Consider the following 57,671-nt stretch of genomic DNA (forward strand, 5'->3'; position numbering starts at 1 on the left):
CCATCTGCCTGGCCCGCCGCCGCGTGAACGTCCTCTACGCACTCATTCGTGACAACCGGACCTGGGAACCCGACGCGCATCAAATCGCCTCTGCAGCGGCTTGACAACGTCATTGAGAGTCCTTTCGGTTGACGTTGTTGCTTTCCACAACCGCAGCCGGGGCCGGGCCGATGCCCGCGCCACGGGACGCGTTGGCTCTTTACTGGTAGGCGCTGCCTACTACGCTGTGGCCATGGAACTGCGGCAACTTCGGTACTTCGTCGCCGTTGCCGATGAGCTGAATTTCGGTCGTGCCGCCGAGCGGCTGCGGATCGCCGGGCCGTCGCTGTCCCAGCAGATCAAGGCGCTCGAACGCGACCTCAAGGTGGAATTGTTCGATCGCGATCGCCGGTCGGTGCGTCTCACAGCCGCGGGCGCGTCGTTGTTGCCCCACGCCCGGTCGCTGGTGGCCCAGGCCGATGAATTCCGGAGGCGGGCAATCGGTTTGTCGAACTCGGAGCCCATTCGCATCGGCTACGTCAACTGGTGCCCGACCGATCTCGCGGAACGAGCGGCGGGCGTCGCGCAGTTGCGCGTCGACACCTGGGTGATGCCGTCACACACGCAGGCGACCCGGGTCGCGGAGGGTGTCCTCGACCTGGCCATCTGCTGGGTGCAGAACGCCGACCTGGAAGCGTTGTCGCTGGAGGCGCGACTGATGGGGGTGGACCGGCTGTTCGCGTTGTGCGTCGGCACGGACGAGTCGCCGGTGGCGGCGAAAGACACTCTGGTGCTGGTGGATTCGGACACGGCGAGTTGGGAGTCGTGGAACCGCTACGGCGAGCAGTTCGCCGCGGATACCGGCGCGCGGGTGATGCGCACCGACGACGGCGGCGTCACGGGTCCGACGTTCTTCGAGCACGTCCGGCAACTGGGCCGGCCGGTGCTCAACAACCCCCGGGGTCAGACGGATGCGCTGCCGCGAGACCTGGTGCGCCGTCCGGTGATTCAACCGACACCGCTGTGGACCTGGTCACTGGTGTGGCGGCGGGGAGAAGACAACCCTGCCGTGCACGCTGTCGTCGACGCGCTCACTCGTGACGCCGCCGCCCTGGGCATCGATGCCGCGGCGTGGCTGCCGGCCACTGATCCACATCAGCAGCGCGGCCAGGGCGGCCAGTAGCACGACGGCCGCGCCGGCGAGCAGCGCCTGCTGAAATCCGTTGTGCAGCAGGGGCGCCACCGCGACCGGTCCGACGATCTGGCCCACCGAGTAGCCCGTCGTCAGCAGCGCGACGGCACCCGGGAACTGCAACGCGCGGCCCGCGGCCAGAGCCAAGGTACTGATGCCGATGAAGGTACCGCCGAACAGGACCGCCCCGACGAGCGCGGCGACGCTGTTACCTGTTCCCGCCCAGGCAATCCCGGCGGCCTGCAGCAACAACGCGGCGACGAGCAGCGCCGCATATGAGAAGCGGCCGGTGAAGCGTGCCCACAGAGCTGCTGACGGTGCCGCGGCCAGGCCGACCAGCAGCCACACCGCGCTGCCGAGCCCGCCCGGTGACTGCTGCGTGACGGCGGCGACCAGGAACGTGCCCGCGATGATGTAGCCGACGCCTTCGAGGGAATAGCTGGCCATCAGCAGGACCAGTGGACCGCGGGCGCCCGCTTCGCGTTCCGCGGGAGCTGTCGCTGTCTCGCCGGATGTGCCGGGGTGCAGGTTCCAGGCGCAAGCACTGAGCAGTGCGGCCAATGCGGTCGCCGCCCACCACGCGCCCTGCCAGTCTTTGGTGGCCGGCAGGGCAGCGGACAGGGCGATACCGATTCCGACGCCACTGAATGCCCAGCCGGCGTGGTGGGCCGGATGGCCGTGATCCATGAGCGTGTTGACGGCGATCACGAACACCAGCGCGCTGGCGATCCCAGCGACCAGGCGCAGGGCGCTCCATTCGATGACGTTGGTACTCAATGGCATTGCCGCCAGCGTCGCGACCAGGGCCACGAGAGACGCCCGACAGGCGGCCACGGAACGGGCGAGCCGGGGCGAGGCAGCGGCGCCCACCGCGCCGATCAGGTAGCCGACGTAGTTGGCGGTGGCCAGCTGTCCCGCGGCCTGCGCTGTGAGGTCGGCGTGGGCCGTCATCAACGGCAGGATCGGCGTATAGGCGAACCGGCCGATGCCCATAGCCGCGGCCAGCGCCGCCGCGGCACGGGCGATCGAGAGCCAGGCTGAGCTGCGCATGCCCCCATGGTGCGTGCCGGGGCTGCCCCCGGCCACGACCTATCTCCTTGCAGCTGAAAGGAATCGCCTCGCAGTGCGGGGCGCTCAGTCCTTCTCGATGACGCCCTGAGCGGTCCGGGCCCGATCTTCATAGCTCTTACGTTTGGCGGCGTCGAACTCGAGGAAGACCTTGTCCAGTCCCAGCGCCTTGTTCATCCCGCGGCGACCCTTTGGCGGCAGCAGCTGGGCGAGCTGCGCGGTGAACCGCAGCGGCGCTGGCACCGAGACGTGGGTCTTGGGCTTGTCGAGGGTTTTGACGACAGCCGCGGCAATGTCCTCGGGCTCGACCGGCTTGATCGGGCCACTGGACGTGGTGCCTGAGATCAGCTCGGTGTTGGTGAACGGCGGCATGATCACCGAGACGTTGACGCCGTGGGGAGCCATTTCGTCTGCCAAGGCTGTGGACAGGCCGACGACGGCGTACTTCGCCCCCACGTAAACCACCTGACCGGGCAGTGGGATGAGGCCTGACAGCGAGGCGATATTGATGACGTGACCGCTACGTCGGCTGACCATCTCGGGAAGCGCGAGCTGGCAGCCGGTGAGCACGCCGTAGACGTTGACTTCGAGGGACGAGCGGATCGACTGTTCCGTCTCCTTCAGGAACGGGCCTACCGGCATGACGCCGGCGTTGTTGATCAGCACGTCCAGGTGACCGGCGCCGTCGCTGCGGGCCTTGTCCAGGAACACCTCGAAAGATTCGCGGTCGGTGACGTCCAGCGGGTACCCGGTGGCCTGGCCGAGTTTGACCAGGTCGGAGACCGCCGATTCGAGCACGGCGACGTCGCGGTCACCGATGACGACCCGCGCGCCACGGGCGAGCAGGGCCTTGGCGGTGGCATAGCCGATACCTCGCGCGGCTCCGGTGATCGCGATGGTCTTGCCGCTGATGTTGTCCATGGCCGCAAACTTTACACGTGTCAAGTTTTGAAATGAAGCCCCTATTTGGCCGCCCCGGCGGGCTACTGTCAGGGCATGACGCGCACCCTGCGGACCCAGGTTTGTGTAGCCGGTGGTGGGCCCGCGGGCCTGGTGCATGCGCTGCTGTTGGCCCGCGCCGGGATCGACGTCGTCGTGCTGGAGAAGCACAACGACTTTCTGCGGGACTTTCGAGGCGACACCGTGCACCCCACCACGTTGCGCATCATGCACGAGCTGGGGTTCGTCGACGAATTCCTGAAGTTGCCCCACACCAAGATCAACCGGGTCTGCATGGATGCCGACGGCACGCTCCGGACCTTCGGCAGTTTCGGCGCCCTGCGGCTGCTGCGCTTCCCCGAGCCTTACATCGCGCTCATGCCGCAGTGGGACTTCCTGGACTTCCTCGCGGAAAAGGCTTCCGCCTACCCGGAATTCACGCTGATCCGCAACGCCGAGGTGACCGACCTCATCGTCGAGGACGGCCGGGTCGTCGGAGTGCGCACACCTGAGTTGGAGGTCCGCGCCGACCTGGTGGTCGCCGCCGACGGTCGAAAGTCCGCGGTGCGCGAGGCGTCCGGGCTCGAGTTGGCGAGCGCGCACAGCCCGATGGACGTGCTGTGGTTCCGGCTCGGCTGGCGCGAAGGTGATCCGCAGGAGCTGTTCGGGATCATCCGCAAGGGTCTGTTGATGGCGATGATCTACCGCGGCGACTACTGGCAGGTCGCGTATCTCATGCCGAAGGGCGCCAATCCGCAGGGCGGATCGCTCGAGGACTTCAAGGCCCGGCTGGCGTCGGTGCGGCCGCAGCTCCGCGAGCATGTCGAGGATCTGCGCTCCTGGGACGACACCAGCCACCTCGATGTGCGCGTGGACCGGCTCAAGACCTGGTGGCGGCCCGGGCTGCTGTGCATCGGCGACGCCGCGCACGCGATGTCGCCGGCCGGCGGGGTCGGCATCAACCTGGCGGTGGCCGACGCGGTCGCTGCCGCCAACATCCTGTGCGGCCCCCTGCGCAACGGCCTGCTCGCCGACGCCGACCTGGCCAAGGTGCAGCGGCGCCGGGAGTTGCCGACCCGCATCATCCAGGCCGGCCAGGTACTGGCCCAGAACCGCGTGATCGAGCCCAACCTGGCCGGCGACCTGTCACCGATCTCGGTGCCGTCGTTCGTGGGAAAGGGTCCGCTGCAATACATTCCGCCGCTGCTCGTCGGCCGCGGTTTCCGTCCCGAGCACGTGCGAACCCCGGATATCCACTCGGCGTGACGCTGGCGTCGCCAGCATCATGACGGGCCGGATTCCCAACTAGAGCAGCAGAATTCCGGTCGTTCGGACCGTCGGATGGATACGCTGGTGCGTGCTCTCCGGGTGGTCGGTCGCGTGGTTGCTGATGGCCAGCGCGGTGCTGGTGTTCGCAGTGGGATTGGCGGTGCGGTCGTACGCCACGAAGACGCCCGCCGAACACCCGTTCCGCCGGGCAGCTCGTGCGGTGCGATGCTCTGGTTTTGGACAGCTGATATACGGTCCGCTTGATCGTGATGCCTAAGGCGACAACATCTTTGACGATGAAGAGCTCCACCACATGGTCTTGATGCCCACTGCGACGGTGGCCTGCGGCCTGATGTTCATCGGGGTGTTCCTGCTGCTGATTCAGCTGGTCAAGCACTGAGGCGGGCTGCTCGGCTCAGCGCCGCAAGGCCAGCTCGGCCGCCTCCCGGACCGGACCACGCCACGCCGGCCCGTGGCCCGGCAGCAGTACCTGGGTGTCCAGCAGGCCGAGCGCGGACAGGCTGCGTTCGCACGCCGCCTGGTCGTGATTGAAGATGTGCGGCAGCAGCTGCGGGCCGCCCTTGGTGATCAGGGGGTGACCGGTGACCACGGCGTCGCCGGCCACCAGCACGTCGCCGAACACGTAGGAGCAGTGCCCGCCGGTGTGCCCCGGGCTGGGGATCACCTGCGGGCTGCCCGGCAGCGTCGCCGCGACGTCCTCGGTGAGTGCCTGCGCGGTCGGGATGCCCTCGCGAACCAGCCCGCCCTTGCCGACGATATTCAGTGACCAGGCCAGGTACCGCGGGTTCCAGGCCCGCGCCAGCAGGTCTGCCGGTGAAACCTGTTCCAGGTACTCGCGTTTGGCGTGGCCGACTTCGGCGCCGTGGCAGAACACCGGCGTGCCATGGGTTTTGGCGAACCAGATGGCTGCGCCGAGGTGGTCGACGTGAGCGTGGGTGAGCAGAATCGCCCGCACGTCGCCGGCCTCGAAGCCAAGGTCACGCAGCGAGCTGAGCACATCGTCGCGTTGGCCGGGGAAGCCCGCGTCGATCAGGATCACCCCGCTGTCGTCGCTGACCAGGGTCCAGTTCACCAGGTCGGTCTGGGCGAAGTGCACATTTTCGGTGATCGCGCTTAGGACTACCGCCATGTCGACGAGTGTAGGCAAGGGAGTACAAAAGACTCATGGCTGAACTCAGACTGGGCTACAAGGCGTCGGCGGAGCAGTTTGCGCCGCGTGAATTGGTGGAGCTGGCAGTGGCTGCCGAGGCGGCAGGCATGGACAGCGCCACCGTCAGTGACCACTTCCAGCCGTGGCGCCATACCGGCGGCCATGCGCCGTTCTCGCTCGCCTGGATGACCGCGGTCGGCGAGCGCACCGAGCGGCTGCTCCTGGGCACCTCGGTGCTCACGCCGACGTTCCGCTACAACCCGGCCGTCATCGCGCAGGCCTTCGCGACCATGGGCTGCCTGTACCCGGACCGGATCTTCCTGGGCATCGGCACCGGTGAGGCGCTCAACGAGATCGCCACCGGCTATGAGGGCGAATGGCCCGAGTTCAAGGAGCGCTACGCCCGGCTGCGCGAATCGGTGCGCCTCATGCGCGAGCTGTGGAACGGCGACCGCGTCGACTTCGACGGCGAGTACTACAAGACCAAGGGCGCCTCGATCTACGACGTGCCCGAGGGCGGCATCCCGATCTACATCGCTGCGGGCGGGCCCCAGGTGGCCAAGTATGCGGGCCGCGCGGGCGACGGCTTCATCTGCACCTCCGGCAAGGGCGAAGAGCTCTACAAGGACAAGCTGATCCCCGCCATGCGCGAGGGCGCCGAGGCCGCCGGCAAGAACCCGGATGACGTCGACCGGATGATCGAGATCAAGATCTCGTACGACCCGGATCCCGCACTCGCTCTGGAGAACACCCGGTTCTGGGCGCCGCTGTCGCTGACCGCGGAGCAGAAGCACTCCATCGAAGACCCGATCGAGATGGAGGCAGCCGCCGACGCGCTGCCCATCGAGCAGGTCGCCAAGCGCTGGATCGTCGCGTCTGATCCCGACGAAGCCGTCGAGAAGGTCAAGCAATACGTCGACTGGGGCCTGAACCACCTCGTGTTCCACGACCCCCGGCAGGACCAGCGCCGGTTCCTGGAGCTGTTCAAGACCGACCTGGAGCCGCGCCTCCGTAAACTCGGCTGACGGCCGGCTGGGCTCGGTAGGCTGACGCAGTGCCTGACGCCACCGCGATCTACATCGCCTCGCCTGAAGGCGACACCGGTAAGTCGACCATTGCGCTAGGGCTGTTGCACCGGCTGGCGGCCACGGTCGCCAATGTCGGGGTGTTCCGTCCGATCGTGCGGGCCGGCACCGGCCGTGACTACATCCTCGAGTTGTTGCTCGCGCACAGCACGGCCGGCCTGGACTACGACGACTGCGCCGGGGTCACCTATCAGCAGTTGCACGACGACCCCGACGCCGCGATCGCGGACATCGTCGACCGGTACCACCGCGTGGCCGACAAATGCGGCGCGGTTGTCATCGTCGGCAGCGATTACACCGACGTCGCCTCGCCCAGCGAGCTGTCGATGAACGCCCGCATCGCGGTGAATCTCGGTGCGCCCGTGTTGCTCTCGGTGCGGGCCGCCGATCGCACGCCCGGCGAGGTGGCCCATGTCGTGGAGCTGTGCCTGGCCGAACTGACCGCCCAGCACGCGCACACCGCGGCGGTGGTGGCCAACCGGTGCGACCCGGACGAACTGGCCGACGTCGCCGCCGCACTGCAGCGGTTCTCGCCGAAAAGCTATGTGCTGCCGGAGGAGCCGCTGCTGGCCGCGCCGACGGTGGCTGAGCTGCGGGACGCGGTGCAGGGCCAACTGATCAGCGGCGACGAAGAGCTGCTGACCCGCGAGGTCATGGGGATGATGGTCGCCGGCATGACCGCCGAGCACTGCCTGGAGCGGCTGCGCGAGTCCATGGCAGTCATCACGCCGGGCGATCGTTCGGACGTGGTGCTGGCCATTGCCAGTGCTCATGCGGCGGAAGGTTTTCCGTCGATCTCGTGCCTCATCCTCAACGGCGGCCTGCCACTGCATCCGGCGATCGCGAAACTGGTTGCGGGCCTTGGCCTGAGGTTGCCCATCGTGGCCACCGAGCTGGGTACCTACGACACCGCCCGCGCCGCGTCGACGGCGAAGGGCCGGGTGACGGCCAGGTCGCTGCGCAAGGTCGACACGGCACTGTCCTTGATGGACGAGCATGTCGACGTCGCGGATCTGCTTGCCCAGCTGGCGGTTCCGATCCCGTCGGTGGTCACGCCGCAGATGTTCACGCACCAATTGCAGGACCGGGCCCGGGCCGATCGCCGGCGCATCGTGCTGCCCGAAGGCGACGATGACCGGATCCTGCGAGCAGCGGGCCGGCTGCTCGCCCGCTCGGTCGCCGACCTGACGATCCTCGGTGACGAGTCGACGGTACGGGCGCGGGCCGCCGAGCTGGGCCTGGACCTGTCGGCCGCTGTGGTGCTCAATCCCCGCACCAGCGAGCTGTGCGACCAGTTCGCGGCGCAGTACGCCGAACTGCGCAAGAAGAAGGGCGTCACCCTCGAGCAGGCCCGCGAAATCATCCACGATGTCTCGTATTTCGGCACCATGCTGGTGCATAACAACATGGTCGACGGCATGGTGTCCGGGGCCGCGCACACCACGGCGCACACCGTGCGCCCGGCGTTCGAGATCATCCGCACCGCGCCGGACATCTCCACGGTGTCGAGCATCTTCCTGATGTGCCTGGCGGACCGGGTGCTGGCCTATGGAGACTGTGCGATCGTGCCGGACCCGACGTCCGAGCAGCTCGCCGACATCGCGATCAGCTCGGCGCAGACCGCCGCGCAGTTCGGGATCGAGCCGCGGGTGGCCATGCTGTCCTACTCGACCGGAGACTCGGGCACCGGTGCCGACGTCGACAAGGTCAGGGCAGCAACGGAATTGGTCCGCAAGCGTGCGCCGGAGCTGTTGGTCGAAGGGCCGATCCAGTACGACGCCGCGGTGGAGCCGTCGGTGGCCGCGACCAAGATGCCGGATTCGCCGGTGGCCGGCCGCGCGACGGTGCTGATCTTCCCGGACCTGAACACCGGCAACAACACCTACAAGGCGGTGCAGCGCAGCGCCGGTGCCATCGCGATCGGACCGGTGTTGCAGGGTCTGAACAAACCGGTGAACGACCTGTCGCGCGGTGCGCTGGTGGAGGACATCGTCAACACCGTCGCGATCACCGCGATCCAGGCGCAGGGAGCGAAATGAGTCAGCCGGTCTTGGTCCTCAACTCCGGTTCGTCGTCGGTGAAATACCGTCTGGTGCAGCCGGATACGGGCGAATCGCTGGTCGACGGTGTCGTCGAGCGCGTCGTCGACTACCGCGCGGCGCTCCAGCAGGTGTTCGACGCCGTCAGCTCCGTGGGAGTCTCCACCGATGACGTGATGGCCGTTGGGCACCGCGTGGTGCACGGCGGGCGGCAGTTCTACCGGCCCACGCTGATCGACGACGCGCTGGTCGCCAAGCTCGATGAACTCGCCCCACTGGCACCGCTGCACAATCCGCCCGCGGTGCTGGGTATCACCGAGGCCCGCGCGCTCTTGCCGAATGTGCCCCACGTCGCGGTCTTCGACACGGCGTTCTTCCATAATCTGCCTGCGGCTGCCGCCGAGTATGCGATCGACCGAGATGTAGCCGCGCAGTGGCACATTCGCCGCTACGGCTTCCACGGCACATCGCACCAGTACGTCAGCGAACAGGCCGCGCAGTTCCTCGGTCTGCCCCTCGAATCGGTGAATCAGATTGTCCTGCACCTGGGTAACGGCGCGTCGGCGTCGGCGATCGCCGGCGGCCGGCCGATCGACACCTCGATGGGGATGACGCCGATGGAGGGCCTGGTGATGGGCACCCGTTCCGGCAACATCGACCCCGGCATCATCATGTACCTGTCGCGCACCGCCGGGATGTCGATCGAGGACATTGATGTCCTGCTGAACCGCCGCTCGGGCGTGTCGGGATTGGGCGGCGCCACTGATTTCCGTGAGCTGCACAAGCGCATGAACGAGGGAGACGCGGCAGCCCAGCTGGCCTACGACGTGTACATCCACCGGCTGCGCAAGTACATCGGCGGGTACCTCGCGCTGCTGGGTGGCGCCGACGTCATCACCTTCACCGCCGGAGTGGGGGAGAACGACGCCGCCGTCCGCCGCGATGCGCTCGCTGGGCTGTTGGCGCTGGGGATCGAGCTCGACGAGGAGCGCAACCTGTCCCCGAACCGCGGGCCCCGGCGGATCTCCACGGACACCTCACCGGTGAGCGTGCTGGTCATTCCCACCAACGAAGAGCTGGCCATCGCGCGGGCCTGCGTCGACCTCTGCAAGGTTGCCTGAAGGAACCTGCCAGGGTTGAGGCGTAGTTTGCGCCTCGTGCCCTTGTTGACCGGGACGTTCGACCCCGTAGCTGTGGTGCTGATGCTGCTCGCCATCGGTGCCATGGTCTGGGCCGATCGACGGGTCCCGGTGCCGAGCGCGCAGCGGTGGTCCTTCGGGGTCGCCATCGCGGTGTGGGCGGTGTCGACGCTCAGCGTCGTCGCGGTCTACGCGCCGTCGCTGTTCTGGCTGCGTGCGCTTCAACTCCTGCTGCTGTTGTACGTGGTGCCGTTCTTTCTGGCGCTCAGCCGTCCGGTCGCGACGGTGCGCGCGGCGCTCGGCCCGGCGCCGCAGGCGCGCGTCGACGCGGTGCTGAATTCCGTTGTCGCGCGGGTGTTCCTGTCGCCTCCGGTGACGTCGGTGCTGATGCTGGCGACGCCGTGGCTGCTGTACCTGACGCCCTGGTACGTCGCGTCGATGACCGGACCGCTCGCCTCGCTGACACGACTTGTGTTGCTGTGCATCGGTTTTGGCTACTTCTACGCGAGGTTGCAGGTCGACCCGGTGCCGCGGCGCTACCCGCCACTGCTGTCCATCGGGATCAGCGTGGCCGAGGGCCTCGGCGACGGCATCCTCGGATTGGTGCTGTGGCTGGGCCCGGTTATCGCGTACGACTACTACGCCGGTCTGCACCGCGATTTCGGGCCGAGCATCCGCCAGGACCAGACATTCGGCGCCGGCATCCTGTGGATTCTGGGTGACGTGCTCGGCGTGCCCTTCATCCTCTTGCTCATGCGCGCCTTGGGTTCTGACGAACGGCGCAAGGCCGCCGAGGTCGACGCTGAGCTCGACGCCGCTGCCCTCGCCGCCCCGTCTGCACCGGCTGCCGTACCCGGCGTCGAGACGGCCGAGGATGCACAGTCGAGCGGCCTCTGGTGGCAGAACGATCCGCAATTGCGTGACCGCTACCGGTGAGCTGGCCCGCTGCGTTGATCGTGCATCTAGGCAGACTGCTACTCGAACTTTTCCTGCATCAGCGCAATTTCAACTGCCGCAGAGGGACGACACGCCAGGCGCGACACGCCGCCGCGCAACGCACCGAGCTAGAAGGTGCTGATCGGCCGCACGTTGTTGGCCAGGTCGACCAGCGCGTAGCGGTGCGCCTTGGTCGGCGCCACGCGGGCCAGCCCGCGCAAGGATGCCTCGACACCGAGGCGCAGGCCGTATTCGGTGAACGGGAAGCCCAGAATGTGGTTGGTGCTGGCGGTGTTGTCGGCCAGCCAGTCCAGGGCCGTGCCGAGCACCAGTGTCCGGATCTGCAGCACCCGTGGCTCGGATTCCGGCAGCGCCTCGACTCGGCGTGCGGCGTCACGGATTTGGCGTTCGGTGATGTCGGCGGTGGTGGGTGCCGACAGCAGGGTGACGGCGCTGGTCAGTCGTGCGGTGGTGAAATGCCTTGAGGTGGCGGGCACTTCGTCCAAGGTATGGACGGCGGCCTCCCGGTCTCCGGCCATCGCCTGCACGCGGGCGCGGCCGAATCCGGCTGAGATGACGCCGTTGTCGGTGTTCCACACGGTCTGATAGAAGGCGCGCTCCGCGGCCGATCCGGACAGCTCGGCAGTGGCCGCCAACGCCACCTTGGGGGCCAGCTCACCCGGCAGGGTATTGAGGACTTCGGTGAAATCCTTGGTCGCCGCGTCATAGTTGCCCGCCAGCAGCTCGCCGACCGCGCGGAACCACACCAGCCGCCAATGCCAGCCGACCCGGTCGGCCAGGTTCTCGAGTTTCCGGTTCGCTTTGGCCACGTCGCCCAGGTCGAGGAGGGCGCGCACTTCCATCAGCGGCAGCTCGACCGACTGCGACAGATCCACGCCTTCCGAATCGAGCGACCCCTCCCGGGCGGCGCGCAACGAATCCAGCGTCTGCACCGGCTGACTCAGCACGGTGGCCGACAGGACCGTCGCGCCGACGTCTGCCGGGTCGACCAGTGGCACCTGCAGGGCCCGGACAATCTCTGGGGCGGTGATCTTTTCGGTGTGCTGCTGCCCGTCGATGTACACGTCGGTGTGGGCCACCAGCATGTTGACGCCGAACGTCGACCGCGACGGACTGAACACCGAAGACAGGCCGGGCCGTGGCGTCCTCGTGTCCTGGGCGACGACTTCCCGCAGCACACCGAGCAGCTGCCCGGACATCTCCTCGGCGCTGCCGAACCGCCGGCGCGGGTCGGGGTCGATCGCGCGGCGCAGCAGCCGGCCGAACGAATCGTATTGGACCAGAATCGGATCGTCCTCGGGCAGCCCGTCGACGTAGCGGCCTCTGTCGGTCTTCAGGTCCAGGGTCAGGGCGGCCAGCGTACGGCCGACGGTGTAGATGTCGGTGACGATCGTCGGCCCGGTCCGGACGATTTCCGGTGCCTGGTAACCCGGTGTGCCGTACAGGAATCCGAACGAGTTGATCCGAGACACCGCGCCGAGGTCGATGAGCTTGAGCTGTTCCTCGGTGAACATGATGTTCTCGGGCTTGAGGTCGTTGTAGACCAGACCGATCGAATGCAGATAACCGAGCGCCGGCAGGATCTCCAGCATGTAGGCGATTGCCTGGGCCACCGGCAGTTTGGCGCCCTTCACCTGTTTCAGTGAGGTGCCGCCGACGTACTCCATCACGATGTAGCCGACGGGGTCGCCGTGCTTGTCGGCGTGCTCGACGAAGTTGAAGATCTTCACGATCGCGGGATGCGTGACCTCAGCCAGGAACTGGCGCTCGGCCATGGCGATCGCCTGCGCCTCCGCGTCCCCGGAATGCACCAGGCCTTTGAGCACCACGGGTCGGTTGTTGACGTTGGTGTCCAGCGCCAGGTAGATCCAGCCCAGCCCACCGTGGGCGATGCAACCCTTGACCTCGTACTGATCGGCCACCATGGTGCCCGGACTCAGTTGTGGCAGAAACGAATACGCGCTTCCGCAATGGGGGCATGAGCCTTCCGACTGGCCGGGCTTGCCGTCTTCGGAGCGGCCGACCGGCTTGCCGCAGGACCAGCAGAAGCGTTTGGCCTCGGCCACCACAGGGTTGGTCATCAACGCTGCGAGCGGATCCTGATCCACCATCCGCGGCACTTCGACCAGGCCGCCGCCGAGTCGCCGGACGGGCGAAACCCGGGTGGTGGCGGTGGCGACGCTGGTGGGCGTCGATTCACGTTCGGGCGGAACGGGCACCGGGATGCTCATCGAGTCGTCGAACAGCGGGCGGAACACCGCCTGCGTGCCCATCGGCCGCATGGTGGCCAGCGAATCCCACGTCACCTCAACGGCCTGCGTGCCGGGGTCTGTGTCCGGGCCCGCTTCAACTGGGCCGGCGTCCACGGGACCCGCGTCCACGGGGCCGGTCGTCGCTTCGCTTTCGGGCATCAGTCGCTGTACCTCGGCACGGGCGGGTTCGGCGTCGAGCCCAGCACGGTCAACCACTTGCGGTACAACGTGTTCCACGTGCCGTCGCGGCGAATCCGCTCCAGCGTCCCATTCACGAACCGGACCAGTCCGGTGTTGTTCAGGTTGATCCCGATGCCGTAGGGCTCCTCGGCCATGTTGGGGCCGACGATGTGCAGGTACGGGTCCTGAGCCACGAGGCCGGCCAGGATGGCGTCGTCGGTGGACACGGCGTCGGCCTGCCGCTGTTGCAATGCCACCAGGCAGTCGGCCCAGGTGATGGCCTCCACGAGGACCGGCGGTGGGGTGATGCGCTGCAGTCGTGCCTTCGAGGTGGTGGCCTTCACGACGCACACCCGCTTGCCCGAAAGGTCCGTCGGCCGGCGAATGTCGGAGCCCCGGGTGGTGAGGATCCGCTGTTTCGCGGAGAAGTACTCGGCGGAGAAGTTGACCAGTTTGCGTCGTTCGCAGGTGATGCTCATCGTCTTGACCACGATGTCGACCTGGTTGTGCTGCAGCGCCGAGATCCGGTCGTTGTCCGACAGAATTCGGTATTCGACCTGTGATGGGGTGCCGAAGATGTCGCGCGCCACCTCGCCGGCGATGTCGACGTCGAAGCCCGTGATCTGCCCCGTGATCGGGTCGCGGAACGTGAAGAGGTTGCTGCCGATGTCGAGCCCGACGATCAGCCGGCCGCGGTCCTTGATGTTGGTGACGGCCGCCGCCGCGGCCTCGGGCGTCGGGAACGGACGCAGGCTCGCGGTGCAGTCGGACTTGACCTCCGGACCCAGGTCCGGAACCGCGGTCTGCACCTCCATGCCCGCCGGTGTCGGCGGTGCGATGGTGATGCTCTGTGGCGCAACCGGCGGCGCGGCCTCGCCGCAGCCGGCGGCCACCAGCACCGCGACCATCGCCGGGACCAAACGCGCACGCATCGAAAAACTCATCGGTATTCACTCAACCTCGGCCACAGCCCGAGCGCCACCGCGAGCGCCGCGGCCAGGCTCAGCGCCGCCGCCCCGACCGTCGCTCCGGACAGGGCCTGACGTCCGTTCAGAATGTCGCTGCGCAGCTGCTTACGGCTTTCGTCGATGCCTTTGGACAGGGCCTCATCGAGCTTGTCGAAGGCCGGCGTCGAATCGTCCTCGCTGGTGCCAAGGGCCACCTGCGTGGCGGACTGGTAATTGCCGGTGGAGATGTAGGCGTTGATCCGGTCGTCGGCGGCGCGCCAGCGGCGGATCAGCTGATCGGCGCCCGTCAGGTCCTTCTTGCCGATCGCGTCGGGCCGGCGCATGTACTCCGCCAGCTGCAGTTGGAGGGCGTCGATGCGGTGGTAGTACGACTGCTTGCGGACGCTCTCGTCGCCGCGCCGGATCAGTGACAGTGTCTCGTCGGCACGCGCCTGCTGCGCCGTGATGGCCATGCTGGTCACGGTCTGCAGCGATGCCGCCGTGCTGCGGGCATGCCGGGTGTCCGCCGTCGAGATGACGAGGGTGGCACCTATCCAGACGATCATGATCAGCACCGCCATGCCCCCGGCGACGAAACCGATGTTGACGCGCCGGCGGGTGTGCCGGGCCAGCCAGCGGTTGGAGAAGAAGCCGAACATCAGCGTCGCCGCGACCACCAGGATCACCGGCGCGGGCACCTGTGACGAGCCGCTGGTCTCCGAATTCACGCGTGCGGACGTGTTCTCGTAGAGCCGCTGCGCGTCGGGCAGGATTTGGGTCTGCATCAGCCACGACGCCTCGGACAGGTACGACGAACCCACCGGGTTGCCCGCGCGGTTGTTGGTCCGGGCCGTCTCCACCAGGCCCGTGTAGACCGCCAGCTCGGCGTTGATGTGCCCGAGCACTTTCACCATGGGCTCGTCGGTCAGACCGCTGGACGCGGCGGTGACCGCGACCGCGGCGTCGGTGATCGCCTGCTCATAGCGCTGCCGGACGTCCTGCGGTTCGGAGCCCGCGATGAAGGCCGTCGCGGCCGCGGCGTCGGCGACAGACAGCGTGGTGTAGAGCTGGCCGGCCGCGAAGGCCAGCGGCTCGGTGTGATCGAGCACCGTGGTCAGCGCCTGCTGCCGGGCGTGGATCGTGGTCGACGTGGCGAAGGCACAGGCCAGCACCAGACTGGCCAGCATCAATCCGATGAGCAGGATACGGCCGGGCGTGGTCCACATGAACCACCAACGAGTGTGCGCGGGAGCTCCGGGTGACCGGGACACGACGGGCTCGGTCGAAGGGTGCGCCAACTCCACCGTCACGTGTGCGCCGACCTCAACTTTCCGTACCCGTTGACCCTGCCGAACTCGTTTAAAAGAAGTCTAAGAGCTTGCGGCGCGTAGGGGGTGGATTACCGGTCGGCCCGGTCCGCCAAATCTTTCGCGAAGTTCTTTATTGTGGGTTCCGTGCAGGGCGACGGTGACGGATGGGTGCTTGCGGCTGACGGTTCCCACTTCTGGGGTCGCCATGGTGCGGCCGGACTTCTGCTGCGGGCGCCGCAGGCGGGTGGCGGGGCGGCGGTGCTGCTGCAGTACCGCGCGCCGTGGAGTCATCAAGGTGGCACCTGGGCGCTGCCGGGCGGGGCGCGCGACAGCCACGAGACTGTCGAGGAAGCCGCCGTTCGGGAAGCCTACGAGGAAGCCGGCCTGCTGGCCGAGCAGCTGACGGTGCGGACCACGGTCGTCACCGCGACCGCGATCGGCGAGGTGTGGACGTACACCACGGTCATCGCCGACGCGCCCGAACAACTGGCGACCGTGCCCAACCGCGAGAGCGTCGAGCTGCGCTGGGTCTCCGAGGACGACGTCGACTCGCTGCCGTTGCATCCCGGGTTCGCCGCCAGCTGGGAACAGCTGCGCAGCGTGACTGCGGCTATCCCGCTCAGTTCGTAGGAGCCTGCGGCAACGCCTGTTTGAGCGCGCGGGCCGCTGCGGCCGGATCTTCGGCGGCGGTGATCGCCCGGACCACCACGACGCGGCGGGCGCCGGCGGCCACCACCTCGGGGACACGTGTCAGGTCGATACCACCGATCGCGAACCACGGCTTGTCGGTGCCCGACGCGGTGACGGCTCGAGACGCGGCCCGCACCAGATCCAGCCCGGGCGCCGTGCGCCCCGGCTTGGTGGGCGTCGGCCAGCACGGGCCGACGCAGAAGTAGTCGACGTCCTCGGTCACCGAGACGGCGAGCTGCTGCTCGTCATGCGTCGAGCGGCCGAACAGCGGATCGGGCCCGACGATCTCGCGGGCCAGCGACAGCGGCAGATCGTCCTGGCCCAGGTGGAGCACGTCAGCATGCGCGCCGCGGGCGATGTCGGCCCGGTCGTTCACCGCGAACAGCGCGCCGTGCCGCCGTGCCGCGTCGGCCAGCACCTCCAGCGCCGCCAATTCCTGCTTGGCCTCCAGCGGACCTAACTGCGCTTCACCGGCCGAGCCCTTGTCCCGCAGCTGGATGATGTCCACGCCGCCGGCCAGCGCCGCGTCGGCGAACTCGGCCAGGTCGCCGCGTTCCCGGCGGGCGTCGGTGCACAGGTAGAGGGATGCGGACTGCAGACGCTGGGTGGCTTTAGGCACAGCGCGACGGTAGCGACTACCGTGGACGCCGCAACACGGGAGTCCCGGGACCGGGGGCTGAGAGTGGGGTCGTCCTACCCTTACCGTCACACCTGATCCGGATCATGCCGGCGAAGGGAGAGGATTTATCGTGCCGGCTGGCATGGCTGTAGTTGGCGGCGGCGTCATCGGTCTGGCCGTGGCGCGCCGCGCCGCGCTCGACGGGTGGTCGGTGCGCGTGCACCGGACCGAGGCGCCCGGCGCCTCGTGGGTCGCCGGCGGCATGCTCGCACCGCACTCCGAGGGCTGGCCGGGGGAGCAGGACCAGTTGCAGCTGGGGCTGGACTCCCTGGCGCTGTGGCACGGCGGCTTCCTCGACGGACTGCCCGACGACGTGGTGACGGCCCGCGACTCGCTGGTGGTGGCGGTCGACCGGGCAGATGCGGCAGACGTCCGCACGGTCGCCGAGTGGCTGGCGGCGCAGGGCTATCCCGTGACACTCACGACCGCTGCCCGCGATCTCGAACCGCTGCTGGCGCAGGGGATTCGGCACGGCTTTCACGCGGAAACCGAACTGGCCGTGGACAACCGGCTGGTGGTCGAGGGGCTGATCGCGCACTGCGACCGCCTGGGCGTGCAGTGGGCCGGGCCGGTCGACTCGCTGGATCAGACGCGCGACGCCGATATCACCGTGCTGGCCAACGGAATCGATGCCCCGGCACTGTGGCCGGGTCTGCCGGTGCGTCCGGTGAAGGGCGAGATTCTGCGGTTGCGGTGGCGTAAGGGATGTATGCCGGTGCCGCAGCGGGTGGTTCGTGCCCGCGTGCACGGCCGGCAGGTGTATCTGGTGCCACGTGCGGACGGTGTGGTCGCGGGTGCCACCCAGTACGAGCACGGCCGCGACACCGCCCCCACGGTCACCGGTGTGCGCGACATTCTCGACGACGCCTGTGCCGTGATGCCGGCGCTGGGCGAATACGAACTGGCCGAATGTGCTGCGGGACTGCGGCCGATGACACCGGACGGTCTGCCCATCGTGGGCTGGCTCGACGACCGCACCCTGGCGGCCACCGGTCACGGCCGGAACGGTTTTCTGCTGGCCCCGTGGACCGCACAACGGATTTCGGACCTGTTGACCGGCGATGCGAGAGAGAAGGTGGCACTGTGCTGATCACAGTCAACGATGAGAGCGTGGACATCCGCGAAGGCACCACGGTAGCCGAATTGATTGACACACTGGGCTTTCCGGACAAGGGCATCGCCGTCGCCGTGGACTGGTCAGTGCTGCCGCGGTCGGAGTGGGACGACGTCCTGACCGCGGGCGTCAAGATCGAGGTCGTGACGGCGGTGCAAGGTGGCTGAGGACATGCTGCGCATCGCGGACCGGGAGTTCGGCTCCCGGCTCATCATGGGTACCGGCGGCGCGGCGAATCTGGCGATCCTGGAGGAGGCGCTCGTCGCCTCGGGCACCGAGCTGACCACCGTCGCGATGCGGCGCATCGATGCCGAAACCGGCACCGGGGTACTGGATTTGCTGGGCAAGCTCGGCATCGCGGCACTGCCCAACACCGCCGGCTGTCGCGGTGCGGCCGAAGCGGTGTTGACCGCGCAGCTGGCGCGCGAAGCCTTGCAGACCAACTGGGTGAAACTCGAAGTGATCGCCGACGAGCGCACCCTGCTGCCGGACGCGATCGAATTGGTCCGTGCCGCAGAACAATTGGTGGATGACGGTTTCGTCGTCCTGCCCTACACCAACGATGATCCGGTGCTGGCCAGGCGGCTCGAGGACACCGGTTGCGCCGCGGTGATGCCGTTGGGCGCGCCGATCGGCACGGGGCTGGGGATCTCCAACCCGCACAACATCGAGATGATCGTCGCGGCCGCCGGGGTGCCGGTGGTGCTCGACGCCGGCATCGGCACGGCCAGCGATGCCGCACTAGCGATGGAACTGGGTTGTGACGCAGTGCTTCTCGCGACGGCGGTGACGCGGGCCTCGGACCCGCCGATGATGGCCGCCGCGATGGCTGCCGCGGTCGCCGCCGGTCGGCTGGCGTCACGGGCAGGCCGCGTCCCCAAGCGGTTCTGGGCGCAGGCCTCCAGCCCGGCGCTATGACCGTGCGGTACGTCGCCCTCGGGAGTTCGATGGCCGCCGGACCCGGCATCGCGCCGGGGGCGCCCGGCGCGCCGAAGCGGTCCGGCAGGTCGGCGGTCAACTATCCGCACCTCGTCGCCGCGCATCTCGGTTACGACCTTGTCGACGTGACCTTTTCGGGCGCCACCACCGCACACGTGCTCTCCGAACGGCAGTTCGGCGAGCCGCCGCAGGTGGATGCCCTCGACGGATCGGAGTCGTTGGTCACCATCACCATCGGCGGTAACGATGCCGGCTACGTCCCGATGCTCGGGGCCGCCTGCTTGCCCCGCTTCCTGAGGTCGGTGCCGGTCGCCGGCGGGCTGCTGCGTGGACTACTCGATACGACGGCGCGGGATCAGGCGCTCGATGTCGTGGCTGAATCATTGAAAACCGTTGGGCGAGAAGTGCGTCGGCGTGCGCCGCTGGCCCGGGTGCTGTTCGTCGACTACCTGACGCTGCTGCCGCCGGCCGGTGTGCGCGCGTCACCGATCGGTGCCGCCGAAGCCGACCTCGGCCGGCACGTCGCCGCTCGGCTGGCCGAGTTGACGGCGGCGGCCGCCGCGGACACCGGCTGCGAACTGGTGCGGGCCGCGGACGCCAGTCGCGATCACCATGCGTGGTCCGCCGATCCCTGGACCACGGCGTTTCACCTGCCGCTGCCGGGCCGGGTGGCGCCGCTGCACCCCAATGCCGCGGGTATGCGCGCCGTCGCGCGGATGGTGATCGAACGCGTATCGTGCGCCTGATGGTGCTGCCACCAGACAAGGGGTTTGTCCGGCGATGATCCAGCTGACCGGATTGACAAAGGTTTTCGGCCGCAAACGTGCCGTCGATGATCTGACCTGTTCCGTCGAGCCCGGCTTCGTCACCGGTTTCCTGGGCCCGAACGGCGCGGGCAAGTCCACCACGATGCGCATGATCGTCGGGCTGGACCGCCCCACCTCCGGCACCGCGACGGTGCTCGGCAAGACCTACCGGGAGCTGAAGCATCCGCTGCGCAGTGTCGGCGCGCTGCTCGATGCCCGGCAGGTGCATCCCAACCGCACGGCTCGGGCGCATCTGCGGTGGCTGGCCGCCAGCAACAAGCTGCCGAAGGCGCGCGTCGATGAAGTGCTGAACATCGTCGGACTGACCGAAGTCGCGGGGAAACAGGCCGGCACTTACTCGCTCGGTATGTCTCAGCGATTGGGTATCGCCGTGGCACTGCTCGGTGATCCCGAGGTGCTGCTGTTCGACGAACCGGTGAACGGGCTGGACCCGGAGGGCATCCGCTGGATTCGGACGCTCATGCGGGACTTGGCATCTGAGGGCCGGACGGTCTTGGTCTCGAGTCATCTGCTGGCGGAGATGGCGAACACCGCTGACCGGCTGCTGGTGATCGGGCGGGGGCAGTTGATCAGCTCGAGCACCATGGCGGAATTCCTGACCAGCTCCGGAAGCGACACCATCCGGGTGCGCAGCCCGCAGTTGGATCGGCTGCAGCAGTTGTTGACGGAACAGGATGTGTCGGTCCAGCTTTCCGACGGTGTGCTGCTGGTTCGCGGAGTCTCTGCAGAGCAGGTGGGGGAGTTGGCTGCCGGCCACGGAATCGTGCTGCACGAACTGGCCGCCCAGCAGGCCTCGTTGGAGGAGGCGTACATGCGACTGACAGACGACGCTGTCGACTACCGGGCAGTTGGTGCGCCATGACGATCAATGCCGAACGGATCAAGCTGCAGACCACGCGATCACCGATCTGGCTCATCCTGACGGTTGTGGTTGTGGGCCTGGGATTCGCCGCGATACAAGCGGCGGCGCTGGGTCCCCATGGGGTGCTCCAGCCGCAGCGTGCGGCGATCGGGGTCAGCGTGTTCGGTGTGCCGGTGCTGATGACCCTGTCCGCGATGGCGGTCACCGGGGAATACCGCTCCGGCATGATCCGAACGACGTTCCTGGCCACTCCACGCAGAGCCTGGGCGCTGACGGCGAAAGCGATAGTGATGGCGGCGGTTTCCGCCGTCGTCACCGGGGTGATGGTGGTGGTGGCGGTCCTGTTCGCCGCCTCAGTGCTTGATGAACCACAGCGGGCGCCACTGTCGCTCGCCAGTATCGAGGTGTGGCGTTCGGTCGCGGCGATGTCGCTGTACGCCGCGCTGGGGGCGGTGCTGGCCGTCGGCCTGGGCGGGCTGTTGCGGCACACCGCCGCGGTGGTCGCGGTGGTGCTGTTGATGCCGTTCGTCGTGGAGCCGGTGCTGGGCGCGCTGCCCGAGGTCGGTGCGCGAGTGGGTCCGTGGCTGCCGTTCGGGAACGCCTATACCTTCACCAAGACCCCCTGGTTCCAGACCTTCTCGTTGTGGTGGGGACCGCTCGGTGCGGCCTTCTACTTCGCCGCGGTTGCGGCCGGGGTGTTCGCTCTGGCGCTCGTGGTGGTCACTCGCCGCGATCCGTAGCCGGCGGGATCCAGGGTCACCGGTTCTACGATGCTGAGAATGTCTCGTTTGCGACGCCTGTTGGAGAGATCGCTCGGGCGGCATACCGTCCGCGGGTCTGAACTGCGTGAGGCTTTCGCCAGCTTCGGCATCATCATCGTGCTGACCGTCGCGGTGATCTGGAGTATTCCGGGCGCGCCGGTCAAGGACGCCATGGCGCCGCCGTTGCAGCCGATAGCGCGGTTCACGGGCTTGGACCAGGCGTGGGGCATGTTCTCCCCGAATCCGCCGCTGGCGGTGTCTGAAGTGGAAACGGCCGTGCTGTATGACAGTGGTGCGCGACGGGTATGGAAGCTCGACGGTGACCGGTCTCTGGTGGGCCAGTTCTACTGGGATCGGTGGCGAAAGTTCAAGGAACAGTTGATCAATGAGCCGGTGACCCGGCCGGCGTATGCGATGTGGGTCGTGCGGAGGCTGATGCAGCCGGGGGAGCACCCGGTCGGTGTCACGATCTTTTCCGATACGCGCAAGCTTCGGCCTCCGGGTTCCGATGCTCCGGAGGAGCACGAACAAAAAATCTTGTACGACTGGAAGTTTGGGCCCGCGTCGTGATTGCTCCGGTGGCGATGTTGCGTGAATCGGGCCGCAGCGCATTGCAGGGCTGGCGGAGCTTCTGGTGCAGTACGGAACCGGCCTACACACTGGGAATCGTTCGGATTACCTTCGGCGCCTTGGTTTTCCTCTGGTCGCTCGAGATCGGCGTGGACCTGTACGACAAGTTCAGCGTCAACGGCATCGTGCCGCAACCGCCGACGTACCCGTACTTGTGGGGTGTGTTCTACGCCTGGCCGGGTGATACCGCCTTACTGGCCGGCTGGATCGTGCTGATGGTGGCGTCGCTGGTCCTGATCGTCGGCTGGCACACCAAGCTGGCGGCCTTCCTGGTCTTCGTGATGATCATGTCGTTCGAACGCCGCAATCCCTGGATCTTCAACTCGGGTGACGGGTTGATCCGAATCCTGTCACTGTATTTGGCTCTTTCGCCGTGTGGTGCGGCGCTGTCGTTGGACCAGCGTCGGCGCTTCGGATCTTTCTGGTCCGTGCAGGACATCAAGGTCTGGCCGCTACGTTTGATGCAGGTCCAGATATCGATCATCTACCTCACCTCGGTGATCGCGAAGCTGCATGGCGATACGTGGCAGAACGGTTCCGCCGTGTCCTACACGTTGCGACTCGACGACATGCTGCAGCTGCCGAGCCCGGCCTGGGTGTCCACCAGCCCGCTGATCGGCAATGCGATGACATGGGGCACCCTGCTGGTCGAGTTCTCGATCGGGGTGTTCGTCTGGAACAAACGTTGGCGCACAAAGGTATTGCTCGCCGGCGTATTCCTGCATCTGACCATTCTGTTGACGATGGTCGTCGGGTTCTTCTCACTGGCGATCTTCGTGCTGTACCTGTCGTTCGTGCCGTGGGAGCGGTCCAAGGCTGTTGCAGACGACGTTCACAGTCGGCTCAGCGCGGTGATGCGGCGGGTCTGTGCCGCACCCTGGCTACGGTTCGACTGACCCCGTTGCTACCGGGTGTTCCGCCAACAGCCGATGTCGACAGGTTTGCTGCTCTACGATCGCGATTATGTCGGAGGCAGAATCGGAAGCATCGCCCGTATCGCGCCAGTCTGTCGCGGTGGATGTCCAGCCGAGGTGGATCGCGCCGGCGTCGCTGGCAGTTGCGATAGTCGCGCTCGGTGTCGCCGTCTGGGCGCTTGTATCGCCGCCACAGCACCAGTCAGCTCCGTCGACGCCTGCGCCCACCGAACAACAGGTTGCTGAGTCGAAGGCTCGCGCCTGCACTGCGTTCACGACCGTGCGCACGGCGGTGGCACTGCAGACGCACACGGAACTCGGTCCTGAGCCGGTTGCTGTGCAGGCCGTCACGGCAGTCTCGCGCTTGGCGATGAGCAGCGGTTCGCAATACTTGCAGGCGCATCTGGACTCGGCCACACCGGCCGATCTCGCGGCTGCGATTCGCGAATTTTCTGTTGATCTGCAGGATATTTCGATGTACGGGCAGGCCGGGGTGGGCGGCGCCGACCCCGCGCAGGCGGGCCGTCTCAAGGCCGGCGAAGCCGTCAGCATGAAGATCGCCGGCCTCTGCAAGTGAGCCACGGGGCGCTCACCCGATCCAACTGCCGTAAAACCGATATCAGCGCGGACTCGTTCTCAGCGTCCGTTCAGCAAGCGGTGTCTACCTTCGGCAGGCATGACCGGCGCCGCCCACCCCTCAGCGATTGTGAAGCGTGTGACTGCGAGCAAGGTTCCCGAAGTCACCATCTGGTTTTGGCTGATCAAGGTACTTTGCACCACCGTCGGCGAGAGCTTCGCGGATTGGATCAACCAAGGTCTTGGTGTGGGTCTCGGTGCCACCGCGGTGATCTTCACGGCCGTGCTCGCACTGGTCATGGGCGCCCAGTTGCAACTGTCGCGTTACGCCCCGGCCGTCTACTGGCTGACCGTTGTGGTTCTCAGTGTTACCGGCACGCTCTACACCGACCTGCTCACCGACATCCTCGCAGTGCCCTTGGCCGCGAGTACGGCTGTCTTCACCGTCACGCTCGCGGTGGTGTTCGGGGTGTGGTTTGCGCGGGAGCGGACGCTATCGATCCATAGCATCACAACCCGTCCCCGCGAACTGTTCTACTGGCTAGCTGTCCTGGTCACCTTCGCGCTCGGTACCGCCGCCGGCGATTGGATCCTGGCCCTGACCGGGTGGAACCCCGGGGTATCGGTACTGCTGCCGGTCGCCCTCATCGCCGCGGTGACCGTCGGCTGGCGCTTCGGGGTCAACTCCGTGCTGTCGTTCTGGCTGGCCTACATCCTGACCCGCCCGCTCGGCGCCAACCTCGGCGACTGGCTCGCCACACCGCGCAGCGCGTACGGTCTCGGCCTCGGATACGGACTGACCAGCGGTATCTTCCTGGCCGCAATCACCGCCGCCGTCAGCTACCTGACCAGGACGCGAATCGACGTGATCGACGTGAACGACCAGGCGGCGGCCCCCGCGACCAAGCGCACGGTGTCCGCGCCGGCCACCGTCGGTTTCTACGCCGTCGTCATCCTGGCCGCTGGCGCGCTGCTCCAATGGGCGTCGATGCAGCCGCATGGCCCGGCCGGCGACGACGAAGAGCCCCAGCCGGCCGCGGCTGCCGCAACCCTGCCACCCGGCAAGGTCAGTGCATTCCCGGCGACCGACATCGCCCACTTCCGCAACGTCACCCAAGACGCATTGGCAATGGTGAATGCCGGAGATCAATCCGGTGCCCGGGCCAGGATCACCGACCTCGAAACCGCCTGGGACCACGACCAAGACCGGCTACAAGCGATCGACTCCAGCACCTGGACCGCACTCGACCGGCAGATCGACGCCGCACTCAAATCCGTCCGATCCGGCAGCCCCAATGCGGACGACGAAAAACTCACTCTGACAACGTTATTGAACAGCCTGCGCTAACGCGTTCAATCGCCTGCACCCGTACCGATAGGCCGTGATGGACCTCGATACCCGAATCTTCTACTACATCAACGATTTCGCCCGGGACACCCCCTGGCTGCACCCGGTCGTGGCCGGATACGCGAACGACGGTGTCGTACTGTTTGCCATCTTTCTACTCGCTGGATGGTGGATCGCCCGCCGAACCAACAACCCCAGCGCGATGACCGCGGCGGTGTGGGCACCTTTGGGCGTGCTGGCCGCGGTGGCCATCAACCAGCCGATAGCCGACACCATCAATGCAACCCGTCCCTGTAATGCGTTGCCCCACATCGTGGTTTTGCATTGCAACACCGACGGCGGGTTCCCCAGCGACCATGCGATGATGGCCGGGGCCGTCACCGCCGGCGTGTGGCTGGTGAATCGTCGGCTCGGCGTCGTCGCCGCGATCGCGGCAGTAGCCATGGCATTGGCGCGGGTCTACGTCGGCGCGCACTACCCCCAAGACGTCCTTGTTGGTCTCACTCTGGGCTCGGCCCTGAGCGTTTCCGGATACCTCCTCGCCCGACCGATGGTGAGCCGGCTGGTGGTCCGCACCGCCAAGACCCGGCTGCGCACGCTCATCACGGCCGCCGAACCAGATGCCGTTCATTGACTTGATCGCATCTGATCGCAACGCCATAACTACCCTGTTCACGCTCAGCGTCCTCACAGCAACCTGCTGCCAGTCTGATGGCATACCCGACAGCTGCTCGGCATCGATCGGCTGAAACCCCGCGAAAGGTGTTGATGGACATGACAGCCCGACGAGAAGCGATCAACCTGATTGTCGGCGCCCTGATGCTGGTGGCAGCGACCATGTCGGTCCACGAGGCTCAAGAACGCGCCCAGAACGCACCGGCAGCGATCGGTGAACACTTCGACAGCGCCATCGTCCTGGGGATGTAGCCGGGCAATTGATGGCTCCTAACTCAGCCTGTGCCAGGCTGATCAGGTGAGACTGCTGCTGGTCGAAGACGAGCCCATGCTGGCCGAGACGATCACTGCCGGGTTGCGTGCCGAAGGGTTCGTCGTGGTCGCTGTGGCCGATGGTGCCGAGGGACTCTGGCAGGCCACCAACGAGCAGTTCGACGTAGTCGTGCTCGACATCATGCTTCCGGGCCTCAACGGCTACGAGGTTTTGCGCAACATGCGCGCCGCACAGGTATGGACGCCGGTGCTGATGCTGACTGCCAAAGACGGCGACTACGACCAGACCGACGCCTTCGACCTGGGCGCTGACGACTATCTGACAAAGCCGTTTTCTTTCGTGGTGCTCACCGCCCGCTTGCGGGCCCTGATCCGACGCGGAGCTCCGCAACGTCCCGTCGTGCTGACTGCCGGCGACATCTCGCTGGACCCCGCGCGCCGCATTGTGCACCGGGGTGGACAGGACGTCTCGCTGACACCGCGAGAATTCGCCCTCCTGGCGTATCTGTTGCGCCACAAGGACATTGTCCTCACCAAAACCCAGATTCTGCACAACGTATGGGACAGCCACTACGACGGCCCTGACAACGTGGTGGAAGTCTATGTCGGCTATCTGAGACGCAAGATTGGCTCGGAGGCGATCACCACGTTGCGTGGCGCAGGCTACCGGCTCGAATCCGGCGAACCGGCAAGCGGCAACTGAACCGTCACCACGGTTCCCCCGCCGGCATCTCGGTCATCGATGCTGACCGAGCCATCGTGGGCGGCCACGATCTCGGCGACGATCGCCAACCCCAACCCGGTACCACCACCACGCCGCGATCGGTCAGCGTCCAAGCGAAAGAACCGCTCAAAAACCTTGTCCCGTGCGGCGGCCGGGATTCCCGGGCCGTCATCGATCACCTGCACGACGGCGTTGTCAGCCTCGGCGCGCACGAGGATGGTCACCTCGCTGGTGGCATGGCGGGCCGCGTTATCGGCCAGGTTGCGCAACAATCGCACGAACCCGTCCGGATCGACGCTGGCCTTGACCGCCGAAAGATCAGAGACTATTCGCAAGGCCGTTTCACGTTTGAGTCGAGCCGCCTCCGTAGTCGCCAGATCATCGAGATCGGTCTCGACACGACGTAGCGGCAAGCCGCGTTCATCGGCGCGCGCCAGTAGGAGCAGGTTCTCCACCAGGGTCTGCATCCGGCGCGCTTCCGGCAACAATGCGTTGGTCAGCAGCGTTCTGTCGAGGAGATCAGGGTGGGTGACCCCGATCTCCAATGCGGACACCACCGTTGCCAACGGGCTCCGTAGCTCGTGGGATGCGTCCCCGACGAACCGTCGTTGCGCGGCATGGCCGGCTTCGATGCGGGCCAGCATGTCGTTCATGGTCACGGCTAGCGCGGAAATCTCATCCGACCTGCGACCGACTGGGACCCGCTCGCCCAGATCGAAGGCACTGATCGCTGACACTCGCGACCGGATGGCCTCCACCGACCGCAACGACCGACGCACCAGCAGGTAAGTGACGACACCTGCCACCACAGCCACGATCGGAGCCGTGATCGCCAGCATCTGCCCGGCGGTGCCGATCATCTGCTCGATCGGCTCGATGCCACCACCCACAAGCACGGTGTATTGCTGGCCTTTGCGGGATGTCACTGTAGTTGTGCTGACGCGCACATCGTCATCATCAGTTGCCAGCACCCCGACCTGGGAAGCTTCGTGCGGCAGAGGAAGCAGCGGAGTCTGCGGTGCGCTGTCGGATTGCTGCACTACCGTGCCGGCGGCGTCGGCGATCTGCACGGCCACGATCCGGTGATCGGTGTGCATCAACACCGATTCCACCTCATCGGGTGGTTCCTTGCGCAGCACATCGGCCACCGCCTGGGCGCGGGCCTCCGCGGCGTTGTCCACGTCGGCGCACATCATCCGATATAGCAACACCGTCGAGGCCGACCCCACGATCACGAGGCCGGCCAGGACCACTGCTGCGGAGACCAGCGCTGAGCGGACCGCAATCCCACCGAACCAGCCACGCCATCGGCCCACGAAATCCACCAGCGCCACGCGGCGGCTCACTCGGCACCCTGACCGTGCATGTCCATCAGCGGGACCGACCCGTGACCCACCCACATCGCCCCATCATTCACTGTCGTCACCGACAGTGAGGACGCTGCATGCACCCTCGGCGGCGCAGGATGTCAATCCCCAACCGAAATCCCGTTCGGTACAGCGGAATTGCGCAGCGATTGCCGCGTGGACGGCAACCGCACGCTCACCGCATTTTTGCACGCGCCGCTTCCGGCGACAGCGAGTGTCCCGCCGTGGGTGGCGATGATCCGAGCAGCCAACTCCAGACTGGAGTGGCGCTCCGGCGACAACATCCGACCGGCGTTGGCGACCGTGATGTGCGGGCCGTCGTCGCGGACAATGATGACTGCCTGAGCATCGCGGCGATACACCACCAACTCGATCGCTGACACGGCATTGCAACGTGCTTGGTCAACCAGCGCAGCGACCGCCCGGTTCAACGTCGCAGCGTCACCCACCACGTAGGTCGGCCGCAGGTCGGTGCGGATCGACAACGCAGTGTTTAGTCGCAGCCAACCAGCATGCTGGACCAACACATCATCGAGAAAAATCATCTCTTCGTCACTGTCAGCCACACCGCCACACGGTATGGACCACGACCTGAACGCACGCTGAGAGCGGCCGAGGTGGGAGCCCGGTTTGAGAGGGTGGCGTTAGGGCAAGTCCGGTGACCGGGGCATTGACCGCCGCTAAGTCGCTGTGGATGCGATCCCGACACGCAAAGTGGAATCCCACAGCAGAATTGTTTCGATTTGCCGAGTGGTAATTAGGTCGTGGAAGTGCCTGTTCATCGAATGGTGATACATATGCGCCGGCTGGATATCCGAGTAGCGGTTGTGGCGAATGTTACCTCGCAAATTATTCTTGCTCGATAGTTAATATTCACCATCCTGCAAAGTCGATAAATTAACCAATGCGGAACAATATTGGCCGTCGAAGTGCGATTATTGGCTGATTTTGAGGAATCTATTGGAAATTCGGCAAACGGTGGTAATTTCCAATAAGTCGCGCGCGGGGCCGACTAAACACTTTGGATCCGAAGGAGGATTCGATCGTGTCCAAGCATCGCAAGCAAAAGTCCGGCAGGACGCTAAAGTCCGTCAATTATCTCGCGTCCGGCGCCTTGGGCATTGCGGCCGCGAGTGCCGGCATCGTAATGGCGATTCCGCCGGGCGCGCTTGACGCGCTGACGGCGTCGCCGCGAGCCGTCGAACTGACTGATTTCAGCTTCCCATTGGCTCCTGTGCAGGACCCGAACAACCCCCTGTGGTGGCTGACGGGACTGTTCGGAGCGGGTGCGTCCCCACCGGCACCGACCCCATTGATCACGCCGTTTGCGCCGGTGGCGCCCGATCCGTTGGACAGTCCGTGTGGCCTGATCTGTAACGGCGCGGCCGGCACGGCCCTGCATCCGAATGGGCAGGCCGGCGGCATCTTGTTCGGTGATGGCGGTGGGGGCTGGGACAGCACCGATGCCGGAGTCAACGGCGGTGACGGCGGCGGCGCGGGTCTGCTGTTCGGCTCCGGTGGCAAGGGTGGCAACGGTGCTGACGGTACCGATGTCCTGGCCGGCAGCAACGGCGGCAAGGGCGGAAACATGGGTCTGCTCGGACTGTTCGGGACGGGCGGCAAGGGCGGTAGCGGTGGCGCCGGCGGCTTTGGTGCCACCGGTGTCACCGGTGGCGCCGGCGGCGACGGTGCTGTCGGTACCGATGGTGCGACCGGCGGCGCGGGTGGCACGGGTTCGACCGGCCAGGCGGGCACTGTCGGCACCGCGGGTACCGCAGGCACGGCAGGTACGGCCGGCACTGCGGGCAGCGTCGGTTCCAACGGCAGCAACGGCTTCCTGCTCGGTTTCAACGGCGGCACGGGCGGCACAGGTGGTGCGGGCAACGCAGGTGGCGTGGGTAGCACCGGCGGCACGGGTGGCCCCGGCGGCACGGGCGGCACGGGCGGCACCGGCGGCGTCGGCGGATCGGGCACCCCGGGTGGTTCCGGCGGCGGCGGTGGCGCGGGCGGAACCGGCTTGCAAGGCACAGCTGCAGGTGCAGGTGGCGCGGGCGGCAGCGCTGGGTTGCTGACGCTGTTCGGTGGCGGTGGACAGGGCGGCGACGGCGGTCTCGGTGGCACGGGTGGCACGGGCGGTACCGGTGGATCCGGTGGCACGGGCGGGACCGGTGGTAATGCCGGCGACGGCGGCAAAGGCGGCGCCGGCGGAGCTGGTGGATCCGGTGGCACCGGTGGAACCGGTGGTACGGGCGGCACCGGTGGCACGGGCGGCACTGGCGGTACCGGTGGCGCTGGTGGCGACGCGATCGTGACTCCCTTCACCCCCTACAAGGGTGGAGACGGCGGCACTGGCGGTACTGGTGGCACTGGCGGCACGGGTGGCACCGGTGGAACTGGTGGCGCGGCCGGCGTCGGCGGCACCGGTGGTGTTGGCGGTACCGGCGGCAACCCCGGCAACCCCGGTGCCGGTGGTGGCGGCGGCCAGGGCGGCTCGGGTGGTATCGGCGGCACGGGCGGTACCGGCGGTGCGGCCGGCGCGGGTGGCGGCGGCGGATTGCTGGGCGGCCTGGGTCTCGGTTCGGGTGGCACGGCCGGTAGCACTGGAGCGACAGGCGCAAAGGGCTCGACTGGTGCGAATGGCGCCACCGGGTCTACGGGTGCCAGTGGAAAGACAGGAAGTACCGGTGCGTCGGGAAGTACTGGAGCTACCGGAACCAGCGGTACCCCGGGTAGTGCTGGACACACCGGCAGTACCGGCAGCAAGGGCAGTACCGGCAGCAAGGGGACTAACGGCTCCATCGGCATTGCAGGTCCATTTGGTGCCGTGACCGGTGGCGGTGCCGGTGGCGCAGGCGGTGCCGGTGGCGGTGGCGGTGCCGGTGGCGCAGGTGGTGCCGGCGGCGGCGCATAGCTGCCAACCGTCCACGACGGTCGACCACCCCTGACAGTGAAATACCTTGTCAGGGGTGGTCTTTCGTGAATTTCCGGCCCGACGTGCTATAGCCGCTGAATGCTGAACACCCCGTCGAGTTGGGCGGTGATGGGTCCGGAGTCCAGGACTTGATTGAGCCGCTCGACGTCGAACATCGCGGGTCCGGTGGCGGCTGCGCCGACGAGCACGTACCGAGTGCCATCGCCCGCGCTGCGGACGGCGCTGGCAACCGCACATGCGCCTGCCAACGAGCGGGCGTCGTCGACGTTGATGCCGACTTGGACGACGTGCGGCTCCGCGGCCAGTACTGCCTGCAGACGGCCGATGAGCGCCTCCGGTGAGAAGAACCGCCAGCCCTGACCGAGGTGCAGCCAGTACCGGCCGTGCAGTCTGTCCTGGATGTACTGCAGTTGGGCGACGCCCTCGGTGCGAGGCCCGGTGATGAATTCCAGGAACGGATACCTGCGCTGTAATGCCCGCCGATCCTCCACCGGCAGTCCGGTGTCGAGCGCGACGAACCGGCCGACGTGCGCGACGTCGAGACAGCAGTTCAAGAATGAATCCACTGCCGCTTCCACGACGCTGCGGTGCGTCCCGGTAACCAGGCTGACGCTGATCTCGGCTTTCGGGTCGTGACCAATGATATTGCGCACCAAAGATTCTGGGTAAGACGTCGCGGCCTCCAGCAGGGCCGGAGCTGATTGGTCACGGTTGGCGGCGATCCTGCGACGGTCGTCGTCGGGGATATCGGAGCGGTTCAGCAGCTCGCGGCACAACGTGAACGATTCTTCATGCCGACCGGTCCAGGATGCGCACACCGACTGTTCGTCGAGGGCGCGCCATTGGTAGACGGGCGCGTCGACGAACAAGATGTCTTCCTCCGGCAGCGGTATGGCCGCTGCGCGTTGCGCAAACAGATAACCGAGCTGGTACTCGCCTCGGGCGCGGTACTCGGCGGCGATGGCATAGAGCGGCTCGGCGCGGGTCGGCCGGAACTCCCAGGCCCGCAAGTAGGCGTCCAACACCGCCGGCCATGGTTCGCCGAGGTGGAACATTGATCTGGCCACCTGGCACAGGGCGTAGAACGTCTCTTCGTCCCAGCCGCCCATCGCGGCGCGGCGTTCCGACCAGACGCGGGCGTTGGCGAAATCGCCCAGGTTGAAATAGCTTTCGGCGAGATAGAACGCTGAGCGTTCATTGGTCGGGTCGCGCTGCACCTCCACCAACAACAGGTCGCGGTCCCGTTCGTACTTTCTCGGATCGTTGTTGCGGGCGCCGAGTCGGCGCGATTCGATGAAGTAGTCGCCTTCGAGGCGCTCCTCGCGGAACGGCTCGGCACAGTCTGCGTATTCGTGGACCACGCCGACGTATCGCCACGGCATGCCGTCGCGAAATAGCTGTCGCCGCCAGTAGAGGAGTCCGTCGCTGATCCGCATGTTGTAGACATCGGCGGACAGTCGCGTGAAGTCGGGCTTGCCCTGCACGGTGTCGTCGGCGTCCATGACCCAGATGTAGTCACTGTGGCCTTGCGCCAACTGCAGCGCTTCGGAACGATTTTCGCCGAAATTGCGCCACCTGCGTTCGTGCACCTCGCCGGGGACTCCGAGATCTGCCATGTGATTTCGGATCGTGATCTGGGTGCCATCGTCGGAGCCGGTATCCACGATCACCCAGAAGTTGATGTAGGGCGCGACCGCGTCCAGCACCTCGGTAACGATGTGTGCTTCGTTGCGCACGATCATGTTGAGACAGATCGTCGGCCCGGGTGGATTCTCCACTGAATCCGTATACCCGATCGTGGCCGGTGTTTGCTGCGCTTCGACAGAAACGCTTCGACTCAGCCATCGCGCGCCGTCACGTTGGACGCAGGATCGGACATATCCTCGGGCACATCCATATGTGCCAGCCTTCACGCTACGGTGGTGCCCATGGCCCGCACCCTGCTACCGCTTGCGTTGGTGCTGGCGGTCGGAATATCGGGGTGCGCGCAGTCGTCACCCGCTGCTGATGGGTTCGCCGGGGATCTGTCTCGGGCCGTGACCGTCGATGCGACGACCGGCCACCTGGCCAAGCTGCAGGCCATCGCCGACGCCAACGGCGGGAACCGCGCGTTCGGCACTCCGGGCTACGACGCGAGCGTGGAATATGTGGCGAATGCACTGCGCGCCAAGGGATTCGATGTCGCCACCCCGGATATGGAAGTCAAGGTGGCGTACAACAACACGCCCGAGCTGACCTTCGCCGGCAAGCGGGTACCGGCGCGGGCGCTGGAGTACTCGGTCGGCACCCCAGGCCTCACGGCGCCGCTGGTCCCCGTTCGTGGCGGGGCCGGATCAGGCTGCAACAGTGCCGATTACGACGGCCTGCCGATCAAGGGCGCGGTGGCGCTGGTGGACCGCGGCACATGTCCGTTCGCGGTGAAGGAAGCGACCGCGGCCGTCCACGGTGCGGTGGCGCTGGTAGTGGCGGACAACAAGGACGACGTCGACGAGGCGGGGGTCCCGGTGCGCGGCGGCACCCTGGGCGCCAAGGCGACGGTGAGGATTCCGGCGGTACTCATCCCGAAGGCGGACGGGGCCCGGCTGCGTTCCGCCCCCGGGCCGATCACCCTCAAGCTTGATGCCGGAGTGCGGATTGAGCACACCCGCAACGTGATTGCGCAGACCAAGACCGGGTCCGCGCACGACGTCGTGATGGTCGGCGCGCATCTGGACAGCGTCAAGGAAGGGCCCGGCATCAACGACAACGGGTCCGGGGTGGCCGCTGTCCTGGAGACGGCGCTGCAGTTGGGCAGCGCGCCCAAGGTCGCGAACGCGGTGCGGTTCGCGTTCTGGGGCGCCGAAGAGGAGGGGACGATCGGCTCTGACCGATACATCGAATCCCTCGACGTCGAAGCGCTGAAAGACATTGCGCTGTATCTGAATTTCGACATGCTCGCCTCGGAGAACGCCGGCTACTTCAGCTATGACGGTGACCTGTCCGGCGCGCCGCTCGCCGACGACCTGGTGCCACGCATCCCCGAGGGCTCCGCGGGTATCGATCGCACGCTGACGCAATATCTGGCCGGCGCCGGGAAGCGGCCTCAGGACTACCCCTTCAACGGGCGGTCGGATTACGACGCCTTCACCAAGGCCGGCATTCCGGCGGGTGGGCTGGGCACCGGCGATGAGGAGAACATGAACGACGAGCAGGCCCGCCTTTGGGGCGGCATCGCCGGAAAACCTTTCGACCCCAACTATCACAAGAAGACGGACACTTTGGCGCACATCAACCGCACGGCAATGGACATCATGGGCCGGGGCGTGGCTTTCGGGGTCGGCCGGTATGCCCAGGATTTGGGTGGCCGGGGCGGCGTTCCGGTCCGGGATGACCGGACCCGGCACGTGGTTTCCGCGTCATGAGGCGGGTACTGGCCGCAAGCCTGCTGGCGGCAGCGTTGACGGCATGTGCGTCGCCCGCGCAGGCACCCGTCCCGCCGCCGCCCGCGCCGGACCCCGATCTCGGCCACTCATTGGCGGCCAAGGTGGGTGTCGACGGCATCTACGCGCACCTGAAGAAGTTCGCCGCCATCGCCGCGGACAACAAGGGCACCCGTGCCGACGGCACGCCCGGCTACCAGGCCAGCGTGGACTACGTGGCAAATCTCTTGCGGGACAAAGGTTTCGATGTCCAGACCCCGGAGTATGTGCGCGTGCTGCGGGGCGCACCCGGCAATCCTGTGCTCGATGTCGGTGGTAGCAGGTGGTCGGTGGTGCAGGCCTCACTGCTGACCTCCACCGCGCCCGGTGGCCTGAGCGCGCCGACTCTGCATGCGGTCAAGCCGGCCGGATGCGCACCGGACGACTACGGCACCCTCAATCTGCGCGGAGCCATCGCGGTCGTCGACGACACCACTTGCTCGGTCGTCGACAAGCAGAACGCGGCGGTGGCCCGCGGAGCCATCGCAGTGCTGGTGGTCAGTCCGCCCAATGCGAACGGCGCCCCGCGTGGGCTGTTCAGTCCCGGCTACTACGAGCACCTCAACACGCCGATGGGCATCATCGGCAAGGACGCCGATGCCGTCCTGCTGAAAACCAATGCCCCGGTCAAGCTCACCCTCGATGCCAAGAACACCGGCGTGAAGTCGCGAAACGTCTTGGCCCAGACCAAGACCGGTGATCAGCACAGCATCGTGCTGGCGGGTGCGCACCTCGACAGCGCGCCGACGAGCGCGGGCATCAACGATGCCGCGACCGGAGTGTCCGCTCTGCTGGAGACGGCCGCCGCGCTCGGCGGTTCGCCCAAGATCGAGAACGCGGTGCGGTTCACCTTCTGGGGCTCGGGTGCCGTGGGCCAGGAAGGCGCCACCAAGTACGTGCGTGGGCTGGCTGCCGAACCGCTGAATGACATTGCGCTGTACCTGGATTTCGACATCCTCGGCTCGCCCAACGCGGGGTTCTTCACCTTCGATGGGGACCAGTCCGGACAGTCCAACCCCGAGATTCCGCTCGACGCGGTGCCCGCCGGGTCGGCCGGCGTCGAGCGCACATTGGCCGGATACCTCTACCTCGCGGGCAAACGGCCCGCGGACATGACGATGGATCTGGGCAGCGGCTACGGCCCGTTCCTCACTGCCGGGATTCCCGTCGGCGGCATCTCGACGGGGACGTCGCAACGCAAGACGCCGTTGCAGGCCAGATTGTGGGGCGGGCAGGCGGGCGTCGCCTTCGATCCCGCGCATGGGCCGACGGGCGACACCGTCGAACAGCTGAACCGGGCCGCACTCACCGTCACAGGGCCGGCTGTCGCGTTTGCGGTCGGCACCTACGCGCAGTCGCTGACCGGACCCAACGGCGTGCCGCCGCGCGACCAGCGACACCGGCAACCAGGCAAGTAGCGAAGGTTCACAGCAAGCTCATAAGGGGAATTGCCCTTTCTGAGAGTCTGGTTGCCAGGTTGCCAGGTTAGTAATGTGCCCATGAAAAGCACCCATCGTCGTTGGTCGGCGGCTGCCGGCACCCTCACCATCCTGGCCATGGGCGGGCTGACCGTCGCTTGCGGTTCGCAGAGCAACAACGCGCCGACCACCGTCACGGTCACCCCGTCGAGCACCACAACCACCACGACGACGACGGCCAAGGAGCACCACGGCGGCGGTGGTGGCGGCGGCGGTGGGAACGGCGGCGGGCAGCAGCAGGCGCCCGCGCCGGCTCCCGAGACGGTGACCAACACCGAGACCGCCACCCAGACGCAGACCGAGACCTCGACGTCGGTCCAGACCTCGACGGAGACGTCGACGTCGGTGCAGACGTCGACCGTCTACCAGACCCCGACGCGGGAACGTTGGGGTTCCAACGTCGGACCGCAGCAACAGCAACCCTCTCACTGAGCGACGACGGCTGTCGCCCGGACGAGTTCGCACACCCGCCACCGTCCGGGCACGCCTTTGAGCTCGTACTCGCCACGGTCGGTGAAACCGTGGCGGGAGCCCGTGACGATCTCGCGCACCGTGGAAGAGACCAGGACCTCGCTGGGTCCGGCGAGGGCCGAGACGCGGGCGCCGATGTGCACCGCCATGCCGGCGATGTTGTTGCCTCGCAGTTCGACCTCGCCGGCGTGGATGCCCACCCGCACTTCGATGCCCAGCGGCAGCACAGCGTCGACGATCGCCTCGGCGCAGTTGATCGCGCCGCTGGGGCTGGTGAAGATCGCCACGAATCCGTCGCCGACGGTGTTGACTTCGGTGCCGCCGAAGCGCTCGAGCTCATGGCGGATGGTGGTGTCGTGGTTGTCGAGCAGGGAGTGCCAGCGGACGTCGCCCAGCGTGGCCGCATGTTGTGTCGAGCTGACGATATCGGTGAAAACGATTGTGGTGAGCACACGTTCGGAATCAGCGCCGGCCCGGACGCCTGTGATGAACTCTTCGATCTCGTCGAGGACGGGACTGCTGTCGCCGACCCAGTACAGGGTGTCCTCGCCGGGCAGTTCGACGTATCGAGCGCCCGCGATGTGTTCGGCGAGGTACCGGCCGTGGGCGACCGGAACGAACGTCGCATCCGTGCGGTGCAACAGCAGCGTCGGTGCGGTGATGGACGGAAGCTTGTCGCGAACGTCGCCGTCAACTATCGCCTGACTCGATCTGCGGGCCATGCTCGGTGACGCCGCGCGGTTGCCTGCGGCATCCCACCAGGCTCGGAAGGCGCGGTCGCCCGTGAGTGAGGGCGCGACCTGGTGCAGTACGTCGAAGCCCTGGTCGACGGCGTCAGGTTGGAGCGCCACCGTGGTGAAGGGACTCGCACCACGCTGGTGTGAACCGGGCTCGTAGTCAGGTGCCCACAGCACCCTCGCCGCGCCGTTCACGATCACGAGCTTCTCGACGCGTTCCGGCCGCTCGCCGGCGAGCAGGAGCGCGGCCATCGCGTTGTAGCCCGACGCGAGGATCGTCGCTCGTTCGACACCGAGGGCGTCCATCACCGCGAGCGCGTCCTGCGCCCAGCAGCCCGGGGTGATGGTGTCGGCCCCGATTCGCGACGACATCCCCGTGCCGCGATGGTCGAACCGGATCAACCGGCTGAACGAGGCCAGCCGCCGGAAGAAGCGGTACATCGACGGCTCGTCGTCGATCGAGTCGATCGGGATGAAGGGGCCCGGCATGACGAGCATGTCGACCGGGCCTTCGCCCAGCACCTGGTAGGCGATGTCCAAGTCGCCGTGGGACGCGTAGCGAGTTCTCGGCACCAGGGCCACGAGGTCAGAATAGCTCTGCTGTGATCTCAACTGCATCTTGTATGCAACCTTGCATGCAAGTTGATACGGTCGTCAGATGGCCATCGAGCAGACGCCCGCCAGCGAGCGCGCCTACCAGGACACCAAGACCAAGATCCTGGTCGGCGCGGTCAAAGGCGGGCAGCTGCTCAGCGAGGTCGAGGTGGCCGCGGAACTCGGCGTGAGCCGCACCCCGGTACATGAGGCCTTCCTGCGGCTGGCCGCCGAGGACCTGCTCGACCTGCTGCCGCGCCGGGGCGCGGTCGTCGTGCCGATCCCGCCGCGGGAGGCCACCGACCTGCTCGAGATGCGCCTGGCGCTGGAGGGCAGCGCCGTGCGCCGGCTCTGCCGCTCCGAGACCGCAGCGCAGTCCGCGGCCGCAGAACTCGCCCGGCTGATCGATCAGCAGCGCGGTGCCGCCGCCGACCTGGTGCGCTTCGCCGAGCTCGACGACGCCTTCCATCGCCACATCGTCGATGCCGCCGGCAACTGCATCGCGCAGCGGTTCTACGGCTCGCTGGGGGACCGGCAGCGCCGGATGATGGCCGACGCCGTGCACGCCGACCGGACCCTCGTCGACCGGCTCATCGCCGAACACGCCGAGCTGGCCCACGCCATCGGCGCGCGCGACGCGGCGGCGTTCGATGCCCGCCTGGTGGCGCACCTCGAGTCGACGTACGAGGTGGTGCTGCGATGAAGCCGTGGCTCGCCGTCGCCGCCGGCGTCTTCTGCATCGGTTGGGGCGGAAACCAGTTCACCCCGATGCTGATCGAATACGTGCACCGCGCCGGATACTCCCGGGTCGACGTCGACGTCCTGCTGGGCGCCTACGTGCTGGGCCTGATCCCCGGACTGCTGATCGCCGCGGCGATGTCGAATCGCTACGGCCGCCGCCCGTTGATGATTGCCGGGCTGATCAGTTCGGCAGTGGGCAGCCTGATCCTCGCGACCGGCGAATTAGGGGGATTCTCAGCACTTTTCGTCGGACGGTTGCTCTGTGGGCTGAGCGTCGGCGTCGCGATGGCCGTCGGCTCGACCTGGATCGCGGAGCTGTCCGCGCCGCCGTACGACACAGCCGCGGCCGGGGCCGGAGCGCGCCGGGCGTCGATCTGGCTGTCGCTGGGGCTGGCGATCGGGCCATTGTGCTCGGGCCTGCTGGCGCAGTTCGCCCCGTTGCCGTTGACCCTGACCTACCTGGTGCAAGCCGCGCTGTGCGCACCGGCGCTCTGGCTGGTGCTGACCCGGACCGTGGAGACCCGGAGCGCTCGCGTCAGCGGAGATCTGTTGTCCCAGTTGCGGGTTCCGGCCGCGACGCACCGCCGATTCGTCCGCGTGGTGGCCCCGATGGCGCCGTGGGTGTTCGGTTCCGCGGCCATCGCGTACGCCATCGTGCCGGCGTTGGTCGCCGATCGCCTCGGTTCCTGGGCGCTGCTGTACACCGCGGGCCTGACGGTGCTGACCCTGGCCTGCGGCGTGCTGGTGCAGCCGATCGCCCGGCGCCTCGACGACCATTCCAGCGCCCGCGCCGTGGTGGTGTCCATGGTGCTGATGTCGGCGGGTGTGTTCGCCGCGGTCGCCACCGCAGTGACCCGTTCACCGGCCATCGCGGTGCTGGTGGCGATGCTGCTGGGCAGCGCCTACGGCATCGCCATCGTGTCCGGGCTGCTGGAGATTCAGCGCATCGCCAAACCACACGAGCTGGCCGGGGTGTCCGGCGTGTACTACTCGCTGGCGTACGTCGGATTCCTGCTGCCGGCGGTGCTGGCCGCACTGGCCCACTACGTCAGCTACCCGGCGATGCTGACCGTGGTCGGCCTACTGGCGGCAGGGTGCACCGTGATCTGTGCGGCCGGCTGGTCCAAGCACCTGCCGGCTCGCGCCTAGCGGTTACGGGCGACGTTCGCGGCCAGGTAGAGGACGTAGCCGAGTACGCCGACCGTCGCCAGCTTGCGGGTCTGGGGCACGATCAGCCCGACGCCGAGCGCCGTCTCGATCGATCCGTTGACCTTGAGGTGCTTGTCGGTGTCCTGCGGGAACGCCGTCGCGGTGATCGACTGGAACAGCTCCGGCTTGACGAAGTGCGCCAGCCCGGCCAGGACAAATCCGATCCCGGCCAGCAGGCCCTTCTTCCCCGGGGCACTTTCAGCGGCGTTGGTCACCTGTGGTCCTCTCTGATCACGAAATCTTGTAGTCGCTCAACGGAAATTCGGACGCTTCGCGGATCGCCGTCTCGGTGGACGACGGACGCAGCAGCGTGGGCTCACCCGCGGGGTTGAAGTAGTACGAGTGGGCGCCGGCGCAGTTGCCGAGGGTGAACAGCGAGTCGCCGAGCAGTTCGGTCATCCGGTCCAGGAACGCCGTGTTGGCTTCCTCGGTGACCTCGAACGTCGTCGCGCCGCGCGCCTTGACCTCGGTGAAAAGCCGGTCCATCAAGCGCATCTGGTACTCCATGGTGTTGAAGAAGTTCAACCCCAGGAAGGCGTACGGGCTGGCCAGGCTCAGGTAGTTCGGGAAGTACGGCATCGACACACCCTGGTAGGCCTGGAAACGCGTTTCGCGCCACCACTTTCCGAGATCACGGCCCTCGCGGCCGATCACCTCGATCGCGGGGAAGTTGGCCTCCCACAGGTCGAAACCGGTGGCGAGCACGAGTGTGTCGATCTCGACTTTGACGCCGTCGTTGCCGACGATCCCGTCGGCCTCGACCCGGTCGATGCCGGCATCCTGCAGGTGCACGTTGGGCCGGTTGAAGGCCTGGTAGTAGCCGTTGCTGAAAGTCGGCCGCTTGCAACCGAAGTCGTAGTCCGGGGTCAGCCGACGCCGCAGGTCCTTGTCGCGGATGACGAAGAACCGGTGCATCTTCGACAGGTCGGAGGCCGAGACGTTGAAGCGGCCCCGGAACATGCCGTAGTGCCGGACCCCGACGGACACCATGACCTCATAGATGGAGTCGGTGAGCCAGCGAAGAACACGCTGCGTCAACGGGAATCGGGCGAACATCTTCTTGGCCCGGGCGCCGAAGCGCGGATCGATCTTGGGCACCACCCAGATCGGCGTGCGCTGGAACACCGTCAGGTCGGCGGCCGTCTTGGCCAGCTCGGGGATCAACTGCACCGCGGTGGCGCCGGTGCCGATGACCGCGACGCGCTTGCCCGCCGGGTTGTAGTCGTCGTCCCAGTCGGTGGTGTGGATGACGCGGCCGGCGAACGTCTCGATGCCCGGAATCGCCGGGATGTTCGGCTGAGACAGGAAGCCGGTGGCCGTGATCAGGTACCGGGCGCTGAGGGTCTCGCCGCCATCGACGTTGATGCGCCAGAGCGAGGCGTCCTCGTCCCAACGGGCCCCGTCGACCACGACGTTGAACCGGATGTGCCGGCGCACGTCGTACTTGGCGGCGACGTCGTCGGCGTATCGCTTGATCTCCGGGCCCGGGGTGAACAGGCGCGACCAGTTCGGGTTGGGCTCGAAGAAGTACGAGTAGGTGGTGGTGGGCACGTCGACTGCGAGGCCCGGGTAGTGGTTGACGTACCAGGTGCCGCCGAGGTCGTCCTCACGCTCGAGGATGGTGAAATTGTCGATCCCGAGGCGTTTGAGCTGGATGGCCGCGCCGATACCGGCGAATCCCGCGCCGACGATGACCGCGTCGAACTGCTGCGTCGTCATATTCAGACGGTACCTCAGGTACCGCTTCGGGTAATGAGTCCAATGGCTCTAGTAACCGCCAGTGCGGGCACGTCCAGGGTCTTGGATCCCAGGTCATGGCGGGCGCCGGCGATCTCGACGATCTCGGTGGGCGCGGGGATCAGGGCGGCGGCGGCCGTGAGCTCGGCGATGGTGCCGAACGGGTCGGCGGTGCCGTGCGTGAAGACCGTCGGGACCGTGATCTGGGGCAGGTGCTCGGTGCGGGCCCGCTCGGGCTTGCCGGGCGGGTGCAGCGGATAGGAGGACAGGGCGAGGACGGCCAGATCGGCACCGTCGGCCGCGACCATCGAGGTCATCCGGCCGCCGTAGGAATGGCCGCCCGCGATCACGGGGCCGGCGGTCAGGGTGTGGGCCAGCTCGATGGCCTCGACGATGCCCTGCTGGTCGGACGCCGCCGAGTTCGACGGCGGGCCTTTCGGGCGGCGACGGCGGTACGGCAGGTCGTATCGGATGGCCAGCCAGCCGTGGCGCGCCCACTCATCGCAGAGTCGGATGATCAGCGGGGCGTCGCGGTTACTGCCCGCACCGTGCGTGAGCAGCACCGTACCTGTGGGCGTGCCGTCGGGTTCGTGCGCGACGCCCGCGATGGCGTCAAGATCCATGACTCAACCGGAAGAGCGCGTTCACCGGACCGTGGCCGTGGCCCAACGGGTAGGCCGCCCGCAGGCATTCGGTCACCCAGCTCTTGCCGAATGCCACCGCGTCAGGCACCGAAAAACCATGTGCCAGTGCACAAGCCGTGGAGGCGGCGAGAGTGTCGCCGGCGCCGTGGTCATGGCCGGTGTCGATGCGCTCGGTGGTGAACTCGTAGAACTCGCTGCCGTCGTACAGCAGGTCCGGGCTGTGGTCGCTGGACCGCAGATGACCGCCCTTGACCAAGGCCCACTTCGGGCCCAGGTCGTGCAGGGCCTTGGCGGCATCTTTTTGGCTGGCGTGGTCCACCACGTCGATACCCGTGATCAGCCGGACCTCGTCGAGGTTCGGCGTGACCAGCGTGGCGATCGGAAACAGCTGGGTGCGAACCGAATTGAGCGCGCTAGGGTGCAGCAGCGGGTCGCCGTGCATCGACGCGCACACCGGGTCCACGACCAGCGGGGTGTCACCGTCGAGGCTCTGCCAGGTCTCGGCGACCGCACCGATGATCTCGGCCGACGCCAGCATCCCGGTCTTGGCGGCCTGGATGCCGATGTCGTCGACCACCGCGGTGATCTGCCCGCTGATGATGTCCAGCGGCAGCTCGTGAAAACCCTTGACCCCCACCGAGTTCTGCACCGTCACCGCCGCGACGGCGACGCAGCCGTGCACGCCGAGCATCGCGAAGGTACGCAGGTCGGCCTGGATACCGGCGCCACCGCCGGAATCCGAGCCGGCGATGGTCATCACCCGCAGGGGCGTTTGGCCCGGCGGGGTCAAGGGCAGGAAGTTCACGGAGCCAAGGGTAGATACACCCGGTTGCCGCGGTCCGCGAACTCCTGAGATTTCTCGGCCATGCCCTGGGCGATCTCGTCCGCGTAATCGGGCGCGACGCCGTCCGGGTACGCGTCGCGGATGTCCTGCGTGATGCGCATCGAGCAGAACTTCGGCCCGCACATCGAGCAGAAGTGCGCGGTCTTGGCGGGCTCGGCGGGCAGCGTCTCGTCGTGGTACTCGCGAGCGGTGTCCGGGTCGAGCGACAGCGCGAACTGGTCGTGCCAACGGAACTCGAAGCGGGCCTGGGACAGCGCGTTGTCGCGGTCCTGCGCGCCCGGGTGGCCCTTGGCCAGATCAGCGGCGTGCGCGGCGATCTTGTACGCGATCACCCCGTCCTTGACGTCCTTGCGGTTGGGCAGGCCCAGGTGTTCCTTCGGGGTGACGTAGCACAGCATCGCGGTCCCGGCCTGAGCGATGATCGCCGCGCCGATGGCCGAGGTGATGTGGTCGTACGCCGGTGCGATGTCCGTCGCCAGCGGCCCCAGGGTGTAGAACGGGGCCTCCTCGCAGAGTTCCTCTTCCAGCCGGACGTTCTCGACGATCTTGTGCATCGGGACGTGGCCCGGGCCCTCGATCATCACCTGCACGCCATGGGATTTCGCGATCTTGGTGAGCTCGCCAAGGGTGGTCAGCTCGGCGAACTGGGCCTCGTCGTTGGCGTCGGCGATCGAGCCGGGGCGCAGGCCGTCACCGAGGGAGAAGGTGACGTCGTAGCGCCGCAGGATCTCGCAGAGCTCTTCGAAGTGCGTGTACAGGAACGACTCCTGGTGGTGCGCCAGGCACCACGCCGCCATGATCGAGCCGCCGCGCGAGACGATGCCGGTGACGCGCTTGACCGTCAGCGGGATGTAGCGCAGCAGCACGCCGGCGTGCACCGTCATGTAGTCGACGCCCTGCTCGCACTGCTCGATGACGGTGTCGCGGTAGAGCTCCCAGGTCAGCAGCGTCGGGTCGCCGTTGACCTTCTCCAGCGCCTGGTAGATCGGCACGGTGCCGACCGGGACGGGCGAGTTGCGCAGGATCCACTCGCGGGTCATGTGGATGTCCTTGCCGGTGGACAGGTCCATGATGTTGTCGGCACCCCAGCGGGTGGCCCACACCATCTTGTCGACCTCCTCGGTGATCGACGATGTCACCGCCGAGTTGCCGATGTTCGCGTTGACCTTGACCTTGAACGCCTTGCCGATGATCATCGGCTCGCTCTCGGGGTGGTTGTGGTTGGCCGGGATCACCGCGCGACCGCGGGCCACCTCGTCGCGCACCAACTCGGCGGGCATGCCTTCGCGGACCGCGATGAAGGCCATCTCGGCGGTGATCTCGCCGTTGCGGGCGCGCTCCAGCTGGGTGCCGCGGTCTTTGACGACGCCGGGACGGGCGGGCAGGCCCTTCTCCAGGTCGATCGTGGCGGTCTCGTCGGTGTACGGACCCGAGGTGTCGTACAGGTCGAGGTGCTCGCCGTTGGTCAGGTTGACCCGCCGGAACGGGACCTTTCCGCCGTCGGGAAGCTCCCGGTAGACCTTGGTGCTGCCCTGGATCGGGCCGCAAGAAAGGTCGTTGAATACAGCAATTGCAGTCATCTGCTTACTCCCTACGCCGGCATTACCCGGTCAGGTTCATACGGTCGACGGCGCCATACAGCCGTCCTCTCAGCGCACCAAGGTGTGCGCTCCCGCGCGGACGTTGTTCACCGTAGCCGATCGCCGCAGGAAGGCAAGGTTGCGTCGTTGGTCGGTGAATCGAATTGTCATGAGGTCGTTTGTATAGCTAACATATGTTTTTCTGATATTGGAGCGAAGACCGACTGATGACGACTGACACCGAGCTCAGAGCAACCGCGCGCCGGCGCGTCCAGATGGACCACGACCATCCCCGCTACAAGTGGGTGGTGCTGTCCAACACCACGCTGGGCATCCTGCTGGCCTCGATCAACGCGTCGATCGTGCTGATCTCGCTGCCGGCCATCTTCCGGGGCATCGGGTTGAACCCGCTGGCGCCGGGCAACGTCAGCTACCTGCTGTGGATGCTGATGGGCTACCTCGTGGTGACGGCCGTGCTGGTGGTGCCGTTCGGCCGCCTCGGTGACATGTACGGCCGGGTCCGGATCTACAACATCGGTTTCGTCGTCTTCACCTTCGCTGCGGTTGCGTTGTCATTCGATCCGTTCCATCTCGGCGGCGGTGCGGTGTGGCTCATCGCCTGGCGCGTGATTCAGGGCATCGGTGGCGCCATGCTGATGGCGTCGTCGTCGGCGATCCTCACCGACGCCTTCCCCGCCAACCAGCGCGGCATGGCACTCGGCGTGAACATGGTTGCCGCCGTTGCAGGTTCGTTCCTCGGTCTGTTGATCGGCGGGTTCCTCTCGGAGTGGGAGTGGAAAGCCGTCTTCTGGGTCGGCGTCCCGATCGGCATCATCGGCACCATCTGGAGCTACCGCTCGCTGCATGAATTGGGCTCTCGCACGCCGGGCCGGATGGACTGGGCCGGCACCGCGACGTTCGGCGTCGGTCTGACGGTGCTGCTGCTCGGCATCACGTATGGCATTCAGCCGTACGGCAATTCGCCGACGGGCTGGACCAACCCCGCGGTGCTGGGATCGATCGGCGTCGGCTTGCTGCTGTTGGTCGCGTTCTGCGTCGTCGAGCTCAAGGTCGAGTCGCCGATGGTCGATATGCGGCTGTTCAAATCGGCCACGTTCGGCATGGGCAACCTGGCCGGCCTGATGTCGTCGGTGGGCCGCGGTGGGCTGCAGTTCATGTTGATCATCTGGCTGCAGGGCATCTGGCTGCCACTGCACGGCTACGACTTCGAGTCCACCCCGCTCTGGGCGGGAATCTACCTGCTGCCCGCCACGGTCGGTTTCCTGGTGGCGGCGCCCGTCGCCGGTACCCTCTCGGACCGGCTGGGTGCCCGGCCCCTGGCGGTCGGCGGCATGCTGCTGATGGCGGCGACTTTCGTTGCCCTGCTGATGATCCCGGTCAATTTTGCCTACTGGCAGTTCGCCCTGCTGGTGTTCCTCAACGGTGTCGGCGGCGGCATCTTCACCGCGCCCAATGCGGCGGCCATCATGTCGAGCGTGCCGGCCGCGCAGCGGGGCGCGGCATCGGGCGTCCGGTCGACGTTCTTCAACGCCGGCAACTCACTGTCGATCGGTATCTTCTTCTCCCTCATGATCGTGGGGCTGGCCAACACGTTGCCGTCCGCACTATCCAGCGGCCTTCAGCAGCAAGGGGTTTCGGCTGACGTCGCGCACCAGGTGGCCGAACTGCCGCCGGTGGGCAGCCTGTTTGCGGCCTTCCTCGGCTACAACCCGATCGGCGAATTGCTGGCCCCGTTCCATGCCTTGCAGCAGCCCGGCGTCAACGCCGCCACGCTGACCGGCCAGTCGTTCTTCCCGCAGTTGATCACCGAACCGTTCCACTCCGGACTGGCCGTGGTGTTCGGCGCGGCGGCGATCATGATGCTGCTCGGCGCGGTGGCGTCGATGTTCAATCCAGGCACCTACGCCACGGAGCCCGGCGCCGACAACGAGGCCTGATTTCCCCACCGCCGAATGGCCACTTAGAGCACGGAATCTGACAGAAGCCGTGCTCTAAGTGGCCATTCGTCGCTGGTCAGGGCGACGGCCGTGACTGTGCCATTGACAAATGGCACAGTTGGTGGTGCTCTAGTCGGCGTGACGGAAACTGACCGGGCAACGCTGCCCGAGGTACCAAGCCGCGCAACGTTGCGCTCGACGCTCTCGGCCACGGTGGCCCGCCTGACCCTGGGCAATCTGACCAGCGTCATCCCCATGAACCAGCCCGGTGTCTGGTTCGGGCGCGGGCTGATCGCCACCATCATGGAGACCTTCGGTTCCATGCCCGGCGGCACCAGGATCATCCCGGTTCGTACGCCCGACATGCGAGGCGAATGGGTGCTGGGCCCGGGGGTGGAATTCGGCAGCCGTGCAGGCTATTACGTGCACGGCAGTGCGTATGTCATCTGCTCGGCGCGTACCCACCGCAAGCTGGTGGCGCGCTTGTCCGAGGCGACCGGCCTGCCGATGTTCGTGGTGGACTACCGACTGGCCCCCGAGCACCGCTTCCCGACCGCGGCCGAGGACGTCGAAGCCGGCTACCGGTGGCTGCTGTCGGAAGGCTATGCGGCCTCCGACATCGTCATGGGCGCCGACTCGGCCGGCGGCCACCTCACCTGCGACATGCTGCTGGCGCACGCCGGCGACGCGGACTTCCGGCCCGCGGGCGTGGTGCTGTTCTCTCCGCTGATCGACGTGACGCTCGGGCTCGCGATGGAGCAGGAGAAGGCGACGTACCGCGATCCGGCGATGTCGGCCACCGCGGCCGCGCGCATGGTCGGGCTGTACACCCAGGGGCAGAACCTGGCCGATCCGCGCCTGCGGCTCGACTTCGCGAAAGCGGACCTGTTGCCGCCCATGCTGATTCAGGTCGGTGGTTTCGAGATGCTGCGCGCCGACGCCCGCTACCTCGACGCGGTACTGCGCCGGGCCGGTGGCGCCAGCACTCTCGAGGTCTGGCCGGGCATGGTTCACGTCTTCCAGGCACTGCCGCGTCTGGCGCCCGAAGCCGCACCGGCACTGCGCCGTGCCGCGGCCTTCATCGCCGATGCCTACAAGCGATCCGACGAACTCGAAGAGGTGTGCTGATGATCGGCATCGACGCGATACTCAATGTCTTTCGCGGCCAACGCCGCTCGGACAAGGCGAAGGCGGTGGTCACCGGCGCCGGCAGCGGTATCGGGCGGTCATTCGCCCTCGAACTCGCCCGGCGCGGTGGGGAGATCATCTGCGCGGATATCAGCATGGAGCGGGCGCAGGAAACGGTGGCGTTGATCGGCCAGCTGCCGACCGGCAAGGGCCACGCCGTGCAGTGCGACGTCGCCGACCGCACCGCCATCGAGCTGCTGGCCAAGCAGTCGCAGGAGATTTTCGGCGGCGCACCAACCCTGGTGATCAACAACGCCGGCGTCGGTATCGGTGGAAAACCGGTGGGCGACATCGGCTTCGAGGACTGGGACTGGGCACTCGGCATCAACCTGTGGGGCGTGGTGTACGGCTGTGAGGTCTTCACCCCGCTGCTGCGCGAGGCCGGCAAGGGCGGCATCATCAACGTGGCCTCGGCCGCCGGGTTCGCCGCCGCACCGTCGATGGCGGCCTACAACGTCTCCAAGGCCGGCGTCATGTCGCTGTCCGAAACGTTGTCGGCGGAATTGAACGGCACAGGCGTCGCGGTGACGGTGCTGTGTCCCACCTTCGTGAAGACGAATGTCGCGCGAGACGGGCGCATCACGCCAGGATCGTCGAACCTCGCCGAGCAGCTCATGCGATGGACCGGGTTGTCGCCCGACAACGTCGCCGCCCGCACGCTCGACGCGCACGACGGCGGCAGGCTGTACGTGGTACCGCAGTTCGACGCGAACGTCATCTGGCACCTCAAACGACATTTCCCCGCGCTGTACACCCATGGCGCCGGACTGCTGAACCGAATCCTTCCCGAGAACTGAAAGGAACCGATCATGGCAATGGATCTCGATGAGATGCTGCAGAAGATCAAGGACAAGCAGTGGGCCCTGGCCGACATCGACTGGGATGCACCGGGAGCCGAGCTGATCGAGCCCGACCTGTGGGCCAAGCTCAAGCCGTTCATGACCGACCTGATGTGGATCGAGAACGTCGGCGCCCGTGGTTTCGCCGCGCTCGCCAAGAAGGCCCCGACCCCGACGCTGAAGAGCATCTACGAGCACTTCCACGCCGAGGAGCAGAAGCACGCCAACGCCGAGCTCGCGCTGATGCGACGTTGGGGCATGCTCGACAACGACGAGGTCCCGCCGCCCAGCGTCAATGTGCAGCTGGTGATCACGTGGCTGGACAAGTTCGCGGACGGGATGGCCTTGTCGATCCTCGGCACCGTCATCCCGATGCTGGAAGTGGCGCTGGACGGTGCGCTCATCAAATTCATCACCGAAGAGGTCAGAGATCCGGTGGCGCAGGAGGTTTTCAAGCGCATCAACTCCGACGAATCCCGCCATCTCGCAGTCGATTTCGAGGTGATGGACATCCTGGGGCATGCCGGTACGCGCAAGCTCCTGGTCGACTTCGTCGGCAGCTGGATGAACCCGGCGCTGGTCATCGGCACGTTGAGCTACTTCCCCTTGCTCAACAAGATGCGCGACAACATCGTGGCCATGGGCGTCAACGAGGAGCGGCTGTACCAGGCGATGCGCCGCTTCCGGAGTGTCGGTGAGCGAAGTGAATTCGTGCACCGGGTGCCGATGTACCGGTTCATCTCGTGGCACAGCAAGAAGGTGATCGACCGCAGCTCGAAGTACCACTGGCTGGCGGACTCGCTGGTGAAGGTGACGGGCGTGATCCCGATGCCGCTGGTGCGTTACACACCGACCTGGTCGGACGAGATGACCTACGAGCCGGTGGCCTGATCATGACCATTTCCACAGCCATCATCGGTGCCGGGTTCGCCGGTATCGGCGCCGCCATCCGGCTGAAAGACCAGGGCATCACCGATTTCGAGATTTTCGAACGCGGCACCCGGGTCGGCGGCACCTGGCGCGACAACACGTATCCCGGTGCGGCGTGCGACATTCCGTCGCGCCTGTACTCCTACAGCTTCGCGCCGAACCCGGACTGGTCGCACACCTACTCCGGCAGTGACGAAATCCTCGGGTACATCGACAGCATGGTCGAATCCTCGGGCATCGCAGCGCATATCCGGTTCGGCCACAACGTGACCGGCCTCGAGTATGACGAGGTGGCGGGGGAGTGGACCGTCAACTTCGAGGGTCGCGAACCGGTCCAGGCGCGCACCGTCATCGTCGCCTCGGGTCCGTTGGCGAACTGCAGCTTCCCGAAGATCACGGGCATCGAGACCTACGAAGGTCACAAGATCCACAGCGCCCGTTGGGATCACGACTATGACTTCACCGGCAAGAAGGTCGCGGTAGTCGGTACCGGTGCGAGCGCCGTGCAGATCATCCCGGAGCTCGTCAAGGTTGCCGATTCGGTCAAGGTCTTCCAGCGCACGCCCGGCTGGGTGCTGCCGAAGCCGAACGCGTCGACCGGTGGCTGGCTGAAGCAGCTCTACCGGAACGTCCCGCTGGCCGAGAAAGTGGCTCGCTCGGTCTGGTTCTGGGGGCACGAATCGGTCGCTCTCGGCGTGGTGTGGGACACCCCGCTCACCAGGGTTGTAGAGGCCGCGAGCTTGGCCAATCTACGCCTGCAGGTGAAGGATTCGTGGCTTCGCCGGCAATTGAAGCCGGACTTCTCGGCCGGCTGCAAACGGCTGCTGATGACCAGCGACTACTACCCGGCACTGCAGGCGGATAACTGCAAGTTGATCACGTGGCCCATTGCCCGGTTGTCGCCCAAGGGAATTCGGACCGTCGAAGGCATCGAGCACCAGTTCGACGCCATCGTGTTCGCCACCGGCTTCGAGGTGTCGAAGGCCGGCACTCCAATTCCGATCACGGGTATCGACGGCCGGGACCTGGCGTCGGAGTGGAGCCGGGGCGCGTACGCCTACCGCAGCGTCGCGGTATCCGGTTATCCCAACCTGTATTTCACCTTCGGACCCAACTCCGGCCCCGGCCACAGCTCGGCGCTGGTGTACATGGAGGCGCAGATCGACTACATCGTCGAGGCGATCTCCAAGCTGCTGCAGTTCGGCTGGAAGTCGCTCGACGTGCGGCCCGAGGTACAGGCCCGCTACAACGAGGACATCCAGCAGCGGCTGCAGTCCACGACGTGGAACTCCGGCTGCCAGAGCTGGTACCTGACCGACGACGGCTTCAACGCGACGATGTTCCCGGGGTTCGCCACCCAGTACGTCAACCAGTTGAAGGCGGTCAATCTGCACGACTTCAAGATCACTGCTGAGCAGACCAGCGGTGCCTCGATCCTGACCGCATAGAATCCGCTGGTGGCTGAGTACCGGATCGACGACCTCGCACGCGAAGCGGGGACGACAACCCGGAACGTCCGCGTCTACCAGGAGAGCGGCCTGCTGCCCCGGCCTCAGCGCCGGGGCCGGGTCGCGATCTACACGGATCGGCACCTGAGCCAGTTGCAGGCGATCGTCCGGCTGCTCAGCGAGGGCTTCACCGTCAAGCACATTCTGAAGTTCATCACCGGCCTGCAGCGCGGCGAGGGACTGGTCGAGGTGCTGGACCTGGCGGAGCTCGAAGAGCTGGTGATCTCGCCGTGGTCGAATCCGCAGACGCAGACCATGACGCGCGAAGAGCTGGAGATGCAGCTCGGCCGGCTGGACGGTGCGACGCTGAAACGGCTGGTCGCCGGCGGCATCATCGAGTCGACGGACGACAAGGACTCGTTCCTGGTGCCCGACCGTCGGGTGATCGACGACTTCGCCCGGCTCATCTCCCGAGGCATGCCGTTGGCGGCGATCCTGAAGACCACCACGGCCGTCGACAAGAAGCTCGACGACGCGGCCCGCGCCATGACCCGCGCGGGACACACCGAGGTGGTCCGGCAACGGGGGACGGGCTGGTATCCCAGCAATGACGTCGAACTTGCCTGGGCTGCCGACCTGATCGACGCCATGCGGCGGGTATCCCGCCGTTCCGCACACGCTAGCCTTGACCGCGCGTTAGATGAAGCGGTGCGTGCCGAGCTTCGGCAGTACCAGCAGGAGGCCAAGGACCAGGAGGCTCCTGCCGAGCGGAAGGCGTGAGTGATGGCGCGGGCGAACAAGCACGAGCAGGCTCCAGGCAAGCCCAGGCGCGGGCCGAGGACGCTCATCCAAGCGGTGTTCGCGTTGATGGAGGACGTAGCCGAGCTACGTAAGTCGGCTCAGTTCATCGCGGAGAATATAGCCGAGCTGAGCGTGAGCGCTGCGGGCATCGACCGGCACGCGGAACTGATCGCCAGCCAGATCACCAGCCTGACCGAGGCCGCGGCCGGTATCGACACCTCCGCCGAGAAGATCGCCTTCGGTGCCAATTCGATCGCCGCCACGCTGCCGAGTCTGCAGCGGCTCGCCGAAGTCGTCGAACCGCTGGACAACACGGTGGCGCGGCTCGGGTGGTTCGTCGACCGGATTCCGGGCGGAAAACGTAGCTAGTCGTCAATTCTTGTTCTGGCAGAACGGAATTCGTCCTGGGTCGTCAATTTCGATACCCGTGCCGCTCGGCTATTGCCACCCGCCGGACATCGGAGGAACGTATATCGGTGGACCGGCGGCGCCGCTGGGGCGCTGCCCCGATATATAGAGGGGGTGGGTCGTGTACGCACGCTCTACCACTATTCACGCACAGCCCTCGGCAATCGACGCAGGAGTGGCTCACCTCCGCGATGAAGTGATGCCCCAACTCCAAGAGCTCGAAGGGTTCGTCGGTATGTCGCTGCTCACCGATCGGGCGTCCGGGCGGTGCATCGCCACCACGGCATATGAGTCCGAAGAGGCCATGAAAGCCCTCGCTGAGCGGGTTCGGCCGATCCGCGCACGGGCCATCGAGATGTTCGGCGGCGCCGCGACCGTCGACGAGTGGGACATCGCCGTCATGCACCGCGCGCACCAAATTCCCGAGGGCGCGTGCGCGCGGGTGACCTGGGGACATGCCGATCCGGCGAACGCTGACGCCGCGATCGACTACTTCAGGTCGAACATCGTGCCCGACACCGAGGCACTCGAAGGCTTCTGCAGCGTCAGCCTGATGGTCGATCGGGCCACCGGCCGTGGCGTGTCCTGCACGACGTTCGACAGCCGGGAAGCCATGGCGCGCAACCGCGCTCAGGCTCAGACGATCAAAGAATCGCGACTGCCCGCAGCCGGCGCGACCGAGCTCGACGAGGGCGAGTTCGACGTGGCCTTCGCCCATCTGCGGGTGCCTGAACTGGTTTAGGCACAGGCGCCGAACCGACCCGAGGACCGGATCAGAACTGTGCCGGGTCGCGTTCGGCTGCCCCGTGGGTGCGAGCCAAGAATCTCCCAAGCGCCGGGCTGCATGCTTCATTCACAAGTCAGCAGCAGATCGACGACAGTGTCGACGACCAAGCAGAGAGGTTGAGTTCCCATGACGCGACGAATCGCACGACTGGCCGCGGCGGCACTGTTGTCCAGCGGGATGAGTCTGGCCGCCTTCGGATTGAGCGCCGGCACCGCCCAAGCAGAGCCCTCCTCGGGTACGTGGTGTCCGGGCCAGCCGGTCCCCGGAGGCTTCACCGAAGTTGACTGGGACTGGACGACCTGCCATCGGTACAACTTGGTACACCGCGGAAACCCACCCCAGGTCGTTGGCATGACCGCGGAAGACGGCTGGTACGGGGGCCACCCCCACTATCGCTTGGTTGCGGGCGAGAACACCAACGCGACCTGCCAATTCTTGGGGTGCCCGTAGCTACGACCGGCAGGGCTGAGGACAACACGGTTTCCGACTCCAGTGCTACGTCGAGTGTGCGGGATTTGTACGCGGATTTCGTGGTTGAGCCTCGAAAGCTGCACACTCGGCGTAGGGGTGTCGCGAACATGACTAGCTGCCGCTGACACGACGTTCAACAGCCGAGAAGCCATTGACCGCAACCGGTATCGCGCCCGGACCATCAAGGAATGCGCATGAAGGAAGCTGGCGCCACAGACTGTCGGATAGGTATCGTCAACCGTCGACGATTAGTGAGCCTAATCGTCGACGACTGGCGCTTCCGGCTAGACCACCTAAGCGTCGACGGTCGCGGGAACGGGCGTCGAGTGTGTCGTCGCGGCCATCGGCTTGCTCGGCCACCAGATGCGGTTGCCGATCATGGCCATGGCGGCCGGCACCAGCACGGTGCGCACCAGGGTGATGTCGATCAGCAGGCCGACGCCGATGGTGAACCCGATCTGCAGCAGGTTGATCACCCGGCCGCTCATCAACGCGAACATGGTGAGCGCGAACACGATTCCGGCGGTGGTGATGACGCTGCCGGTGCTGCCGAAGCTGCGCATGATGCCGCGGATCATGCCGTCGCCGGACTCTTCGCGGATGCGGGCGGCGAACAGCATGCTGTAGTCCGCGCCGACGGCGATGAGCGCCATGAAGGACACCGGGAACACCGACCAGTCCACGTCGACCCCGATGAGGTGCTGCCACACCAGCACACTGAATCCGGCGGCAGCCGCGAACGACAGCGTCACCACGGCAACCATGAACACCGGCGCGAGGATGCTGCGCAACAGCGCGATCAAGACCAGCAACACTCCCAGGATCGCCACGATGCCGTACATGGCGAAGTCGTGCCACACCTGGTCGCGCATGTCGGCCGAGAGTGTCGCCAGACCCGTGCTGGCGAAATGTGCCTTCTGCAAAGAGGTTTCAGAGGCGGCCTGAACCGCGGCCGGAGCCAGTGCACGCGACGCGTCCAGCGCCTGGGCGCTGTACGGATTGATCTTCCAGATCACCAGCATGCGCGCTGTCTTGCCGTCGGGGGAGAACAGCAGGTCCTGGGCGGCCCGGAACTTCGGGTCGGAAAAGCCTTGCGGCGGCAGGTAGAAGCCGCTCGCGGGGCCGTCGGTGGTGTGCGTGCTCAGGGTTGTCAGATAGTCCGTCGCCTGGCCGAGTCCGTCGGTGAGCCGGCCGGACATGTCGACCACCCGGTCCACGCCGCCCTTGACCTGATCGAGCCCGACCGCGAGGCGGGTCATCCCGGCGCTGAGCTGATCGGCGCCACGGACCAGCTCTGCCAGCTGGACGCGCGCCTGCGCCGGCGAACCACCCGGCAGGTTCGAGACCATTTTCTGCAAGGTGGCCAAGGCATCTCGGATGGCCGGTTCGGCGGCGCGCACCTTCTCGACGGTGACCTGGGGGATTGCACTGAGGCGCTGGGTCTGCACCAGCGCGCGGCTGACCGCGCCGTTGGAGATGGCGTCGAGGTCGGCGATGTCCGCCCGCGCGCGGCTGCACACCGGGTTCATCAGGCAGTCCGGTCCGGGTTGCGGATCCAGCGCGGCGCCGAGTGCCGAACTCACCAGCCGGCCGGCGTCAGCGACCTGTGCGTTGCCGTCGATGGCCTGCAATGCGGCGTCGAGCAATCCGGTGGAGGAGCTGAGATCGGCCAATGCCGAGCGGACATCCACGGTGCCGTCGGTCAGCGTCGACAGCCCCGCGCCGGCGGCCTGGTAGCCGTCGAGTACCTGATGGGCCAGCCCGGTCACTTGCTTTATGCCCGAGACCAATTGGGGAAGCTGGGTCACCGCGGAGGCGGCGCCATCGCGCAGCTGAGCCGCACCGGAGTCGAGCCGGTGCATGTCGGGGACGGCCTTGTTGACCTGGTTCTTGGCATCGCCCAGCCGGTCGGCCACAATGCCGGCCTGGTAACCGATGGTGGTCTGCGGCAACTGCTTTCCGGCCGGTCGGGTCATCGAGCGCACGTAGGCGATCTCGGGCATGCCGGCGATGCGGCCGGCGACACGGTCGAGTGCGGCCAGGTCGTCGGTGTTCCGCATGTCATGGTCGGCCGAGACGATCAGGTACTCCGGCGCCGCCTCGTTGACACCCCAATGGGCGTAGGTCTTCTGGTAGCCGATGGCGCTCTCGGTGTCGTCGAGCTGCATGGAGTTCTCGTCGAAGTTCACCCGGAAAGTCGTGAGAACCATTGCGGAACTGAGCAGCAGCACCAGCGATGCGGCCACCAGCACTCCCGACCGGCGGATCATGGTCGACCCGATACGGCGCCAGCGGCGGTCGTTGAGGGGCCGGGGTTCGGCCAGGCCGCGCCCGCCGAGGATCGACAGCAGGGCGTAGGGCAGTGACATCGACACAGCCAGGCCGACGACGATCGCGATGGCGATCGGTGGGCCGGCGGCCTTGAACATGCCCAGCTCGGTGAACCCCATGGCCGTGGCGGCTGCTGCGATGGTCAACATCGACGCGATCAGGATGCCCGAAACCCGCTGTCCGGCTTGAGCTATCGCATCGGCGACGGGTACCTGGCTGCGCCGGGCCTCGTGATAGCCGGCCAGGATGAAGATGGCGTAGTCGGTGGCGGCACCGAGCAGCATCGCGGTCATCAGGGAGATGGTGAAGTTCGAGACGGTGAGTACCCCGGCCATGCCCAGCAGCGACACGATCGGGCGGGCCACGCCGAGGGCGATGCCGATGGTCAGCAACGGGACCATCGCAGTAGCCAGCGACCGATAGACCATCAGCAGCACCAGGGTGATCAGCAGGACGGACACCGCGGTGATGATCAGCAGCGAAAAGTCCATGGCGCTGAACAGATCGGCCAATGTCGGTGACGGCCCCGTGAGGTACACCCCGACCCCGGGCGGTTTGGGTAGGGCCTGGAGCTGGTTGCGGACCTCGATGGTGTTCTTGTGTGCCTTGGTGGACCCGACGTCACCGGTGCCGGCCATCACCAGGTTGATCGCCTTGTGGTCCGGGCTGAGCGCGATGTCGCGCAACTGCGGGTTGTCGTAGGTGTCGAGCACGTAGGCGACGTTGGCCTTGTCGCGCTGCAGGGTGGCGACGATGTCCCGGTACAGGGCCTCGTCGGCCGCGTTGATGCCGCGCTCGTCGACCAGCACCACGCTGCCCACGGCGGACGACCGCGGGACGCCGAACGCGTCGGACATCTCGCGCAGCGTCTGCGCGGCCTTGATGTTCGTGGGCATGAACGGCGCGGAGTGGGCTGCGACGGTCTGTTCGAGCTGGGGGATGGCCACGTTGAGAAGCCCGGCCACCGCTATCCAGAAGCCGATGACCAACCACGCCCATTTGGCGCAGAAACGGCTGGTTGCAGCGAAAAACCTGCTGTTGTGCCCCACTGGGACCCCCTCGATTCGAGACCGGAACTACACCGTTCGGTCTACTATTGGAGGGAGACGCTAGTAGACCGAACGGTATGCAAACAATGCCGTAGGACAGGGAGATGCATCACATGAGTGCCCGCGACCGGCTCGTCGTCACAGCCATCGATCTGATTCGGCGCCAGGGCGTTTCGGGTACGGGACTCAGTCAGCTGCTCGAACGCAGCGGTACCGCACGCCGGTCGCTCTACCTGAATTTCCCTGGCGGCAAGGCCGAACTCGTGGCTGACGCGACCGTCACGGCGGGCAACATGCTTGCCGACGGCATCGACCGGCTGATCGGTGAGCGGGGTCCGGTGGGCGCTGTACGGGCCTTCGTCGAGATGTGGATCGCGAATCTGACCAGTAGCGACTTCGAGATCGGCTGCCCGATCGTCGCGGCCGCGCTCGGCCGCAGTGAGGCCCCCGGAGCGGCCGACGCCGCCGGTGAGGTCTTCCTCGACTGGGAGCGCCGGATCGCTGCCGGGCTGGAATCCGCTGGGCTGTCAGCCGACGATGCGGCCCGTCAGGCGACGCTGACCGTGGCGGCGGTGGAGGGCGCCATTGTGATGTCGCAGTCGACCAAGTCAGAACTGCCGCTACGCCGCGTCGAGGAAGCGCTTGTCGAGTCGGTGGAGCAGCTCCTGCGTTAGGCGGACTGCGCGGGTGGTACGTCGGTGGCCGTGCCAGAAAGGCACTCGTCGATGAAACTGGCCATCCGCGCGTACGCCCGACGGCTCTCGGGCAACCCGGGAAATATGGCCGGGAACGCGTGGAGCTGACTGGGCCAGGCCGTGACCTCGCAGGAGCGCCCCGCTTGGTGCAGCCTGTCCTGCATCCGCTCGGCGTCGCATAGCAGTGATTCCGTTGCGGAGACGACGATCAGGGACGGCGGCATCGCATCCATGGGCCCGGACATGGGCTCCAACTGGTCGAGATTTCCAGTGGGGCAGATGCGCTCGGTGATAACCGGGAAGCCGGCAGCGATCCCGAAGACGTCCGTCGACGCGGTCGAATGCGCAGCGCGCGCGGTGTTGTTCAATTCCAGCAGGGGCGAAATGCCTACCACCCCTGCGGGACTCGGGAGCCCGTGCTTCGGAGCCTGCTGC

The 57,671-nt window shown here is 66.7% G+C and carries 52 protein-coding genes, 2 pseudogenes and 1 riboswitch (1 of these 55 running past the window's edge); of the genes and pseudogenes, 35 read left to right on the top strand and 19 right to left on the bottom strand.

Features of this window, described 5'->3' with window-relative positions; translation table 11 throughout:
* Nucleotides 1-232: 232 nt before the first annotated feature.
* The gene (locus tag TL10_RS30300; protein ID WP_081936767.1) at nucleotides 233-1,162 is read left to right on the top strand and encodes a LysR family transcriptional regulator; all 930 of its coding nucleotides are present in this window, start codon (nucleotides 233-235) and stop codon (nucleotides 1,160-1,162) included.
* A gap of 39 nt (nucleotides 1,163-1,201) precedes the next feature.
* Here the strand turns inward: TL10_RS30300 and TL10_RS21715 are convergent.
* Both TL10_RS21715 and TL10_RS21720 read right to left on the bottom strand, forming a co-directional pair.
* A pseudogene (locus tag TL10_RS21715) lies at nucleotides 1,202-2,221 on the bottom strand (YbfB/YjiJ family MFS transporter); the annotation flags it as partial.
* Between the two features lie 84 nt (nucleotides 2,222-2,305).
* Nucleotides 2,306-3,160, bottom strand: a complete 855-nt coding sequence (locus TL10_RS21720) for an SDR family oxidoreductase (protein ID WP_043398300.1) — start codon at nucleotides 3,158-3,160, stop codon at nucleotides 2,306-2,308.
* A gap of 75 nt (nucleotides 3,161-3,235) precedes the next feature.
* Between TL10_RS21720 and TL10_RS21725 the strand changes: the two genes are divergently transcribed.
* Entirely contained in the window at nucleotides 3,236-4,444 is a 1,209-nt protein-coding gene (locus TL10_RS21725) for an FAD-dependent oxidoreductase (RefSeq protein ID WP_082068038.1), read from the top strand.
* A 39-nt stretch (nucleotides 4,445-4,483) separates the two neighbouring features.
* Here the strand turns inward: TL10_RS21725 and TL10_RS31300 are convergent, their stop codons facing one another.
* Nucleotides 4,484-4,624, bottom strand: coding sequence for a hypothetical protein (locus TL10_RS31300; protein WP_157850383.1), 141 nt, complete (start codon nucleotides 4,622-4,624; stop codon nucleotides 4,484-4,486).
* A 238-nt stretch (nucleotides 4,625-4,862) separates the two neighbouring features.
* Nucleotides 4,863-5,597, bottom strand: coding sequence for an MBL fold metallo-hydrolase (locus TL10_RS21730; RefSeq protein ID WP_043398303.1), 735 nt, complete (start codon nucleotides 5,595-5,597; stop codon nucleotides 4,863-4,865).
* Between the two features lie 35 nt (nucleotides 5,598-5,632).
* On the opposite strand from TL10_RS21730, the gene fgd reads away from it, so the two are divergent.
* The 4 genes from fgd (at nucleotide 5,633) to TL10_RS21750 (ending at nucleotide 10,817) form a co-directional block, all read left to right on the top strand.
* On the top strand, nucleotides 5,633-6,643 hold the full coding sequence (gene fgd / locus TL10_RS21735; RefSeq protein ID WP_043398306.1) for a glucose-6-phosphate dehydrogenase (coenzyme-F420): 1,011 nt from the start codon (nucleotides 5,633-5,635) through the stop codon (nucleotides 6,641-6,643).
* Nucleotides 6,644-6,672: 29 nt separating this feature from the next.
* Nucleotides 6,673-8,742: a phosphate acetyltransferase gene (pta, locus tag TL10_RS21740; protein ID WP_043398308.1), complete on the top strand. Its 2,070-nt coding sequence runs from the start codon at nucleotides 6,673-6,675 to the stop codon at nucleotides 8,740-8,742.
* Nucleotides 8,739-9,863: an acetate kinase gene (locus tag TL10_RS21745; protein ID WP_043987284.1), complete on the top strand. Its 1,125-nt coding sequence runs from the start codon at nucleotides 8,739-8,741 to the stop codon at nucleotides 9,861-9,863. Before pta ends, TL10_RS21745 begins: the two co-directional genes overlap by 4 nt.
* Before the next feature lie 81 nt (nucleotides 9,864-9,944).
* Entirely contained in the window at nucleotides 9,945-10,817 is an 873-nt protein-coding gene (locus TL10_RS21750; RefSeq protein WP_082068041.1) for a cytochrome c oxidase assembly protein, read from the top strand.
* Between the two features lie 128 nt (nucleotides 10,818-10,945).
* On the opposite strand, the pseudogene TL10_RS21755 reads toward TL10_RS21750, so the two are convergent.
* The 3 genes and pseudogenes from TL10_RS21755 to glnX all read right to left on the bottom strand — a co-directional run.
* Nucleotides 10,946-13,009, bottom strand: a pseudogene (locus TL10_RS21755) (serine/threonine-protein kinase PknG); the annotation flags it as partial.
* A gap of 239 nt (nucleotides 13,010-13,248) precedes the next feature.
* Complete coding sequence (locus TL10_RS21760) at nucleotides 13,249-14,202, bottom strand: glutamate ABC transporter substrate-binding protein (protein ID WP_043987286.1); 954 nt, start codon at nucleotides 14,200-14,202, stop codon at nucleotides 13,249-13,251.
* 8 nt (nucleotides 14,203-14,210) lie between these two features.
* Nucleotides 14,211-15,527: a protein kinase G-activating protein GlnX gene (gene glnX / locus TL10_RS21765; protein ID WP_043987287.1), complete on the bottom strand. Its 1,317-nt coding sequence runs from the start codon at nucleotides 15,525-15,527 to the stop codon at nucleotides 14,211-14,213.
* A 144-nt stretch (nucleotides 15,528-15,671) separates the two neighbouring features.
* Between glnX and TL10_RS21770 the strand changes: the two genes are divergently transcribed.
* Nucleotides 15,672-16,157 carry an NUDIX hydrolase gene (locus tag TL10_RS21770; protein WP_043987338.1) on the top strand — a complete coding sequence of 162 codons (486 nt, stop codon included), beginning with the start codon at nucleotides 15,672-15,674 and terminating at the stop codon, nucleotides 16,155-16,157.
* Here the strand turns inward: TL10_RS21770 and thiE are convergent.
* The gene (gene thiE / locus TL10_RS21775; RefSeq protein ID WP_043987289.1) at nucleotides 16,147-16,836 is read right to left on the bottom strand and encodes a thiamine phosphate synthase; all 690 of its coding nucleotides are present in this window, start codon (nucleotides 16,834-16,836) and stop codon (nucleotides 16,147-16,149) included. The two genes, TL10_RS21770 and thiE, sit on opposite strands and share 11 nt — an antisense overlap.
* Nucleotides 16,837-16,978: 142 nt before the next feature.
* On the opposite strand from thiE, the gene thiO reads away from it, so the two are divergent.
* The 13 genes from thiO to TL10_RS21835 all read left to right on the top strand — a co-directional run bounded on the left by thiO (nucleotide 16,979) and on the right by TL10_RS21835 (nucleotide 26,518).
* Nucleotides 16,979-17,986, top strand: a complete 1,008-nt coding sequence (thiO, locus tag TL10_RS21780) for a glycine oxidase ThiO (RefSeq protein ID WP_234711512.1) — start codon at nucleotides 16,979-16,981, stop codon at nucleotides 17,984-17,986.
* Complete coding sequence (thiS, locus tag TL10_RS21785; protein ID WP_043987291.1) at nucleotides 17,980-18,177, top strand: sulfur carrier protein ThiS; 198 nt, start codon at nucleotides 17,980-17,982, stop codon at nucleotides 18,175-18,177. The genes thiO and thiS overlap by 7 nt, the downstream gene beginning before the upstream one ends.
* Nucleotides 18,170-18,928 carry a thiazole synthase gene (thiG, locus tag TL10_RS21790; protein ID WP_043987293.1) on the top strand — a complete coding sequence of 253 codons (759 nt, stop codon included), beginning with the start codon at nucleotides 18,170-18,172 and terminating at the stop codon, nucleotides 18,926-18,928. Before thiS ends, thiG begins: the two co-directional genes overlap by 8 nt.
* A complete protein-coding gene (locus TL10_RS21795) occupies nucleotides 18,925-19,695 on the top strand; it encodes an SGNH/GDSL hydrolase family protein (RefSeq protein WP_043987294.1) in 771 nt (256 codons plus the stop codon). Before thiG ends, TL10_RS21795 begins: the two co-directional genes overlap by 4 nt.
* A 34-nt stretch (nucleotides 19,696-19,729) precedes the next feature.
* A complete protein-coding gene (locus TL10_RS21800; protein WP_043987295.1) occupies nucleotides 19,730-20,638 on the top strand; it encodes an ATP-binding cassette domain-containing protein in 909 nt (302 codons plus the stop codon).
* Complete coding sequence (locus TL10_RS21805) at nucleotides 20,635-21,378, top strand: ABC transporter permease (protein ID WP_043987296.1); 744 nt, start codon at nucleotides 20,635-20,637, stop codon at nucleotides 21,376-21,378. The genes TL10_RS21800 and TL10_RS21805 overlap by 4 nt, the downstream gene beginning before the upstream one ends.
* Nucleotides 21,379-21,417: 39 nt before the next feature.
* Complete coding sequence (locus TL10_RS21810) at nucleotides 21,418-21,969, top strand: hypothetical protein (protein WP_131630787.1); 552 nt, start codon at nucleotides 21,418-21,420, stop codon at nucleotides 21,967-21,969.
* Between the two features lie 119 nt (nucleotides 21,970-22,088).
* Nucleotides 22,089-22,925: an HTTM domain-containing protein gene (locus TL10_RS21815; RefSeq protein ID WP_234711513.1), complete on the top strand. Its 837-nt coding sequence runs from the start codon at nucleotides 22,089-22,091 to the stop codon at nucleotides 22,923-22,925.
* A 67-nt stretch (nucleotides 22,926-22,992) separates the two neighbouring features.
* A complete protein-coding gene (locus TL10_RS21820; RefSeq protein WP_043987300.1) occupies nucleotides 22,993-23,520 on the top strand; it encodes a hypothetical protein in 528 nt (175 codons plus the stop codon).
* Nucleotides 23,521-23,658: 138 nt separating this feature from the next.
* Complete coding sequence (locus tag TL10_RS21825) at nucleotides 23,659-24,867, top strand: COG4705 family protein (RefSeq protein ID WP_390892676.1); 1,209 nt, start codon at nucleotides 23,659-23,661, stop codon at nucleotides 24,865-24,867.
* A 37-nt stretch (nucleotides 24,868-24,904) separates the two neighbouring features.
* Entirely contained in the window at nucleotides 24,905-25,501 is a 597-nt protein-coding gene (locus TL10_RS21830) for a phosphatase PAP2 family protein (protein WP_043987303.1), read from the top strand.
* A 140-nt stretch (nucleotides 25,502-25,641) separates the two neighbouring features.
* The gene (locus TL10_RS31305) at nucleotides 25,642-25,794 is read left to right on the top strand and encodes a hypothetical protein (protein WP_157850384.1); all 153 of its coding nucleotides are present in this window, start codon (nucleotides 25,642-25,644) and stop codon (nucleotides 25,792-25,794) included.
* A 46-nt stretch (nucleotides 25,795-25,840) separates the two neighbouring features.
* Nucleotides 25,841-26,518, top strand: a complete 678-nt coding sequence (locus TL10_RS21835; protein ID WP_043987304.1) for a response regulator transcription factor — start codon at nucleotides 25,841-25,843, stop codon at nucleotides 26,516-26,518.
* Here the strand turns inward: TL10_RS21835 and TL10_RS21840 are convergent.
* Together TL10_RS21840 and TL10_RS21845 are read right to left on the bottom strand one after the other, a co-directional pair.
* Nucleotides 26,479-27,885, bottom strand: coding sequence for a sensor histidine kinase (locus TL10_RS21840; RefSeq protein ID WP_043987306.1), 1,407 nt, complete (start codon nucleotides 27,883-27,885; stop codon nucleotides 26,479-26,481). The genes TL10_RS21835 and TL10_RS21840 overlap by 40 nt on opposite strands.
* Before the next feature lie 122 nt (nucleotides 27,886-28,007).
* The gene (locus TL10_RS21845) at nucleotides 28,008-28,472 is read right to left on the bottom strand and encodes a histidine kinase (protein WP_043987307.1); all 465 of its coding nucleotides are present in this window, start codon (nucleotides 28,470-28,472) and stop codon (nucleotides 28,008-28,010) included.
* Nucleotides 28,473-29,053: 581 nt separating this feature from the next.
* Here TL10_RS21845 and TL10_RS31310 point away from each other — a divergent pair.
* On the top strand, nucleotides 29,054-30,817 hold the full coding sequence (locus TL10_RS31310) for a PGRS repeat-containing protein (RefSeq protein WP_157850385.1): 1,764 nt from the start codon (nucleotides 29,054-29,056) through the stop codon (nucleotides 30,815-30,817).
* An 86-nt stretch (nucleotides 30,818-30,903) separates the two neighbouring features.
* Here TL10_RS31310 and TL10_RS21855 read toward each other — a convergent pair whose 3' ends face one another.
* The gene (locus tag TL10_RS21855) at nucleotides 30,904-32,616 is read right to left on the bottom strand and encodes a glycosyltransferase (RefSeq protein WP_234711514.1); all 1,713 of its coding nucleotides are present in this window, start codon (nucleotides 32,614-32,616) and stop codon (nucleotides 30,904-30,906) included.
* A gap of 150 nt (nucleotides 32,617-32,766) precedes the next feature.
* On the opposite strand from TL10_RS21855, the gene TL10_RS21860 reads away from it, so the two are divergent.
* From TL10_RS21860 to TL10_RS31315, 3 genes are all read left to right on the top strand, one after another.
* Nucleotides 32,767-34,239: a M28 family peptidase gene (locus TL10_RS21860; RefSeq protein WP_043987310.1), complete on the top strand. Its 1,473-nt coding sequence runs from the start codon at nucleotides 32,767-32,769 to the stop codon at nucleotides 34,237-34,239.
* Nucleotides 34,236-35,714 (top strand): M28 family peptidase, encoded by a 1,479-nt coding sequence (locus TL10_RS21865; protein ID WP_043987312.1) that lies wholly within the window; start codon nucleotides 34,236-34,238, stop codon nucleotides 35,712-35,714. The genes TL10_RS21860 and TL10_RS21865 overlap by 4 nt, the downstream gene beginning before the upstream one ends.
* A gap of 81 nt (nucleotides 35,715-35,795) precedes the next feature.
* The gene (locus TL10_RS31315; protein WP_052506499.1) at nucleotides 35,796-36,206 is read left to right on the top strand and encodes a hypothetical protein; all 411 of its coding nucleotides are present in this window, start codon (nucleotides 35,796-35,798) and stop codon (nucleotides 36,204-36,206) included.
* Here the strand turns inward: TL10_RS31315 and TL10_RS21875 are convergent.
* Nucleotides 36,200-37,564 (bottom strand): bifunctional lipase/adenylate cyclase LipJ, encoded by a 1,365-nt coding sequence (locus tag TL10_RS21875; protein WP_234711515.1) that lies wholly within the window; start codon nucleotides 37,562-37,564, stop codon nucleotides 36,200-36,202. The genes TL10_RS31315 and TL10_RS21875 overlap by 7 nt on opposite strands.
* A gap of 76 nt (nucleotides 37,565-37,640) precedes the next feature.
* Between TL10_RS21875 and TL10_RS21880 the strand changes: the two genes are divergently transcribed.
* Both TL10_RS21880 and TL10_RS21885 read left to right on the top strand, forming a co-directional pair.
* A complete protein-coding gene (locus tag TL10_RS21880; protein WP_110789177.1) occupies nucleotides 37,641-38,279 on the top strand; it encodes a GntR family transcriptional regulator in 639 nt (212 codons plus the stop codon).
* Nucleotides 38,276-39,466: an MFS transporter gene (locus tag TL10_RS21885; RefSeq protein WP_043987314.1), complete on the top strand. Its 1,191-nt coding sequence runs from the start codon at nucleotides 38,276-38,278 to the stop codon at nucleotides 39,464-39,466. The genes TL10_RS21880 and TL10_RS21885 overlap by 4 nt, the downstream gene beginning before the upstream one ends.
* On the opposite strand, the gene TL10_RS21890 is transcribed toward TL10_RS21885, so the two are convergent.
* From TL10_RS21890 to thiC, 5 genes are all read right to left on the bottom strand, one after another.
* Nucleotides 39,463-39,741: a DoxX-related protein gene (locus TL10_RS21890; RefSeq protein ID WP_082068040.1), complete on the bottom strand. Its 279-nt coding sequence runs from the start codon at nucleotides 39,739-39,741 to the stop codon at nucleotides 39,463-39,465. The two genes, TL10_RS21885 and TL10_RS21890, sit on opposite strands and share 4 nt — an antisense overlap.
* A gap of 16 nt (nucleotides 39,742-39,757) precedes the next feature.
* Complete coding sequence (locus TL10_RS21895) at nucleotides 39,758-41,245, bottom strand: flavin-containing monooxygenase (RefSeq protein ID WP_043987316.1); 1,488 nt, start codon at nucleotides 41,243-41,245, stop codon at nucleotides 39,758-39,760.
* Between the two features lie 14 nt (nucleotides 41,246-41,259).
* Nucleotides 41,260-41,886, bottom strand: coding sequence for an alpha/beta hydrolase family protein (locus TL10_RS21900; protein ID WP_043987318.1), 627 nt, complete (start codon nucleotides 41,884-41,886; stop codon nucleotides 41,260-41,262).
* On the bottom strand, nucleotides 41,876-42,712 hold the full coding sequence (gene thiD, locus TL10_RS21905) for a bifunctional hydroxymethylpyrimidine kinase/phosphomethylpyrimidine kinase (protein WP_110789178.1): 837 nt from the start codon (nucleotides 42,710-42,712) through the stop codon (nucleotides 41,876-41,878). The genes TL10_RS21900 and thiD overlap by 11 nt, the downstream gene beginning before the upstream one ends.
* Nucleotides 42,709-44,331: a phosphomethylpyrimidine synthase ThiC gene (gene thiC, locus TL10_RS21910; protein ID WP_043987321.1), complete on the bottom strand. Its 1,623-nt coding sequence runs from the start codon at nucleotides 44,329-44,331 to the stop codon at nucleotides 42,709-42,711. Before thiC ends, thiD begins: the two co-directional genes overlap by 4 nt.
* A riboswitch (TPP riboswitch) is annotated at nucleotides 44,323-44,437 on the bottom strand. It overlaps the preceding gene by 9 nt.
* A 121-nt stretch (nucleotides 44,438-44,558) precedes the next feature.
* Between thiC and TL10_RS21915 the strand changes: the two genes are divergently transcribed.
* The 8 genes from TL10_RS21915 (at nucleotide 44,559) to TL10_RS21950 (ending at nucleotide 52,645) form a co-directional block, all read left to right on the top strand.
* On the top strand, nucleotides 44,559-46,289 hold the full coding sequence (locus TL10_RS21915) for an MFS transporter (RefSeq protein WP_043987322.1): 1,731 nt from the start codon (nucleotides 44,559-44,561) through the stop codon (nucleotides 46,287-46,289).
* A gap of 138 nt (nucleotides 46,290-46,427) precedes the next feature.
* Complete coding sequence (locus tag TL10_RS21920; protein WP_043987323.1) at nucleotides 46,428-47,417, top strand: alpha/beta hydrolase; 990 nt, start codon at nucleotides 46,428-46,430, stop codon at nucleotides 47,415-47,417.
* Entirely contained in the window at nucleotides 47,417-48,274 is an 858-nt protein-coding gene (locus TL10_RS21925) for an SDR family NAD(P)-dependent oxidoreductase (protein WP_110789181.1), read from the top strand. The genes TL10_RS21920 and TL10_RS21925 overlap by 1 nt, the downstream gene beginning before the upstream one ends.
* 12 nt (nucleotides 48,275-48,286) lie before the next feature.
* Nucleotides 48,287-49,207, top strand: coding sequence for a reductase (locus tag TL10_RS21930; RefSeq protein ID WP_043987325.1), 921 nt, complete (start codon nucleotides 48,287-48,289; stop codon nucleotides 49,205-49,207).
* Between the two features lie 2 nt (nucleotides 49,208-49,209).
* Nucleotides 49,210-50,694, top strand: a complete 1,485-nt coding sequence (locus TL10_RS21935; RefSeq protein ID WP_043987326.1) for a flavin-containing monooxygenase — start codon at nucleotides 49,210-49,212, stop codon at nucleotides 50,692-50,694.
* Nucleotides 50,695-50,703: 9 nt separating this feature from the next.
* A complete protein-coding gene (locus TL10_RS21940) occupies nucleotides 50,704-51,474 on the top strand; it encodes a MerR family transcriptional regulator (protein WP_043401137.1) in 771 nt (256 codons plus the stop codon).
* Nucleotides 51,475-51,477: 3 nt separating this feature from the next.
* On the top strand, nucleotides 51,478-51,864 hold the full coding sequence (locus tag TL10_RS21945) for a hypothetical protein (protein ID WP_131630788.1): 387 nt from the start codon (nucleotides 51,478-51,480) through the stop codon (nucleotides 51,862-51,864).
* Nucleotides 51,865-52,024: 160 nt separating this feature from the next.
* The gene (locus TL10_RS21950) at nucleotides 52,025-52,645 is read left to right on the top strand and encodes a hypothetical protein (protein ID WP_043401140.1); all 621 of its coding nucleotides are present in this window, start codon (nucleotides 52,025-52,027) and stop codon (nucleotides 52,643-52,645) included.
* An 809-nt stretch (nucleotides 52,646-53,454) separates the two neighbouring features.
* Here TL10_RS21950 and TL10_RS21955 read toward each other — a convergent pair.
* Nucleotides 53,455-56,541 (bottom strand): MMPL family transporter, encoded by a 3,087-nt coding sequence (locus tag TL10_RS21955; protein ID WP_052506500.1) that lies wholly within the window; start codon nucleotides 56,539-56,541, stop codon nucleotides 53,455-53,457.
* 113 nt (nucleotides 56,542-56,654) lie between these two features.
* Between TL10_RS21955 and TL10_RS21960 the strand changes: the two genes are divergently transcribed.
* Entirely contained in the window at nucleotides 56,655-57,215 is a 561-nt protein-coding gene (locus TL10_RS21960; protein ID WP_043402029.1) for a TetR/AcrR family transcriptional regulator, read from the top strand.
* Here the strand turns inward: TL10_RS21960 and TL10_RS21965 are convergent.
* A protein-coding gene (locus TL10_RS21965) for an alpha/beta hydrolase (RefSeq protein ID WP_043401147.1) crosses the window boundary here: on the bottom strand, nucleotides 57,212-57,671 show its 3' end. It continues 548 nt past the right edge of the window; only the last 460 of its 1,008 coding nucleotides appear in the window; its start codon lies off the right edge, out of view; it ends in the stop codon at nucleotides 57,212-57,214. The two genes, TL10_RS21960 and TL10_RS21965, sit on opposite strands and share 4 nt — an antisense overlap.

This window comes from Mycolicibacterium llatzerense, assembly GCF_000878195.1.
GTDB lineage: Bacteria > Actinomycetota > Actinomycetes > Mycobacteriales > Mycobacteriaceae > Mycobacterium > Mycobacterium llatzerense.

Coding starts and splice junctions, on each gene's coding strand:
- TL10_RS30300 (WP_081936767.1), top strand. CDS start 233: ATGGAACTGCGGCAACTTCGGTACTTCGTCGCCGTTGCCGATGAGCTG.
- TL10_RS21720 (WP_043398300.1), bottom strand. CDS start 3,160: ATGGACAACATCAGCGGCAAGACCATCGCGATCACCGGAGCCGCGCGA.
- TL10_RS21725 (WP_082068038.1), top strand. CDS start 3,236: ATGACGCGCACCCTGCGGACCCAGGTTTGTGTAGCCGGTGGTGGGCCC.
- TL10_RS21730 (WP_043398303.1), bottom strand. CDS start 5,597: ATGGCGGTAGTCCTAAGCGCGATCACCGAAAATGTGCACTTCGCCCAG.
- fgd (WP_043398306.1), top strand. CDS start 5,633: ATGGCTGAACTCAGACTGGGCTACAAGGCGTCGGCGGAGCAGTTTGCG.
- TL10_RS21745 (WP_043987284.1), top strand. CDS start 8,739: ATGAGTCAGCCGGTCTTGGTCCTCAACTCCGGTTCGTCGTCGGTGAAA.
- TL10_RS21750 (WP_082068041.1), top strand. CDS start 9,945: ATGCTGCTCGCCATCGGTGCCATGGTCTGGGCCGATCGACGGGTCCCG.
- TL10_RS21760 (WP_043987286.1), bottom strand. CDS start 14,202: ATGCGTGCGCGTTTGGTCCCGGCGATGGTCGCGGTGCTGGTGGCCGCC.
- thiO (WP_234711512.1), top strand. CDS start 16,979: ATGGCTGTAGTTGGCGGCGGCGTCATCGGTCTGGCCGTGGCGCGCCGC.
- TL10_RS21795 (WP_043987294.1), top strand. CDS start 18,925: ATGACCGTGCGGTACGTCGCCCTCGGGAGTTCGATGGCCGCCGGACCC.
- TL10_RS21800 (WP_043987295.1), top strand. CDS start 19,730: ATGATCCAGCTGACCGGATTGACAAAGGTTTTCGGCCGCAAACGTGCC.
- TL10_RS21805 (WP_043987296.1), top strand. CDS start 20,635: ATGACGATCAATGCCGAACGGATCAAGCTGCAGACCACGCGATCACCG.
- TL10_RS21810 (WP_131630787.1), top strand. CDS start 21,418: ATGTCTCGTTTGCGACGCCTGTTGGAGAGATCGCTCGGGCGGCATACC.
- TL10_RS21820 (WP_043987300.1), top strand. CDS start 22,993: ATGTCGGAGGCAGAATCGGAAGCATCGCCCGTATCGCGCCAGTCTGTC.
- TL10_RS21830 (WP_043987303.1), top strand. CDS start 24,905: ATGGACCTCGATACCCGAATCTTCTACTACATCAACGATTTCGCCCGG.
- TL10_RS31305 (WP_157850384.1), top strand. CDS start 25,642: ATGACAGCCCGACGAGAAGCGATCAACCTGATTGTCGGCGCCCTGATG.
- TL10_RS31310 (WP_157850385.1), top strand. CDS start 29,054: ATGGCGATTCCGCCGGGCGCGCTTGACGCGCTGACGGCGTCGCCGCGA.
- TL10_RS21860 (WP_043987310.1), top strand. CDS start 32,767: ATGGCCCGCACCCTGCTACCGCTTGCGTTGGTGCTGGCGGTCGGAATA.
- TL10_RS21865 (WP_043987312.1), top strand. CDS start 34,236: ATGAGGCGGGTACTGGCCGCAAGCCTGCTGGCGGCAGCGTTGACGGCA.
- TL10_RS31315 (WP_052506499.1), top strand. CDS start 35,796: ATGAAAAGCACCCATCGTCGTTGGTCGGCGGCTGCCGGCACCCTCACC.
- TL10_RS21880 (WP_110789177.1), top strand. CDS start 37,641: ATGGCCATCGAGCAGACGCCCGCCAGCGAGCGCGCCTACCAGGACACC.
- TL10_RS21885 (WP_043987314.1), top strand. CDS start 38,276: ATGAAGCCGTGGCTCGCCGTCGCCGCCGGCGTCTTCTGCATCGGTTGG.
- TL10_RS21895 (WP_043987316.1), bottom strand. CDS start 41,245: ATGACGACGCAGCAGTTCGACGCGGTCATCGTCGGCGCGGGATTCGCC.
- TL10_RS21900 (WP_043987318.1), bottom strand. CDS start 41,886: ATGGATCTTGACGCCATCGCGGGCGTCGCGCACGAACCCGACGGCACG.
- thiC (WP_043987321.1), bottom strand. CDS start 44,331: ATGACTGCAATTGCTGTATTCAACGACCTTTCTTGCGGCCCGATCCAG.
- TL10_RS21915 (WP_043987322.1), top strand. CDS start 44,559: ATGACGACTGACACCGAGCTCAGAGCAACCGCGCGCCGGCGCGTCCAG.
- TL10_RS21925 (WP_110789181.1), top strand. CDS start 47,417: ATGATCGGCATCGACGCGATACTCAATGTCTTTCGCGGCCAACGCCGC.
- TL10_RS21930 (WP_043987325.1), top strand. CDS start 48,287: ATGGCAATGGATCTCGATGAGATGCTGCAGAAGATCAAGGACAAGCAG.
- TL10_RS21935 (WP_043987326.1), top strand. CDS start 49,210: ATGACCATTTCCACAGCCATCATCGGTGCCGGGTTCGCCGGTATCGGC.
- TL10_RS21945 (WP_131630788.1), top strand. CDS start 51,478: ATGGCGCGGGCGAACAAGCACGAGCAGGCTCCAGGCAAGCCCAGGCGC.
- TL10_RS21960 (WP_043402029.1), top strand. CDS start 56,655: ATGAGTGCCCGCGACCGGCTCGTCGTCACAGCCATCGATCTGATTCGG.